This is a genomic window from Sphingosinicella sp. YJ22, from assembly GCF_011320075.1.
Classification (GTDB): domain Bacteria; phylum Pseudomonadota; class Alphaproteobacteria; order Sphingomonadales; family Sphingomonadaceae; genus Allosphingosinicella.
On sequence record NZ_JAANPA010000029.1, the window covers coordinates 1 to 42,597 of the forward strand.

41 protein-coding genes and 2 pseudogenes are annotated in these 42,597 nt (G+C 69.1%); 24 read left to right on the plus strand and 19 right to left on the minus strand.

From position 1 onward, the window contains the following. The 3 genes and pseudogenes from G7B71_RS10900 to G7B71_RS10910 all read right to left on the minus strand — a co-directional run. A pseudogene (locus G7B71_RS10900) lies at positions 1–444 on the minus strand (energy transducer TonB); the annotation flags it as partial. Positions 445–496: 52 nt separating this feature from the next. After that, entirely contained in the window at positions 497–1,039 is a 543-nt protein-coding gene (gene rsmD / locus G7B71_RS10905; protein WP_166040767.1) for a 16S rRNA (guanine(966)-N(2))-methyltransferase RsmD, read from the minus strand. Beyond that, positions 1,036–2,202 carry a pseudouridine synthase gene (locus tag G7B71_RS10910; RefSeq protein WP_279338403.1) on the minus strand — a complete coding sequence of 389 codons (1,167 nt, stop codon included), beginning with the start codon at positions 2,200–2,202 and terminating at the stop codon, positions 1,036–1,038. Before G7B71_RS10910 ends, rsmD begins: the two co-directional genes overlap by 4 nt. Positions 2,203–2,388: 186 nt before the next feature. On the opposite strand from G7B71_RS10910, the gene G7B71_RS10915 reads away from it, so the two are divergent. Further along, positions 2,389–2,826, plus strand: a complete 438-nt coding sequence (locus G7B71_RS10915; protein WP_166040769.1) for a response regulator — start codon at positions 2,389–2,391, stop codon at positions 2,824–2,826. Here the strand turns inward: G7B71_RS10915 and G7B71_RS10920 are convergent. Next, entirely contained in the window at positions 2,823–3,953 is a 1,131-nt protein-coding gene (locus tag G7B71_RS10920) for an aromatic ring-hydroxylating dioxygenase subunit alpha (RefSeq protein ID WP_243406212.1), read from the minus strand. The two genes, G7B71_RS10915 and G7B71_RS10920, sit on opposite strands and share 4 nt — an antisense overlap. A gap of 114 nt (positions 3,954–4,067) precedes the next feature. Here G7B71_RS10920 and G7B71_RS10925 point away from each other — a divergent pair, with 114 nt between their 5' ends. Further along, complete coding sequence (locus G7B71_RS10925; RefSeq protein ID WP_347708448.1) at positions 4,068–5,795, plus strand: MFS transporter; 1,728 nt, start codon at positions 4,068–4,070, stop codon at positions 5,793–5,795. A gap of 17 nt (positions 5,796–5,812) precedes the next feature. Here G7B71_RS10925 and G7B71_RS10930 read toward each other — a convergent pair whose 3' ends face one another. The 5 genes from G7B71_RS10930 to G7B71_RS10950 form a co-directional block, all read right to left on the minus strand. Further along, the gene (locus tag G7B71_RS10930; protein ID WP_166040771.1) at positions 5,813–7,141 is read right to left on the minus strand and encodes a folylpolyglutamate synthase/dihydrofolate synthase family protein; all 1,329 of its coding nucleotides are present in this window, start codon (positions 7,139–7,141) and stop codon (positions 5,813–5,815) included. Between the two features lie 158 nt (positions 7,142–7,299). After that, a complete protein-coding gene (gene accD / locus G7B71_RS10935; protein ID WP_166040773.1) occupies positions 7,300–8,154 on the minus strand; it encodes an acetyl-CoA carboxylase, carboxyltransferase subunit beta in 855 nt (284 codons plus the stop codon). A gap of 160 nt (positions 8,155–8,314) precedes the next feature. After that, entirely contained in the window at positions 8,315–8,989 is a 675-nt protein-coding gene (gene pyrF, locus G7B71_RS10940; protein WP_166040775.1) for an orotidine-5'-phosphate decarboxylase, read from the minus strand. Next, positions 8,986–9,285 carry a LapA family protein gene (locus G7B71_RS10945; protein ID WP_166040777.1) on the minus strand — a complete coding sequence of 100 codons (300 nt, stop codon included), beginning with the start codon at positions 9,283–9,285 and terminating at the stop codon, positions 8,986–8,988. The genes pyrF and G7B71_RS10945 overlap by 4 nt, the downstream gene beginning before the upstream one ends. A gap of 53 nt (positions 9,286–9,338) precedes the next feature. Next, a complete protein-coding gene (locus G7B71_RS10950; RefSeq protein ID WP_166040779.1) occupies positions 9,339–11,657 on the minus strand; it encodes a patatin-like protein in 2,319 nt (772 codons plus the stop codon). A 137-nt stretch (positions 11,658–11,794) separates the two neighbouring features. On the opposite strand from G7B71_RS10950, the gene G7B71_RS10955 reads away from it, so the two are divergent. Next, positions 11,795–13,084 (plus strand): serine hydrolase domain-containing protein, encoded by a 1,290-nt coding sequence (locus G7B71_RS10955; RefSeq protein ID WP_166040781.1) that lies wholly within the window; start codon positions 11,795–11,797, stop codon positions 13,082–13,084. A 3-nt stretch (positions 13,085–13,087) separates the two neighbouring features. Here the strand turns inward: G7B71_RS10955 and G7B71_RS10960 are convergent, their stop codons facing one another. Further along, a complete protein-coding gene (locus tag G7B71_RS10960; protein ID WP_166040783.1) occupies positions 13,088–13,780 on the minus strand; it encodes an endonuclease/exonuclease/phosphatase family protein in 693 nt (230 codons plus the stop codon). Between the two features lie 45 nt (positions 13,781–13,825). Continuing rightward, positions 13,826–14,149 (minus strand): HPF/RaiA family ribosome-associated protein, encoded by a 324-nt coding sequence (locus G7B71_RS10965; RefSeq protein WP_166040785.1) that lies wholly within the window; start codon positions 14,147–14,149, stop codon positions 13,826–13,828. Between the two features lie 119 nt (positions 14,150–14,268). Here G7B71_RS10965 and radA point away from each other — a divergent pair, with 119 nt between their 5' ends. The 5 genes from radA to G7B71_RS10990 all read left to right on the plus strand — a co-directional run bounded on the left by radA (position 14,269) and on the right by G7B71_RS10990 (position 20,107). Continuing rightward, on the plus strand, positions 14,269–15,636 hold the full coding sequence (gene radA, locus G7B71_RS10970; RefSeq protein ID WP_166040787.1) for a DNA repair protein RadA: 1,368 nt from the start codon (positions 14,269–14,271) through the stop codon (positions 15,634–15,636). A 45-nt stretch (positions 15,637–15,681) separates the two neighbouring features. Continuing rightward, positions 15,682–16,227 carry a CvpA family protein gene (locus G7B71_RS10975; protein ID WP_166040789.1) on the plus strand — a complete coding sequence of 182 codons (546 nt, stop codon included), beginning with the start codon at positions 15,682–15,684 and terminating at the stop codon, positions 16,225–16,227. Continuing rightward, entirely contained in the window at positions 16,224–17,651 is a 1,428-nt protein-coding gene (cysS, locus tag G7B71_RS10980; RefSeq protein ID WP_166040791.1) for a cysteine--tRNA ligase, read from the plus strand. The genes G7B71_RS10975 and cysS overlap by 4 nt, the downstream gene beginning before the upstream one ends. Positions 17,652–17,834: 183 nt before the next feature. Next, the gene (locus tag G7B71_RS10985; protein WP_166040844.1) at positions 17,835–18,275 is read left to right on the plus strand and encodes an iron-sulfur cluster assembly scaffold protein; all 441 of its coding nucleotides are present in this window, start codon (positions 17,835–17,837) and stop codon (positions 18,273–18,275) included. Between the two features lie 5 nt (positions 18,276–18,280). Continuing rightward, the gene (locus G7B71_RS10990) at positions 18,281–20,107 is read left to right on the plus strand and encodes a cation:proton antiporter (RefSeq protein ID WP_166040793.1); all 1,827 of its coding nucleotides are present in this window, start codon (positions 18,281–18,283) and stop codon (positions 20,105–20,107) included. On the opposite strand, the gene G7B71_RS10995 is transcribed toward G7B71_RS10990, so the two are convergent. Beyond that, positions 20,104–20,628, minus strand: coding sequence for a shikimate kinase (locus tag G7B71_RS10995; protein WP_166040794.1), 525 nt, complete (start codon positions 20,626–20,628; stop codon positions 20,104–20,106). The genes G7B71_RS10990 and G7B71_RS10995 overlap by 4 nt on opposite strands. A 48-nt stretch (positions 20,629–20,676) precedes the next feature. On the opposite strand from G7B71_RS10995, the gene G7B71_RS11000 reads away from it, so the two are divergent. From G7B71_RS11000 to G7B71_RS11020, 5 genes are all read left to right on the plus strand, one after another. After that, positions 20,677–20,859: a hypothetical protein gene (locus G7B71_RS11000; protein ID WP_166040796.1), complete on the plus strand. Its 183-nt coding sequence runs from the start codon at positions 20,677–20,679 to the stop codon at positions 20,857–20,859. Next, on the plus strand, positions 20,840–22,648 hold the full coding sequence (locus tag G7B71_RS11005) for a hypothetical protein (protein ID WP_166040798.1): 1,809 nt from the start codon (positions 20,840–20,842) through the stop codon (positions 22,646–22,648). The genes G7B71_RS11000 and G7B71_RS11005 overlap by 20 nt, the downstream gene beginning before the upstream one ends. After that, positions 22,645–23,598, plus strand: a complete 954-nt coding sequence (locus tag G7B71_RS11010) for a tyrosine recombinase (protein WP_166040800.1) — start codon at positions 22,645–22,647, stop codon at positions 23,596–23,598. Before G7B71_RS11005 ends, G7B71_RS11010 begins: the two co-directional genes overlap by 4 nt. An 11-nt stretch (positions 23,599–23,609) precedes the next feature. Next, a complete protein-coding gene (locus tag G7B71_RS11015) occupies positions 23,610–24,551 on the plus strand; it encodes an acetyl-CoA carboxylase carboxyltransferase subunit alpha (protein ID WP_166040802.1) in 942 nt (313 codons plus the stop codon). A 94-nt stretch (positions 24,552–24,645) separates the two neighbouring features. Further along, positions 24,646–26,067 carry a M48 family metalloprotease gene (locus G7B71_RS11020; RefSeq protein ID WP_166040804.1) on the plus strand — a complete coding sequence of 474 codons (1,422 nt, stop codon included), beginning with the start codon at positions 24,646–24,648 and terminating at the stop codon, positions 26,065–26,067. Between the two features lie 72 nt (positions 26,068–26,139). Here the strand turns inward: G7B71_RS11020 and G7B71_RS11025 are convergent, their stop codons facing one another. The 3 genes from G7B71_RS11025 to G7B71_RS11035 form a co-directional block, all read right to left on the minus strand. Then, entirely contained in the window at positions 26,140–26,301 is a 162-nt protein-coding gene (locus G7B71_RS11025) for a Flp family type IVb pilin (protein WP_166040806.1), read from the minus strand. A gap of 75 nt (positions 26,302–26,376) precedes the next feature. Beyond that, on the minus strand, positions 26,377–26,538 hold the full coding sequence (locus G7B71_RS11030; RefSeq protein ID WP_166040808.1) for a Flp family type IVb pilin: 162 nt from the start codon (positions 26,536–26,538) through the stop codon (positions 26,377–26,379). Positions 26,539–26,654: 116 nt separating this feature from the next. Next, complete coding sequence (locus tag G7B71_RS11035) at positions 26,655–26,822, minus strand: Flp family type IVb pilin (RefSeq protein ID WP_166040810.1); 168 nt, start codon at positions 26,820–26,822, stop codon at positions 26,655–26,657. A 109-nt stretch (positions 26,823–26,931) separates the two neighbouring features. Here G7B71_RS11035 and G7B71_RS11040 point away from each other — a divergent pair, with 109 nt between their 5' ends. Further along, the gene (locus G7B71_RS11040) at positions 26,932–27,321 is read left to right on the plus strand and encodes a (deoxy)nucleoside triphosphate pyrophosphohydrolase (RefSeq protein ID WP_166040812.1); all 390 of its coding nucleotides are present in this window, start codon (positions 26,932–26,934) and stop codon (positions 27,319–27,321) included. Here the strand turns inward: G7B71_RS11040 and G7B71_RS11045 are convergent. Next, entirely contained in the window at positions 27,318–28,205 is an 888-nt protein-coding gene (locus G7B71_RS11045; RefSeq protein WP_243406214.1) for a methyltransferase domain-containing protein, read from the minus strand. The two genes, G7B71_RS11040 and G7B71_RS11045, sit on opposite strands and share 4 nt — an antisense overlap. A gap of 139 nt (positions 28,206–28,344) precedes the next feature. On the opposite strand from G7B71_RS11045, the gene G7B71_RS11050 reads away from it, so the two are divergent. The 6 genes from G7B71_RS11050 to G7B71_RS11075 all read left to right on the plus strand — a co-directional run bounded on the left by G7B71_RS11050 (position 28,345) and on the right by G7B71_RS11075 (position 36,371). Continuing rightward, entirely contained in the window at positions 28,345–28,995 is a 651-nt protein-coding gene (locus tag G7B71_RS11050; RefSeq protein ID WP_166040814.1) for a protein-L-isoaspartate O-methyltransferase, read from the plus strand. 18 nt (positions 28,996–29,013) lie between these two features. Continuing rightward, positions 29,014–30,510: a TolC family outer membrane protein gene (locus G7B71_RS11055; protein ID WP_166040816.1), complete on the plus strand. Its 1,497-nt coding sequence runs from the start codon at positions 29,014–29,016 to the stop codon at positions 30,508–30,510. A 17-nt stretch (positions 30,511–30,527) separates the two neighbouring features. Continuing rightward, positions 30,528–30,929: a DUF2497 domain-containing protein gene (locus tag G7B71_RS11060; protein ID WP_166040819.1), complete on the plus strand. Its 402-nt coding sequence runs from the start codon at positions 30,528–30,530 to the stop codon at positions 30,927–30,929. Positions 30,930–31,123: 194 nt separating this feature from the next. Further along, the gene (locus G7B71_RS11065) at positions 31,124–33,223 is read left to right on the plus strand and encodes a S9 family peptidase (RefSeq protein WP_166040821.1); all 2,100 of its coding nucleotides are present in this window, start codon (positions 31,124–31,126) and stop codon (positions 33,221–33,223) included. A gap of 229 nt (positions 33,224–33,452) precedes the next feature. Further along, complete coding sequence (locus tag G7B71_RS11070; RefSeq protein WP_207774776.1) at positions 33,453–33,710, plus strand: type II toxin-antitoxin system RelE/ParE family toxin; 258 nt, start codon at positions 33,453–33,455, stop codon at positions 33,708–33,710. 39 nt (positions 33,711–33,749) lie between these two features. Next, positions 33,750–36,371: a valine--tRNA ligase gene (locus tag G7B71_RS11075; protein ID WP_166040825.1), complete on the plus strand. Its 2,622-nt coding sequence runs from the start codon at positions 33,750–33,752 to the stop codon at positions 36,369–36,371. A gap of 73 nt (positions 36,372–36,444) precedes the next feature. Here G7B71_RS11075 and G7B71_RS11080 read toward each other — a convergent pair whose 3' ends face one another. Together G7B71_RS11080 and G7B71_RS11085 are read right to left on the minus strand one after the other, a co-directional pair. Beyond that, on the minus strand, positions 36,445–36,891 hold the full coding sequence (locus G7B71_RS11080; protein WP_166040827.1) for a hypothetical protein: 447 nt from the start codon (positions 36,889–36,891) through the stop codon (positions 36,445–36,447). An 86-nt stretch (positions 36,892–36,977) separates the two neighbouring features. Beyond that, on the minus strand, positions 36,978–37,874 hold the full coding sequence (locus tag G7B71_RS11085; protein ID WP_166040829.1) for a YegS/Rv2252/BmrU family lipid kinase: 897 nt from the start codon (positions 37,872–37,874) through the stop codon (positions 36,978–36,980). Positions 37,875–37,939: 65 nt separating this feature from the next. Here G7B71_RS11085 and hemB point away from each other — a divergent pair, with 65 nt between their 5' ends. Genes hemB through G7B71_RS11105 form a run of 4 tightly spaced genes read left to right on the plus strand, consistent with a single transcriptional unit; the run spans position 37,940 to position 42,319 of the window. Next, positions 37,940–38,932 (plus strand): porphobilinogen synthase, encoded by a 993-nt coding sequence (gene hemB / locus G7B71_RS11090; protein ID WP_166040831.1) that lies wholly within the window; start codon positions 37,940–37,942, stop codon positions 38,930–38,932. A gap of 41 nt (positions 38,933–38,973) precedes the next feature. Beyond that, entirely contained in the window at positions 38,974–41,202 is a 2,229-nt protein-coding gene (locus tag G7B71_RS11095) for a fused MFS/spermidine synthase (protein WP_166040834.1), read from the plus strand. Then, positions 41,199–41,744, plus strand: a complete 546-nt coding sequence (locus G7B71_RS11100) for a GNAT family N-acetyltransferase (protein WP_166040836.1) — start codon at positions 41,199–41,201, stop codon at positions 41,742–41,744. Before G7B71_RS11095 ends, G7B71_RS11100 begins: the two co-directional genes overlap by 4 nt. Next, on the plus strand, positions 41,723–42,319 hold the full coding sequence (locus G7B71_RS11105) for a gamma carbonic anhydrase family protein (RefSeq protein WP_166040838.1): 597 nt from the start codon (positions 41,723–41,725) through the stop codon (positions 42,317–42,319). The genes G7B71_RS11100 and G7B71_RS11105 overlap by 22 nt, the downstream gene beginning before the upstream one ends. Here the strand turns inward: G7B71_RS11105 and G7B71_RS11110 are convergent. Continuing rightward, positions 42,250–42,597 (minus strand): annotated as a pseudogene (locus tag G7B71_RS11110) (hypothetical protein); the annotation flags it as partial. The gene G7B71_RS11105 and the pseudogene G7B71_RS11110 overlap by 70 nt on opposite strands.

Sequence of the window (42,597 nt, forward strand, 5' to 3'; positions counted from 1 at the left end):
GCCCGTCCCGGTGCCGAAGCCGCCGCTGCCGGTGCCTGGGCCGCGGATCGGCGCGGTGCCGGCGGTCGCGTCGCGCCCGGTCCCGGCGATCGGCGCTGCGGGCAGGGGCGAGCGGACCGGCTGGCGAATGACGGGATCGGGAGCAACCACCGGCGTCGGCTGCGCCTCCAGGTTGGGCGGCGAAGCGGCCCCTTCGGGGCGCGGGTCGGCGGCGCGGAGGTTAGGAGCGGCCGAGTCGGTCGAGGGCGGCGGCGGTGGCGGCTCCTCGGCCGGCGGGGGCAGGTCCTCGGGCGCGAGGTCGACGAGCTTGAGCATGTCGTCGGGGACGAGCGGCGGGGCGTAGTCGAGGCCGCGCAGAAGGCCGATGGCGAGCAGGACATGGACCAGCGCGACCGGGATTCCGGCCCTGATCCGGTCCGCGGGGGCTGTGCGATAAGCCGCCATGATGGCCGGTTAAGCCGATCGCTCCTGAACCTCGCTTGAGCGTTGGATCGGCTCAGGAAATTTCGGCGCGGAACAGGGTCAGCTTGGCTTTTCCATAGGTTCGCTCGCTGTCGACCGCGAGGCCGGCCACGTCGACAGTCTCGTCCCTCGCGGTCTCCAGGCTGGCGAGCGCGCCCGGGGCGAGGGCGCCGGCGGCGACCAGGTTGGCGAGCGCCTTTTGGCCGAGCCCGGAGCGATAGGGCGGGTCCATGAGGACGAGGTGAAAGGGGCCGCCGGCGACGCGCGCGGCGTCCTGCTGGCGGATATTGGCGCGGTCCTCGGCACCCAGCCTGGCGACGTTCCTGTGCAGCGCCTCGATCGCGGCTCGGTCGCTCTCGACGAAGGTGCAGCGGGCCGCGCCTCGGCTCAACGCCTCGAGGCCGAGCGCTCCGGTGCCGGCGAACAGATCGGCGACGTTGAGGTCCTCGAAGCTGCCGAGGCGGCTCTGGAGCATCGAGAACAGCGCTTCGCGGGCGCGATCGCTGGTCGGGCGGGTGGCAAGGCCGGGCGGGGACAGGAGGGGACGGCCACGCCACTGGCCGGCGATGATCCTCATTTCTTGCCGCCGCCGGGGCGGCCGCGGGTCGGGCCGCGCTTGCTGCCGCGCGGGGTGGGGCGGGAGCTCGGGCGCTTCGGCTTGGCCCAGCCCTCGCCGCGCTTCAGGCGCTTGGGCTTCGCCTCCGATTCCGGCGCCGGGGTTGCCACCGCCTCGGTGGCGCGCGGCGGACGGGCAGGCCTGGCGGTCTTCGCCAGCCGCCGCTCGGTTTCCGCTCGCTGGTGAGGCCGCGCGGCACGCTCGGTCCGGGCGGGCCTTTCACCCTCGCGGCACGGACGCGCGGGAGCGGTTGTCTTCGTCGGCCGCTCGGTCTCCCCTCGTTGCTGCGGTCGCGCGGGACGTTCGGTCCGGGCCGGCCGCTCCTCCTCGCGGCGCGGCGGCCGTGGTCGTGCGGGGTGGCTGGCGGCGCGCGTGGGCCTGTCACCCTCGCGCTCGATCGGCGCCTCAAGCGGCTGGCCGCCTTTAAGGCTGGCGCGGAAGGCGACGAGATCGACGCGGCGGATCTCGTCGACGGCGCCGACCGGCAGGTCGCCGAGCACGAACGGGCCGTAGGCGGTGCGGATGAGGCGGCTGACTTCGAGGCCGAGATGCTCGAGGACCCGGCGGACCTCGCGGTTCTTGCCCTCCTTGAGCTTCATCTCGATCCACTGGTTGCGGCCGGTGCGGCGCTCCAGATTGGCGTCGATCTGGCCGTAGCGGATGCCCTCGATCTCGACGCCGTGGATCAGCTCCTCCAGCTGCTCCTGGCTGACCTCGCCGAACGCGCGGGCGCGGTAGGCGCGCTCGACTCCGGTCGAAGGAAGCTCGAGCTGGCGCTTTAGCTCGCCGTCGGTGGTGAGGAGGAGGAGACCCTCGGTATTATAGTCGAGGCGGCCGACCGGGATCAGCCGCGGCAGGCCCTTGGGCAGGCGGTCGTAGATGGTCGGGCGGCCCTTGGGGTCGCGCTCGGCGGTGAGGGTGCCGGCGGGCTTGTGGAAGCGGAACAGGCGGGCTGGGGTCGGCTCGGCGACCGGCTGGCCGTCGACGGTGACTCCGCGAAGCGAGGTGAGAATCGTTGCGGCGGTGTCGAGGACCTTGCCGTCGAGCGCGATCCGGCCCTCGGCGATCATCCGCTCGATCTCGCGGCGCGACGCGACTCCGGCGCGGGCGAGCAGCTTGGCGATACGCTGGCCCTCGGATGGTTTCGGGCCGGGAGTGGAAGTCGAGGGCAGGGTGGTTCTCCGCTCGGCCGGCGGCCGGAAAAGAATATGAGTTCAGTCGATTGGGCGTCGTGGCACCGACTCCCGCCTCCCTCGTTACAGGAGCGGACCGACCCACGGTCGGCGGCTCAAGGGAGGCAGGCGAACTACATGGTCTTCGGCAAGCGCGAAAGAGCGATCCAGTGCATTCTCGTGGTCGAGGACGAGCCGCTCGTCGCGTTCGACAACGAGCACCTGCTCAAGGACGCGGGCTACGACGTGGTCGCGACGGTCGACACGGCGGAGGAGGCGCTGCGCGTGATCGGCGAGGCGGAGAAGATCGACCTCGTCCTCGCCGACCTTTCGTTGTCGGGCGAGGGCAGCGGCGTGCATGTCGCGGAAGCGGCGCACGCCAAGGGCATCGCGGTCTTGTTCGTAACCGGCGCTTGCCCGCTCGAGGCGCAGCATCTCGCGGTGGGGTGCCTGGCCAAACCCTATTCGGACAAGGTTCTGAAGAGCGCGCTCGGCGCGATCGACGCGATGCTTCGCGGCGACAAGGTCAAGAAGACGCCGGAAGGGTTCACGATTTTCGCGAAGGACGCGGCTTAGCGGGCGAGCGCCGCAGCGACCTGGTCGTGGAAGACCTTGATGCCGGTTTCGAGGTTGCCGAGAGTGATCTCGTCGATCGCGCCGGAGGCGAGGCCCTGCTGACCGAGCGCGGCGGCGCGGTAGTCCTCGCCGCCGAACACGCCCTGGTCGAGCAGGCGCCAGCTCTTCTCCCAATGCTCCTCCTCCTCGGCCGATTGCGGCCATTCGGGGATGAGCATGAAGTCCTCGACCAGCGTGCGGCCCTCTGACTGGGGCATCAGCACCATGAGGTTCACGTAATCGGGGCTCATGATCATGATCGTCGCCGGGAACAGCTGGTAGGTGTAGGTCATGATCGCCCGGACCGCGGCCCAGTCGCTCGTGTCGACCTTGTCGAGATAGCCCGAGCGGGCGACGAGGCTGCGCTGGTGGGGGCCGAGGCGGTCGGCGATGCTGATGCCGTCGGTGAAGAAGCGGGCGATCGTCGAGCTGTGAAGCCGCTGCACGTGATAGCCTTCGAGGAAGGCGTCCATGATCAGCTTCCAGTTGGACGCGACGTCGTGGACATGGCGGCGGTAGAGATGGTGGCCGGCGAGGCCGAACGCCTCCATGTCGGGCGCTAGCGCCGAGGCGTCGGAGAAGTCGGCGTTGTCGTCGAACGAGAACCAGATGAGGCCGCCGGCCTCGAGGCTGGGCAGCTCCGTCAAGTGGTGCGACGCCTTGTCGAGATCGGGGAAGGTGTCGGAGCGCGGGACTCCGGCGAGGCTTCCGTCGAGCGCATAGGCCCAGGCGTGATAGGGGCAGACGAGGCGCGGCGCGCACACGGTTTCGCCGCCCTCGACCAGGCGGGTGCCGCGGTGGCGGCAGACGTTCCAGAAGACATGGGCGCGGCCCTGCTTGTCGCGGGTGAGGAGCAGAGGGGCGCCGAAGCCGTCATGGGCGACCGCGCTGTTGTTCTTCGGCAGCAGCGCTGAGGGCGCGATGACCTGCGGCAGGCGGCGGAACAGGCGCTGCTGCTCGGCGGCAAAGCGCGCGGGATCGGTATAGACCGAGGCCGGCACCGTCGCGATCGGCCCGGTCGGGGGCTCCTCGCCCGCGGCGAGGCGGGCGGCGAGGGCGAGCTGCCCTTGCGTAGGGCGCTGGCGCATCGGCATGTCCATGGGGCCGATGGTGCGTCCACCGCGACCGGAAGGCAAGCGGCGTGCTTTGCAATCGCGGCAAAGTCGCTAAAGCTTCGCCTCCCTGAGTAGCGGAGGGTGAGGGTGACCGAGGCGGTTGAACAGAAGAAGCCCAGCGGGCTGCGCCTGCTCGGCGCCGCGCTGAAGGACCGCAAGACGGCGATCATGCTGGTGTTCGGCTTCTCGGCCGGCCTGCCCTTCTCGCTGCTCGTCGGAACGCTCAACGCCTGGCTCGGCGAGGCGCAGGTCAATCTCGCCACGATCGGGATCATCTCGTGGATCGGCCTGGCCTACGCCTTCAAATTCCTGTGGTCGCCGCTCGTCGACCGGACCCGGCTTCCGGTCCTTGGCCGTCTCGGGCGCCGCCGGGGGTGGCTGATCGTCTGCCAGCTGGTCCTCGCCGGGACGTTCCTGTCGCTGTCGCTTACCGACCCGAGCCTCGCGATCGGCACCTTCGCGCTGGTCGCGGTGATCGGCGCGTTCGCATCGGCGACGCAGGACGTGGTCATCGACGCCTGGCGCATCGACGTCGCCGACGAGACCGCGACGGTCGAGATCCTGTCCTCGATCTACCAGATGGGCTTCCGCATCGCGGCGCTGGTCGGCGGCGCGCTGGCGCTGGTGCTGTCGGCGCGGATCAGCTGGCCCGCGGTCTATGCGGTGATGGGCGTCGTCATGGCGCTGACGATTATCGCCACCTTGCTCGCCCCGGACACGGCGCGGCCGGCCGACGAGCTGGGCTTCAAGGAGCTTCGCGAGCCGGGCGCCGTCCACCCCAAGCTGCGCGCCATCGGCCTGATCGTCGTGGGTCTCGGCTGGGCGTGGGCGATCGCCACCGTGGCCTGGTTCATGATCCGCATCCTGTCCGTCGCGCCCGGCGACCCGAACCCGCCCAAGGCGAGCGAGTTCACCGCCACGATGGGTCCCTGGATCATCGCCGCGACGGTCGTGCTTCCGGCACTCGTCGCCACCTATTTCAACTGGCTGCGCGCCCACGGCCGCAACGTCCTCGACCGCGCTGCGCCGGCGACCAGCGGCCTGCAGCGCGCCGCCGATCATGCCTATAGCGCGCTACTCCTGCCGCTCGCCGACCTCGTCGCGCGGCTGCGCTGGGGCGTGATCATCGCGCTCGGCATCATCCTGACCTATCGGCTCACCGACAGCATCTGGGGGCCGTTCGCCTTCCCCTTCTACCTGACCGAGCTCCAGTACAGCGCCGACGAGGTCGCCTTCGCGTCGAAGGTGTTCGGCGTGTTCATGACCATCGCCGGAATCGCGATCGGCGGCGTGCTGTTCGTGACTCTCGGGCGGATGCCGACGCTTGTTCTCGGCGCCATCGTCGCCGCGGTGACCAACCTGCTCTATGCCGACCTCGCCGCCGGCGCCCCCTATATCGATGCCTTCGCCTCGACTTTCGGCCTCCACAATGTCGGGGTCGATCCGCGCATGATGCGGCTGATGATCGCCATCTCGGGCGAGAACATCGCCGGCGGCCTCGCCGGCGCGGCCTATGTCGCCTACCTCTCGTCGATCGCCAGCAAGGAATATAGCGCGGTCCAATATGCGCTGCTGTCGTCGCTGACCCTGCTCGTCGGGTCGCTCGGGCGCGGCGCGCTCGGCGAGATGATCGAGACCGACGGCTATGTCGCCGTCTTCTTCCTGACCGCGGCGCTGGGTGGCCTGGGCGTGCTCTTCTGCATCCTCGAATGGATCCGGTCGGCCTGGGCGAAGGGCCGCGAAGGCCGGGCGGCGCCCGAACGGATGCCGACAAGCGACGCGGCGCGTGTCGCGGAGGGCGACACGGCGGCCTGAGCGCCGCCGGGGATCGTTCAGGTGGGGAGCTGGTCGTTGGCCTTGAGGACCGTGCCGGCGAGGTAGAGCGAGCCCATGATCAGGACGGCGGGCGGCCGATCCTGTTTGGCGAGCCTGGCGATGGCGGTCAGGGCGTCCTCGACATTGGCCGCGGGCACGGCGGAGAGGCCGAGCTTGCGGGCTTGGGCGGCGAGCGATTCGGGCGCGTGGTGGTCGTGGCCGGGGACCGGCACCGGGTGGACCGTGACGGGCGAGCCTGCGAAGGGGCGAAGCACGCCGTGGGAATCCTTGTTGGCGAGGATGCCGCAGACGAGGTGGACCTCGCGGCCGGCGAAGGATTGGCCGTCGAGGAAGGCGGCGACGGCGCGGGCGGCGGCGGGATTGTGCGCGCCGTCGAGCCACAGGCGCGCGCCTTCGGGCAGCAAGTCGTGGAGCGGGCCGGGGCCGAGCAATTGCAGCCGCGCCGGCCAGTCCGCCCAGCCCATCATCGCCTTCAGCGCCGCCGGCGGGACGGCGAGTGTGTCTTGGTGGCGGAGCATCGCGACGGCGAGGCCGGCATTGGCGCCTTGGTGGGTGCCGGCGAGGCGGGGCAGGGGGAGGTCGAGCTCTCCCTCGGAATCGCGATAGGCGAGGCGGCCGCCGGTCGCCACGGCGTCCCACTTGCCGCCGCGGGGCAGCCAGAGGGCGCCGGCCTCGGCGACCGCCTCAGCAACGGCATCGGCGGCGCGGCGGGGGTAGAGATGCGTCACCAGCGGCACGCCGTCGCGAGCGATGCCGGCCTTCTCGCGCGCGACCTGCTCGATCTTCTCGCCGAGCCATGCCTGGTGGTCGAGACCGAGCTGGGCGATTCCGGTGACCAAGGCGCGCGGGATCACGTTGGTCGCGTCGAGGCGGCCGCCGAGGCCCACTTCGATGACGCAGGCGTCCGCCGGGGCGCGGGAGAAAGCGAGGAGGGCGGCAGCGGTGGTGACCTCGAAGAAGCTGATGGTGAGGTCCTCGGCGGCGGTGAAGACTTCGTCGAGGAGAGCAGCAAGCGCCTCGTCCTCGATCAGCTTGCCGGCGAGTCGGATTCGCTCGTTGAATCGGACGAGGTGGGGGCTGGTGTAGACATGGACCTGGTGGCCCGCGGCCTCGAGCGCGGCGCGGAGGAAGGCGCAGGTCGAGCCTTTGCCGTTGGTTCCGGCGACGTGGAAGACCGGCGGCAGCTTGCGTTCGGGATTGCCGAGGCGCTCGAGCAGGGTCGCGATGCGCTCGAGGCCGAGCGTGTCTCGGCCGGGGCCTAGCCTGGCGAGGCGATCGAGCTGCGCCTGCACGCCGGGATGATCCGAGACGGCGAAGTCGGGCATCTATTCCTCCCTGCCGCGACGCGGCGGGGAGGGGGACCATGAGCGCAGCTCATGGTGGAGGGGTAGTCTCGAGGCGTTTCTCGGCGCGGACAAATTACCCCTCCACCATGCTGCGCATGGTCCCCTCCCCATGGCAGGGCCATGGGGAGGAACTGGGATCACGCCGCTTCCTTCGCCGGGTGCAGGTAATCGAGCAGGGTCGCCAAGCGGTCCTTCAGGTCGCGGCGGTGGACGACCATGTCGACCATGCCGTGCTCGAGCAGATATTCGGCGCGTTGGAAGCCCTCGGGGAGGGTCTCGCGGATGGTCTGCTCGATGACCCTCTGGCCGGCGAAGCCAATGAGGGCGCCGGGCTCGGCGATGTGGATGTCGCCGAGCATCGCGTAGGAAGCGGTGACGCCGCCCGTGGTCGGGTCGGTGAGGACGACGATATAGGGAAGGCCGGCTTCCTTGAGTTGGGCGATCGCAGCGGTGGTGCGCGGCATCTGCATCAGCGACAAAATTCCTTCCTGCATGCGGGCGCCGCCGGCGGCGGTGACGACGATGTAGGGCGCGTGCGCCTCGATCGCCGCCTGGACTCCGGCGACGAAGGCCGCGCCGACGCTGAGCCCCATCGAGCCGCCCATGAACGCGAAGTCCTGGACTCCGACGACGGCGGGGCGGCCGGCGATCGACCCGCTGGCGTTGTGGAGGGCGTCCGGCTCGCCGGTCGATTGGCGCGCCGCCTTGATGCGGTCGACATAGCGCTTGGAATCGCGGAACTTGAGCGGGTCCTCGCGCACCTGCGGGGCCGGCAGGATGGTGAAGCCGGGGTCGAGGAGCAGCTCGAAGCGGGCGTCGGCGCGCATCCGGCCGTGATGGTCGCAGCGCGGGCAGACGAACTGATTCTCCTCATATTCCTTGGAGAAGATCATCGCGCCGCATTCCTTGCAGGCATGCCAGAGATTGTCGGGCGTGCTCTCGCGCTTGGGCAGGAAGGGGATGCGGTTACGGACGCTGTTGAACCAGCTCATGTCGAAGCTCCTTGGACGCGCGCGAGTTAGGGCGGGAGCGAGGCCAAGTCCAGCATCTCCCCTCCCGCTTGCGGGAGGGGCCGGGGGTGGGGGTGTCGGAATCGTTGGGCTGGGTAAGGCCCACCCCTCGATCCCCTCCCGCAAGCGGGAGGGGAGGCTTTTACAGGGTCGCCTCGATCGCTCTTGCCGCCTCGTCCGGGTCCCTGGCCTGGGTGATGGGGCGGCCGATGACGAGGATGGAGGCCCCGTCGTCGAGGGCCTGGCGCGGGGTCATCACCCGCTTCTGGTCGCCGATACTGGAATTGGCGGGACGGATGCCCGGGACGACGAAATAGCCCTGGGGCCAGGCCTTGCGCGCGGCGCGGACTTCCCGGCCGGAGCAGACCGCGCCGTCGAGGCCGGACTGACGGGCAAGGGTGGTGAGGCGCACGACCTGATCATGCGGCGTGCCGCCGATTCCGGTCGCGGCGAGATCGTCCTCGTCGAGGCTGGTGAGCACGCTGACCGCCACGACCTTGGTGGCCTTCGGCGCGGCGGCTTTGGCCTCCTCCAACATGGCGCGGCCCCCGGCGGCGTGGACGGTGAGGATGGCAGGCTCGATCGGCGACAGCGCCCGAACCGCCTTGGCGACGGTGTTGGGGATGTCGTGGAGCTTCAAGTCGAGGAAGATGGGCAGGCCGATCGCCGCCATCTCGCGAACGCCGCCCATGCCGTGGGCGCAGAAGAATTCGAGGCCGAGCTTGAGCCCGCCGACATGGTGGCGGACCCGGGTCGCGATGTCCTTCGCGACCTCCAGATCGGTGGTGTCGAGCGCGACGAAGATCGGACCTTTCATATCCCCAGGCCGGGATCATCGCTGGCCGGGGCGGATGGCTTCGCGGCCGGCTGGTTGGCGACGATGACTCGTTCGGGGCGCTCGTAGCGGTGACGAAGCGCCCAGATACGGCCCCGATAGACGAAATAGGTGGGGAGGAAGCCCAAGAGGAACGGAATCGCGACCAGCACCGGCAGCTTCACGTCAGCCTGGAGCCCGCTCCACAGATTGAGGGTGACCGGCCGCCAATTGTAGATGGCGAACAGGGTCAACGCGATCGCCACGACCACCCAGAACAAGGTCTTGAGGAACTGCATGCCCGCCCTTTCCGAAGGCCCTGTTGCACCAAAGGCCGTGCGCGTCCAGCGCTTCAGCCGATCTCCGCCACCAGCTCGTCGAACAAGCCGGGAATGGTCTTGAGCCGGGGCCGCTCCTCATCAAGGATGGCGAGAAAGGCCTCGCGCTTCATCCGCGCGACCAGCTCGGGGGCCAGCGGCGTCTCGGCGGGAATCGTCGAGACCATGATGTCGATGAGCCGGTCGGCGCCGTGGAGGCGACCCCAAAGATAGTCGTTCTCGCGATAGGCGCGGCTGAAGAAGGCGCCGAAATTGTTGAACTGGATGCCCTTCAGAGTGGCCGCGGTGCCGGAGCGGATCGTGGTCGCGTCGTCCGGCGAGATGCGGTCGACCTTCATCGGGTCGAACTCCTGAAGCCCTTCGCCCTGGAGCAGGGGCAGGGTGGCGATGTCATAGAAGGGGTAGCCGAGATAGGTGAGGATGGCGGCGCGGCGCGGCGCCCGCGACAAAGCGGACAGCGCGGTTGCGATCTCCTCGTCGGTGAAGTCGTCGAGCGCCTTCAGCCTGAGCCGCGCCTCGAGCGCCGCCGCCGCCGCGGCCGGATCCTTGTCGGCATTGGCGAAGGCGGACGCTTCCTCGACGGTGAGCGCGGCATCCATGTCGGCGGTGAGCGGCGCCTCGTAGCGCGCGATCAGGCGGTAGATCGTCTGGCGGGCATTGTCGGAGGCGCTCTCGTCGACCTCCTCGATGCCGACATGCCGCTCCGCCAGCTCGCGGACGAGGAGGCGGAGACGGCGGATTCGGAAGCTGGCGTCGAAGCTTCGGAAGAAGGCGATGAGCGCCGGCGTGGCGCGGCCGTTGCGGACGGCGTCCTCGCCGGTGATCCCCTGCGCGTCGGCCCATTGCCACAGCGCGGTTCGGACTCGGTTATGACGGTCGCGGTCGCTGGAGTCGCCGCCGAGCCGGGCGATCGTCTCGGCCATCTCCTCGATCGCCGCGCCCATCTTGAGCTGGGCGTAGGCGGCATAGGTGTAACCGGCGCCGCGCGCGGCGATCTCATTGGCTTGGGAGCGCCACGACTGGAGGCGGCGCGGAGTCGGGCTGGTGAGGAAGAAGGTCGAGCCGAACGCGTCGTTGATCGCGGTCTCGACCTCGGGGCGCATCGATTCGACGATTCGACGCATTCGGCGAATGCGCTCGGAGCGGCGCTCGATCGTCTCGAGATTGTCGCGGATCGGCTGCTCGCGCGGGATGTCGGACATGGCGCCGAACAAGGTCGCCCAGAAGCCGGGCGGCTCGACCGTCCCGGTCGCCGTCCAGCGCACTGCGCGGAATCCCGGCGCCGGATCGACATAGACGAAGCGGCGGTCGACCTCGCGGCTGGCGGGACGGCTGCGCAGGGCCTGGATGCAGGCGCCGAACGGGGCGTGGGCCTGGACGCCGCCGTCGATCAGGACGACCTGGTCGCGGCTCTCGGCATAGGGCCGCGGCGGAATGTTGCGCTCGATGAAGGATTCGCGGCCGGGCCAGGCCCGGTTGCGCTCGGCCAGCACCGAGTCGAGCTCGGCGACTTGGAAGGGCGGGAAGGCCCCCGGGAAGCTCGCGGTCGAGCGGCCGGCGAAAGCCAGCTCGGCGGGGTCGGCGAGGCGGCGGGTCTCCCCGCCGGGATCGCGGAAGGCGAGGGTGAGGCGATGCTCCTGTTCGATCACTTCCGGCGGGCTGTTGAGCCTGAGGCTTTGCGGGTGGCCGCGAAAGTCGGTGACCGTCACGAACAGGTCGAGCGGCTGGTAGTCGGGCAGCAGGGGCGGCCCCGCCGGCTCGGCGGCCATCGCGTCGAAAGCGTCGAGCAGCACCCGGGTGAAGGCGGGGCCGCCGAACGGCGGCTGGAACCAGGGCGCCTTGACGAGATTGGCGAGCTTCTGGCGGACCTCGGCCTGATGCTCGGGCTCGACGGTCTGCTCGACCGTGCTCGAACGATTGGAGATCGCCCAGGCGAACGGCACCGCGGCATTCTTCATGAAGCGGCGCACCGCGATCTCGTCGCGATCGGCGAGCGCGTCGATGTCGGCATGGTCGAGCCACAGGTCGGTCAGCGGCTCCAGCGACTGGCCGGTGCTGATCGCCTGCGCCAGGAAGATGCAGTTGATGCCGCCCGCGCTCGCGCCTGCGAGGATGTCGGTGAGGATTCGGAGGCTGAGGCCGGTTTCGGCGGCGATGCTTTCGAGCAGGCGGTGGTAGACGCCCTGGCTGCCCGCGCCGGTGACTCCGCCGCCGTGGAAGGCCTGGCTGGCGCGGACGAGCCGCCAGATCTCCTTGGTGATCCCGTGCATGTACACGGCGAGGCTGATGCCGCCGTAACAGACCAATGCGAGCCGCAGCTCTTTCTCCCGCATGGCCAAGGCTTGGCAGGATGGCCGCGGCCTGTCGAGGCGGCAATCGCGCGCCGCGCGCGATATGGCCGATCGGCTGCTATCCTTTTGCGATCCCGCGCGTTAGCAGGCGCGCAAACGCTCATGCGAAGGTACCGTTGTTGAAGCGCGTCTTTCTGATCGTCCTGGCGTTCGCCGGGCTGGTGATCTTGTTGTTCGCGACCGGCCTGGTGCGCTGGTCGCCCCCCGCCGAGGGCGGCACGCAGGGAGCGCAGGCGCGCTTCCAGGCAGCGGTCCCGCCGGTCGACACGAGCGGCCCGACCAATATCGACTATGCCCGGCTCGAGGCGCGGATCGGCCGCCTGATGGAAGAGAAGGCCATGGTCGGCCTCGGCGTCGGAATCATCGAGAATGGCCGGATCCGCTTCGTCCGCGGCTTCGGCGAGACCGTCTCCGGTGGCGGCGAGCGGGTCACCGAGAACACGGTGTTCCGCTGGGCGTCGCTGTCGAAGGGGGTCGCCGCCGACATGGTCGCCCTGCTGGCTGCGCGCGGCCGGCTGTCGCTCCAGGACCCGGTCAACCGCTGGGTGACGAGCCTGCGCCTGCCCAATGGCAACGAAAGCCGGGCGACCCTGACCGACGTGCTTTCGCACCGGCTCGGAATCCACGGCCACGCACACGACGCGCGGCTCGAGGACAATGAGGATCCCAAATATCTGAGGGGCCTGCTCGCCCTGCTTCCGAGCCAGTGCGACGTCGGCCAGTGCCACGCCTACCAGAATGTCGCCTATGACGCGGCGAGCGAGGCGGTCGAGCGGGTCACCGGCATCCCCTATGAGCAGGCGCTCAGGGACAATTTCTTCACACCGCTCGGCATGCGCACCGCGAGCGCCAGCCGCCAGGGGCTGATGAGCGCGCAGAGCTGGGCGCGTCCCCATCGCGGCGGCCGCGGCTCCCGGCCGGACGAGGTGACCGAGCCTTATTACCGGGTCGCCGCGGCGGGCGGGGTCAACGGGTCGATCATGGACCTGACCTTGTGGATGCGCGCCAATATGGGCCTCGCGCCGGAAGTGCTGCCGGTCGCGGCGCTGCAGGCGGTGCAGACGCCGGTGGTGCGCACCCCCGGCGAGACCCGGCGGCGGCGCAAGTTTCTCGAGCGCACGCCGTCCTCGGCCTACGGCCTCGGCTGGCGGGTGTTCAATTATGCCGGCAACAAGGTCGTCGGCCACCATGGCGGGGTGCGCGGCTACCGCTCGCTGATCCTGTTCGACCCGGCGCGGCGAAGCGGCGTGGTGGCACTGTGGAACTCGGGATCGGGACGGCCCAACGGGCTCGAATATGAGGTCATGGACATGATCTACGGCCTGCCGTTCCGCGACTGGATGGAGCTCGACGACGGCGCCGCGCCGGGGCCGGAGCCGGACGAGCCCGAATCGTCGGGTGGGCGCTGAGCCCTAGAACTCCACTTCCGCCCAGATGGGGAGGTGGTCCGACGCGGTTCGGGCGTTGGCGCTGCGGTGGACCCCCGCCGCCCTGATCCGCATGTTGGGCGTGACCATGATCCGGTCCAGCCGCGCGATCGGGTTGCCACTATGGTAGGAGCGGCCGGTATCGGCGAAGACGTGGTGGGCGCCGAAATCCCTGAGGCAGCCCGACCGCGCCGTCCATTCGTTGAGGTCGCCCATCATCGCCGTCGGCATGTCGGCGTGGCGCTCCGCGACATGTTTGAGGATCGCATGCGCCTGGCGCCGCCGCCACAGGCCGGACAGGTCGAGATGCATTCCGACGATGCGGATCTGGTGGCCCTTGGCCTCGACCTCGGCGAGCACCGCGCCGCGCGGCTCGAGGCTCGGCAGATGGAGCATGGCATGCTCTCCGATCTTGAAGTCCTTGCGCACCAGGATGGCGTTGCCGTGCCAGCCGAGGCTTCGGTCGCGGGCGCCGAACGGGACCGGCTTGAAGTCGCTATGCTCCTCCAGCAGGTGGGTCGGGATCGCGGCGTTGCGCGGCCCGAAGCGGCGGTCGGCCTCCTGGAGCGCGACGAGGTCGGCGTCGAGCTCGTTGAGCACCTCGATGATGCGCTCCGGCCGGCGCCGCCGGTCGGTGCCGATCGCCTTGCGGATGTTGTAGCTGGCCAAGCGGAGCATCGCCGGCTCCTTAAGGCCTCAGGATGAACCGCAGAAGAGCCGTCTTCAGTGGCGCGTCTTGTCGGCGAGCTTGCCGAACAGGTGGTCGAGCGCGCGGGCGGCCTTGTTGGCGGCGGAGGACACTGCCTCGGCGATCCGCGCGCCTTCGGCATGGACCGCGATCGGCTGATGTCCGTTGGGTCGCGCCTCCAGCGACACGCGCTTGTCGTTGTTGGAATGCTTGGGCCCGTTCACGTCGGTGACATGGATCTCGACATGGGTGAGGCGCTGCTCGAACCGGGCGAGCTTGTCCCGCACGCGCTGCTCCAGCCGCTCGTTGGATTCGGCGTCGGTGACGATCTGGTTGTCGGTGTTGATCTGCACGAACATGAAGGGACTCCGGTTGGTATTCGAGCGGCTGGGCCGCCCCCGCTCACATGGAAATGCCGGGCCCGCGCGGCGGTTCCGGCGGGACTGGATGTTCGCGCTTCGTTTCGGTAAGCCGAGCCATGGCCAAGCCGAAGAAACGCTATGTGTGCCAAGCCTGCGGGGCGGTCAGCCCGCGCTGGCAGGGGCAGTGCGCCGATTGCGGCGACTGGAACAGCCTGGTCGAGGATTCGGCCGCGGTGGTCACTCCGTTCTCGGCGCGGCACGATCTGCGCTCGGGCGGGCGGCGGGTCGAGCTGGTCGGGCTCGACGCCGACGTGGCGCTGCCGCCGCGGACCTCGACCGGCATCGCCGAGTTCGACCGGGCGTTGGGCGGCGGCCTTGTCGCTGGCTCGGCGACGCTGATCGGCGGCGATCCCGGAATCGGCAAGTCGACGCTGCTGCTCCAGGCGGCGGGGAGCATCGCCAAGCGCGGGATCGGGGTGATCTACGTGTCCGGCGAGGAAGCGGCGGACCAGGTCAGGCTTCGCGCCCGGCGGCTTGGAGTCGATGCGGGCGGGCTCCAGCTGGCGGCGGCGACGTCGGTGCGCGACATCCTGACGACCCTGGCGGAGGAAGCACCGGCCCTGGTCGTCATCGATTCGATCCAGACCATGTATTCGGACCTGATCGAGGGCGCTCCCGGTACGGTCAGCCAGGTGCGCGCGGCGGCGCACGAGCTCATCCGCTTCGCCAAGGAGACCGGCGCGTCCCTGGTCCTGGTCGGCCATGTCACCAAGGAAGGCAGCCTCGCCGGGCCGCGCGTGCTTGAGCATATGGTCGACACGGTGCTCGCCTTCGAAGGCGAGCGCAGCCACCAATATCGCATCCTGCGCGCGACCAAGAACCGCTTCGGCGGCACCGACGAGATCGGCGTGTTCGCGATGGCCGAGAGCGGGCTCAGCGAGGTCTCCAACCCCTCGGCCCTGTTCCTCACCGACCGCGGCGACGCGGTGCCGGGCGCGGTGGTGTTCCCGGCGCTGGAGGGGACGCGGCCAGTGCTGGTCGAGATTCAGGCGCTCACGGTCCGCCTCGCCAGCGGCGCGACTCCGCGGCGGGCGGTGGTCGGCTGGGACAGCGGGCGCCTCGCGATGATCCTGGCGGTTCTGGAGGCGCGCTGCGGCCTCAGCTTCTCGACCGCCGAAGTCTATCTCAACATCGCCGGCGGATATCGCGTGAGCGATCCCGCGGCGGACCTGGCGGTGGCGGCGGCTTTGGTGTCGGCCCTGTCCGAACGGCCGGTGCCGGCGGAGACGGTGGCGTTCGGCGAACTGGCCCTGTCCGGCGCTCTGCGGCCGGTGTCGCACTCCGGCCTTCGCCTCAAGGAAGCCGCCAAGCTCGGCTTCGAGCGCGCCCTTGTGCCAAGCGCCGTGGCCGCGGAGAAAAACGGCCTGGCGCTCACCGGCTTCCGGGGCCTGCGCGAGCTGGTTGATCATCTGCTCGGACGGTGATGCGACCGCTTCCCCTCATCGGAAACCTCATCTAACCAGCCGCGCATGACGGCGCTCGACATCATTTTCATCCTGCTGGTTGGCCTGGGGCTCGTGTTCGGGCTCATGCGCGGCTTCGTTCACGAGGTGCTGTCGCTCGGCATCTGGATCGCGGTGGTGGCCGCCCTGTGGCTGCTCCATGGGCCGGTGAGCGGCGCGCTTGAGCCGGTCATCGGGACCACTTCCGGCGCCTATATGCTCGCCTTCGCGCTCATCTTCCTGGTCGTGCTGATCGGCGGCAAGCTGATCGTGCGCCAGATCGGCGGCGTGACTCGGCGGTCACGGCTCGGCGCGCTCGACCGCATCCTCGGCGGCGGCTTCGGCGCCTTGAAGGGCCTGCTCGGCGTGGCCCTGTTCTACATGGCGTTCAGCCTCGTCTACGACACGATCTGGGGGCGCGACGCCTTGCGGCCGGACTGGGTGGCGCAGGCGCAGACCTATCGCCTGGTCCACTCGGCCTCGGACACCATTGTCAACCTGGTCGACGCGCGTCGCAACCGCGGCCGCCCGGCGGCGGATGCCGGCAATGAGGCGGAGCCGAGCCGGCGATGACGACGATCAGGCTCCACGACACGCTCGCTCGCGCCAAGCGCGACTTCGAGCCGGCGGACCCGAGCCGGGTCACCATGTATGTGTGCGGGCCGACGGTCTACAATCGGGCGCATATCGGCAATGCCCGGCCCGCGGTGGTGTTCGACGTGCTCGCGCGGCTGATCCGCCATAGCTACGGCGCCGGCAGCCTCGTTTATGCCCGCAACGTCACCGACGTCGACGACAAGATCATCGACGCGGCGCGCGACGAGGGCGTCGACCCTGCCGTCGTGACCAAGCGCTACGAGGATTTCTACCTCGCCGACATGGGGGCGCTTGGCGTCCAGCCGCCCAACATCGCCCCCAGGGCGACCGAGCATGTCGGCGAGATGATCGCGATGATCGCTCGGCTGATCGAGACCGGCAACGCCTATGAGGCGGACGGCCATGTCCTGTTCCACGTGCCGTCGGATCCCGATTACGGCGCGCTCGGGCGGCGCGACCGCGAGGCGATGATCGCCGGCGCGCGGGTCGAGGTCGCCTCCTACAAGAAGGACCCGGCCGACTTCGTGCTGTGGAAGCCGTCGACCGAAGGCGTGATCGGCTGGGAGTCGCCGTGGGGCCGCGGCCGGCCGGGCTGGCACATCGAATGCTCGGCGATGATCGAGAAGCATCTCGGGCAGACGATCGATATCCACGCCGGCGGTCTCGACCTCATCTTCCCGCATCACGAGAACGAGATCGCCCAGAGCCGCTGCGCCCACGCGGGCGCGCCGCTCGCGCGCTACTGGGTACACAACGGCTTCCTGTCGATGGCTGGGGCTGAGAAGATGTCGAAGAGCCTCGGCAACGTCGTCACGGTCGGCGAATTGCTGGAAGAGGGTTACGAAGGAGAGGTCCTAAGGTTCGCGCTCCTTTCAGCGCACTATCGCCAGCCTCTTGAGTGGTCAGCTCAACTGATTGCTCAGAGCAAATCGACCCTCGATCGGTGGTATCGCGCCAAGGCAATATTGGTGGAATTAGGAACGCCTGAAGTTCCAGACATCGTTCTCGACGCCGTGGCCAATGATCTGAACACCCCTCTCGCGATAAGCCGTATCGGAGATTTGGCGAAAAAGGCTTTGGAAATGAGGCTTGGGGCTGAACTCGCTCAGACGTTAGGAGATCATGAGCGTGTTCAGGAACTAAAAAACCAAGCTGCTCGGTATGCCCGTCAAATGTGTGGTGGCGCGGCGCTACTGGGTCTCCTTACCACTTCGTCATCCGTCTGGTTTCAAGGTGAGGCCGCAAGGATCGACAAATATCTCACCGAACGGATCGCCGCGCGCGCAGAGGCCAAGAAGCGGCGCGATTTCGCCGAGGCCGACCGGATCCGCGCCGAGCTGCTCGACGAGGGGATTGTGCTGGAGGACGGGCCGCAGGGTACGACCTGGCGGCGGGTCTGACCTTCATCCTCCCTGTCCGCGAAGCGGATGGGGAGGGGGACCATGCGCAGCATGGTGGAGGGGCATCGGAGCGGGCCCCTCCAGCCCCTCCACCACTCGCTTCGCGAGCGGTCCCCCTCCCCATGAAGCTGCGCTTCACAGGGAGGATGTTCCTTGGCCGGCAACGCTCCTATATGCCCGGAAGTGACCTCGCCCCTCTACAATCGCGACATCCTTCGGCTGGCGGCGTCGATTCCGCATCTGGGGCGGCTTAATCATGCCCAGGCGCGGGTGGAGCGGACCTCGCCGCTGTGCGGCAGCCGAGTCGCGGTAGAACTTGTCGTCGATGAGGGGGGACGGGTCGCCGAGCTTGCCCAGGACGTGAAGGCGTGCGCGCTCGGGCAGGCGTCCGCCTCGCTGATGGGCACTCATGCGCCGGGGCGGACGGTGGACGATCTGGAGCAGGCGCGCGATTCGCTCGCGGCTTATCTCGCCGGCAGGCGAGAGGATGCGGGTGACTGGCCGGGACTGTCGATCTTCGCGGTCGCCCGGTCCTATCCGGCCCGGCACGCGTCGATCCTCCTCGCATTCGAAGCGGTGGCCGAAGCCGCCCGGACCGCGTCCCGCACGCGCGTGGCGGGATAGGCGCGATGGCGGTCGAGGGGGAACAGGCCGCGCTCGTCCTGGAACAGGGCGTCATCATCCTCGGCGCCGCGCTCGGCTTCGTCACGCTCTACCGGCGCTTCGGCATCGGCGCGGTGCTCGGCTATCTCACCGCGGGAATGCTGCTCGGGCCCCATCTGCTGGGGGTGGTAAGCGACGCCGGAGCGATGATCGCGATCGGCGACATCGGCATCGCCATGCTGCTGTTCCTGGTCGGGATGGAGCTCCATCCGAGCCGGCTGTGGCGGCTCAAGAAGGACATTTTCGGCCTCGGCGTTAGCCAGGTGATCGTGTGCGGCGTGGCGTTGACGCTGCTGGTCGGCTTCGCTCGCGACATCAGCCTCGCCGCGGCGGTGGCGATCGGGATGCCGCTGGCGCTCTCGTCGACGGCGCAGGTTCTGCCGTTCCTTCGCGGCACCGGCGAGATCAATACGAGGCGGGGCGAGCGCGCCTTCTCGGTGCTTCTGCTCCAGGACCTCGCCATCGTTCCGATGCTCATCGTCCTGACGGCGATGTCGCGCGCGCCGGGGGTCGAGGCGCAGCCGGGCTGGCAGATCGCCGTCACCGCGCTGGCGGCGATCGCAGGGCTGGTGATTGCCGGTCGCTACCTGCTCAACCCTTTGCTGCGCATCGTCGGCCGGGTCAGCGAGCGCGAGCTTTTCGTTGTCGCGGGATTGTTCACGGTGCTTGCCGCCGCGTCGGTGATGCACCTGCTCGGCCTGTCGATCGCGCTCGGCGCGTTCATCGCCGGCGTGATGCTCGCCGATTCGCCCTATCGGCACGAGCTCGAAGCCGCGGTCGATCCGTTCCGGTCGATCCTTCTCGGCCTGTTCTTCATCGCGGTGGGGGTCAGCCTCGACCTTAACGTCATCGCGATGCAGCCGCTGATCATCGTCGGAATGGCGCTGGCGCTGGTCGCGACCAAGGCGGGGCTGATCTGGGCCATCGCCCGCGGCTTCGGGGTTCGCGGCGGGGAGGCGCTCCGGCTCGGCCTTCTGCTCAGCCAGGGCGGCGAGTTCGCCTTCGTGCTGTTCGGCGCCGGCGCGGCGTCCGGAATTATCACCGAGGCGGCGGTGAGCCGCTACAGCGCCGTGGTCACGCTCTCGATGGTCACCACGCCGTTCCTGATGATGGTCTATGAGCATCTCTCGCGCCGCCGCCGCGCCGATGTCGATACCAGCCATCTCCCGGTGCCGACCGCAGCGACGACGGGCAGGGCGATCGTCGTCGGTTACGGCCGCTTCGGCCAGACTGTCGCCCAGATGTTGATGGCCAAGGACATCGACGTCGTCCTCATCGACTCCAAGCCGAGCCAGATCGAGGTCAGCGGCGATTTCGGGGTGAAGGTCTATTATGGCGACGGCACCCGGATCGACCTTCTGCGCCAGGCCGGCGCGGAGGATGCGCAGCTTCTGCTCTTCTGCATCGACGGAGTCGCGCTCGACTCGGAAAAGCTGGAGCCGATCCTCGAGGCGTTCCCGCAGGCCGAGGTGCTGGTCCGCGCCTTCGACCGGCGCCACGTCATGCGCCTGGACGGGGTGGAGGTCGCCGGAATCTATCGCGAGGTATTCGAATCGGCGGTGTCGATGGGCCGCGACGCCCTGCTCGCCCTCGGCGTCGGCAAGGCGGAGACCAGGCGGGTCGAACGCGCCTATCGCGAGCGGGACGCGGAACGGCTCGCGGAGCAGAGCAAGTCGGGCGACCTTGCGGTGCTCAAGGGCCGCATTTTCCGCCCGGGCGGCGAGATGCTCGAGGACAATGAGGGCGTGTTCGACTCGGACAAGCCCGACGGCACGACTGCGGAGTGCGGCTAGCGCAACGTCGCGATGATCAGCTTGGCGACCTCGGCGGCGTCGAGCTCGTCGGTCCTGACCCTCAGATCCGCAGTGGCGTAGAAGGGGCGGCGCTGCTCGGCGAGCCGATCGAGCACCACCTCGGGGTCACCGTGGGCGAGAAGCGGCCGTTCGTCCGAATCGGCGAGCCGGCTGGCGAGAATCGCCGGCGTGGCGTCCAGCCAGATCGTGAAGGCCTTGCTGCGCAGTGCTTCGCGAGTCTCGGATTCGGTGACGGCGCCGCCGCCGGTGGCGATCACCGAGGGCTCGCCGGCGAGCAGCCGCATCAGGGCGGCGCGTTCGAGCGCTCGGAAGGCGGGCTCGCCCTGATGCTCGAACAGTTCGGCGATGCTGAGCCCGGCGGCGTGGGTCACCGCCTCGTCGCTGTCGTGGAACGGCAGGCCGAGGCGAGACGCGAGCAGCCGCCCGACGCTGGTCTTGCCGGCGCCCATCAGTCCAACCAAGGCGAAATGGCGACTTCTCAGAGCAGCTGAAAAAGCCATGCCGGCAGGGCTATACAGGCGCGGGGGCGCTGGGGCAAAAGGCGCGGCATGCCTCCCAGTCGTTTGCAGCCCATGTATCCGTCCCGCCGCCGCCGCCCGATGGCGGGCCCGGTGCTGGTGGTCGTCCTCCTCCTGATCGTCGGGTTCCTCATCTACCTGTCGACCATCGACACGGAGGTGCCGGCGAGCCGCATCGAGCAGGACGTCACCAATGCTCTCCCCGCGCGCTAAGCGCCTGCTGATCGTCGGCGGCCTGATCGGCGCCGCGATTCCGGCGATTGCGGCCGCGACCCAGGAATCGCTGCTGCCGCCGGGCTTTGGCGATCCCAAGTCGCAGCCGCCCGTCGAGAACAAGGCGGAGCCGGGGCCGACTCCGACTCCGGTCGTCCCGCCCGGATTCGACCCGCCGTCCAACGCCAGCCAGCCGGTTCGCCCGCTGGCGCCGGAGGATACCGAGGATTCGGCGCTCCGCGACCTCGAGGCGCTGCCGCCTCCGCCGCCGGCGCGCTTCTACGACCTGCCGGCGGGCGAGGCGCGGCCGACCGATGTCGTCGGGGTGATCGATCCGGCAAGCCGCGGCCTGCCGGCTGACGCGTTCGGCGCGGCGAGCGGCGCCTATCTCGGATCGCTGATGGCGCAGCTCGACGCGCCGCTGCCGTCGCGCTGGGTGTCGATCACCTTGCGGCGCGCGCTGATCTCGCGCGTGCAGGCGCCGCGTCTCGCCGATCCGGTCGACTTCGTCGCCGAGCGCGTGCGGCTGCTGACCCGAATGGGCGAGGCCGATGCGGCGCGCATGCTCGCCCAGTCGGTCGACATCGTGAACTACACGCCGGCGATGGTCCGCGCGGCCTATGAAGCGGCGCTGGCCGCGTCCGACCCTGCCGGCCTGTGCCCGCTCGTCGAGAAGGGCCGGCAATTGTCCGACGACGCGGTGTGGCCGATGTCGGAGGCGATGTGCGCGGCGATGGCGGGCGAGCCGGCCCGAGCGACGACCCTGCTCGACGAGGCGCGGCGGCGCGGCGCGACCGGAGTCGACCTGATGCTCGCCGAGAAGGTGGTTGGCGCCGGCGGCGACACCCGCCGCTCGGTGTCGATCCGCTGGGAGGAAGTGACCGAGCTCAGCCCGTGGCGATTCGGCCTGGCCAGCGGCACCGGCGCGGAGATCCCGGACCGGCTGCTCGGGATCGCCGGCCCGCGCATGCAATCCTGGTTCGCCCGGGCGCCGATGGTGCCGGTGGCCCAGCGCCTCGCTGCCGCGGAGATCGCTGCCGCGCTCGGCATCTTTTCCGCCCAGTCGCTGGTCGACGCCCATGCGCTCGCCCTCGACCATGCCGAGACCGACAACACCGCCGAGAGCGTCGCCGGGCGGCTCCAACAGGCGTTTGGCGCAACCGACATGGGTGAGCGGCTGAGCGTAATGCGGGCCTTGTGGGACGAGCCGGCCGACGACCGGATTCGCCGCTATGGCCGGCTTCTGCTCACCTCCAACGCCGCCGCGCGCATTCCCGCGTCCGACGACAATTCCGGCGAGCTCGACATGCTCGTCGCGGCTCTGCTCGCCGCCGGCATGGACCGCGAGGCGGCGGCGTGGTCGGCGATGGCCGACGGCGAGGCCGGCTCGCTCGCCTGGGCGCTGCTCGCGGTCGGAGCGCCGCAACCCGGGGTCGGAATAGATGAGGGCCGGATCGAGGATTGGGGAGCGCTTCAGAGCGCCAACGCCTCGCAGCGCACCGCCATGCTCGCCGCGGCGCTTGCCGGGCTGGGGCGGATCGAGCCGCAGGCGGCGCAGGGACTCGGAGTCGCCGTCCAGCGCGAGAATGGCTGGACCCAGGCGCTCGACCGCGCCGCGGCGGCGCGCCAGCCGGGCACGGTGGCGTTGCTCGCGGGCGTTGGCATGCAGACCGGCGACTGGGCCGGAGTGCCGCCCGACCATCTGTTCCGGGTGCTTCGGGCGCTGCGCCAGGTCGGCCTCGATTTCGAGGCGCGGATGATCGCCGCCGAGGCGCTGACCCGGATATGACGGCCGAGCCGGCTCCGTCGGACCGGCCGCTGATCGAGGCCTTCCTTGAGATGATGGCGGCCGAGGCCGGAGCCGCGCGCAACACCTTGCTCGCCTATCGCCGCGACCTCGACGGCGCTTCGGAGACGCTTGGCGGCAGGCTGGGCGCGGCGGCCGCGGCGGACCTCCAGCGCCTCGCCGACGAATGGATGCCGCTCGCCCGCGCCACGGTCGCGCGCAAGTCGGCCGCCTTGCGCCGATTCTACGGCTTCCTTCACGCCGAGGGGCACCGCCCCGATGATCCCTCGGACGGTCTCCCGCGCCCCGGCATGGTGCGGCCGCTGCCCAAGGTGCTGAGCCATGGCGACGTCGAGGCGCTGTTCACGGAGATCGAGCGGCGGCGGGAGAAGGCGCTGCCCGGCGCGCTGCGACTCGCCGCTCTGGTCGAGCTGCTCTACGGCTCCGGGCTGCGCGCGACCGAACTGGTGTCGCTGCCGCGCTTCGCGCTCGCCGGCGACCAGCCGTTCCTGATCCTGGCGGGGAAGGGCGGGCGCGAGCGGCTCGTTCCGATCTCCGAGCGCGCGCGCGCCGCGGTCGCGGCTCATGCGGCCGACGTGCCGCGCGATTCGCTGTGGCTGTTCCCGTCGGGCAAGAAGCACCTGAGCCGAGTGCGCCTGTTCCAGCTGGTGCGCGAGCTCGCCGCCGCCGCCGGAATCCCGCCGGAACGAGTGAGCCCGCACGTGCTTCGCCACGCCTTCGCGACGCATCTGCTGGAGGGCGGGGCGGATCTTCGCGCCGTGCAGATGCTGCTCGGCCATGCCGACATCGCGACCACCCAGATCTACACCCATGTCGATTCGCGGCGGCTCGTCGAGCTTGTGAACAGCCGGCACCCATTAGCAGAGAGGACGCTCACCGACGCGCCTCTCGCCAACCCGCCCCGAATTGACGGCGAACCGCGCCGGCCCTAACCGCCGCGGCGATGGTCACGTTCCTGGATTTCGAAAAGCCGATCGCTGAGCTCGATGCTCGCGTCGCCGAATTGCGCGAAACCGCGCAGTCGGGCGCGCTCAACATCGACGGCGAGATCGCCAAGCTGGAGGAGCGCTCCGAGCGGCTCCTGCGCGACACCTATGCCAAGCTGACGCCTTGGCAGAAGACCCAGGTCGCGCGCCATCCGCACCGTCCGCACTTCAAGGACTATGTCGCGGGGCTGGTCGAGGACTTCGTGCCGCTCGCTGGCGACCGCAAGTTCGCCGAGGATCAGGCGATCATCGGCGGCCTCGGCCGTCTCGGGGGCCGCCGCGTGCTGATCATCGGCCATGAGAAAGGCGACGACGTCGCCAGTCGTCTCAGGCACAATTTCGGCATGGCCAAGCCCGAGGGCTACCGCAAAGCGGTGCGCCTGATGGAGCTGGCCGACCGCTTCGGCCTGCCCGTCGTCAGCCTGGTCGACACGTCCGGCGCCTTTCCCGGCGTGCAGGCCGAAGAGCGCGGCCAGGCGGAGGCGATCGCCCGCTCGACCGAGGCGTGCCTGGCGCTGGGCGTGCCCCTGGTCGCCGCCATCGTCGGCGAGGGCGGCTCGGGCGGCGCGATCGCGCTCGCCGCGGCGAATCGCGTGCTGATGCTGGAGCACAGCGTCTATTCGGTGATCTCGCCTGAGGGCTGCGCGTCGATCCTGTGGCGCACCGCCGAGAAGGCGCCCGACGCGGCCGAGGCGATGAAGATGACCGCCGCCGATCTCCACCAGCTCGGCGTGGTCGACCGAATCGTCGCCGAACCGGTCGGCGGCGCCCACCGCAATCCCCAGGAAGCGGTCACCGCGCTCGGGGCGGCGATCGGCGAGGAGCTGGACGAGCTCGTCGGCCTGCCGCGCGAGCGCCTGCGCCACGAGCGCCGGGAGAAATTCCTCCGCATCGGCTGACCGGCCCGGGACCTGAACCTCGGCTGCAGGAACGTCCTCAGGCGAAACGAGTTAGTTCGCCGACGTTCCGAAACAGTAGAGGAGCACCCTGTTGGTGCCTAGCCGGATCACGCGCGCCCTCGCGGCGCCGCTCGCAGCCATCATTTGCTATGCCTCCGCCGCCCCCGCGTTCGCGCAGAGCCAGAGCGCGGCGCAGGAGCATTCCCAGATCGTCCAGGAATTCGGGGGCGAGATCGGCGGCGATCTCGGCCGCATGGTCGACCAGCTCGGCGCCCGAATCTCCGCCCGCGCCGGCGGCCGGGTCAATCCCGACTTCACCCTCTTGAACTCGCCAGTGGCCAACGCCTTCGCGACTCCGAGCGGGCGCGTCTATGTCACCCGCCAGCTGCTCGCCCTGATGAACAGCGAGGACGAGCTCGCCTTCGTTCTCGGCCACGAGGCGGGCCATGTCGCGGCGCGCCATTCGCGAGGGCGCCAGAATACCGGCTTGCTCACCCAGATTCTCGCCGGGCTCGCCGGGGTCGTCACCGGCTCCAACATCGCCAGCCAGCTGGTCGGAGCGGTCGGCCAGCAATATCTGCTGTCCTTCTCGCGCAACCAGGAGCTGGAGTCGGACCGACTCGGTATCAGCTACATGGCCGCGAACGGCTACAATCCCTTTGCCGGCGCGGACATCCTCGAGACGCTGAACGCCTACAGCGAAAATCTGCGGCGCTTCTCGGGACGCACCGACGAACAGCGCTCGGCGCCGTCGTGGAACAGCACCCACCCAACCACGCCGCAGCGGGTCGCGCAGGTCCGCCGCCTGGCCCAGAATGTCGGCCGGGTCGGGGCTCCCCCGTCGCCCGCCGCCTATCTTGCCGCGATCGAGAACATGACGTTCGACGACGATCCGCGCCAAGGCATCGTCGAGGGCAGCCAGTTCCTCCACCCGGACCTCAGGCTCGCCTTCACCGTGCCCCAGGGCTACGGAATCCAGAACGGCACGCGCTCGGTGACGGTGTCCGGCAACGGCGGCCAGGCGATGTTCTCGACCGGCGCCTATAACGGGAACCTGCAGGCCTTCCTCGGCCAGGCGGCGCAGTCGGTCGTCGGCCAGAGCCAGGCGAGCTTCACCCAGCCGCAGAGCTTCACCGTCAACGGCATGCGGGCGCTCGGGACCAGCAGCCGCGTGCGGACTCGGAATAGCACTGTGGACCTGTCGATCGTCGCCTACGAATTCGCGCCGAACCAGGCCTATTACTTCGCGACGCTCACGCCCGCTGGGCGCGGGATCGGGCCGTTCGGGGCGATGATCCAGTCGCTCCGCCGGCTCAGCGCCCAGGAAGTCGCGGCGATCCGTCCGCGGGTCATCGACGTGGTCACGGTCGGCCGCAACGACACGATCCAGACGCTTGCGCGGCGGATGGCCTATAGCAGCTACCAGGTCGAGCGGTTCCGGGTTCTGAATGGCCTCGGCCCCAACGAGAATGTGGCGCCGGGCCAGCAGGTCAAGCTGGCCGTCTACGCGCGCTGAGGCAGGGCCCAAAAGAGAAGGGCGGCAGACTCGCGCCTGCCGCCCTTCCTTTGTTCCGTTTCCCTTGCGGGATTAGGACATGTTGCTCGCGACCGTGTTGAAGGTCGTGTTGAGCGTGCTGCCCAGGTTCGACATGGCGGCGATGGCGGCCACGGCGATGAGAGCGGCGATCAGGCCATATTCGATGGCGGTCGCGCCCTTGCTGTCACGGATGAACTTGCGAATGGTCTGCATGGATCTGTCCTTCGTCTGAAATTCGTTCAGGGAGGTGGGACGGCTGCCGATCGGAGCCGCCCCATCTCGGCCTGGTTACGACATGTTCGACGCGACGGTGTTGAACGTCGTGTTCAGCGACGAACCGAGGTTCGACATCGCGGTGATGGCGGCCACGGCGATGAGCGCGGCGATGAGGCCGTACTCGATGGCGGTGGCACCCTTGGTGTCGCGAATCATCTTGCGAATGGTCATCATGTTGGGTCTCCTTGGTCTCACTCGATCTTTTTTCTTTGCCTGCCGTCCCGACGCCTTTTTCGGTCAGCCTGCCCGGATTAAGCCGCTAAAGTTGACAAAAATTAAAACGCAAATCGTTAATTGCTGTTAACTGTGTCAGAGACGTTGTTCCACATCGTGGTGGTCGCCGTCGCAACATTGCGGAGGGATACGATCATTGCCAGGAAGATAAGCGCCAGGATCAGTCCGTACTCGACGGCTGTCGCGGCGCGCTTGTCCTGAAGAAATCGCTTGAGGTGACGCATCCCTGTCCCCCAGATCGACTGGCTTCATTGCCGGTCACCATCAGGATTTATCGCTATCGTGATTAAGACTTTGTTAGCGCGGCAGGTTAAGGTGCAAAAAATTCCGACAATGATCGTGGTCGCCGCGGCGCTGGTCGATGCCGACCGCAAGGTGCTGCTCCAGCAGCGCGCGCCCGGGCGCAGCATGGCGGGCCTGTGGGAGTTTCCCGGCGGCAAGGTCGAGCCCGGCGAGACCCCGGAGGCGGCGCTTGCGCGCGAGCTCCACGAGGAGCTCGGCGTCGAGGTCGCCGAGGATGCGCTCGTCCCGGCCTGCTTCGCCAGCGCGCCGAACGCGGGCGCGCACATGATCCTGCTTCTCTATGTCTGCCGCGACTGGGTCGGCGAGCCGCGTCCGCTCGACGCGAGTGGCCTCGAATGGCTCACGCCCCAGCAGATGGACCCGGCAGAGATGCCGCCGGCCGACCAGCCGCTGATCGCCCTGCTCGACGCCCTGATCTAGCTCTTCCGCCGAAGCGCATCTGCGAGCGACATGGTGGCGCTGCCGCGCCGGGCCGGCTGCGGCTGGTCCGGGGACGGCGCCCAGCCGCTCAGATGGATGATCTCGAACCGCTCGGTGGCGCGCCCGTCCGGGTCGGCGGCGGCGGCAAAGGCGGCACGGGCGGCGGCAAGGCCGAGCCGGCCGACCGGCCGCCGCGAGCGGGCCGACAGGAGGTTGGTCCAGCCGAGCTCGCGAAGGTCGTCGACCAGTCGGTCGAGGGTTGGAAAGCGCACCGACACTTTCTCGCTATCGGCCACCGGCAGGGCGAAGCCGGCGCGGCCGAGCAGGTCGCCGGCGGCGCGGATGTCGATCTGCGGGTGAAGGCGTGGCGACGCCGGCTGGCCCTCGGCCTCGTCGGCGGCGTGCATCACCCTGCGCAGCAGAGGCAGGCTGCCGGCGCCGGCGAAGCCGGCGAGGAACAAGCCGTCGGGCCGGAGAAGCCGGCGGATCTGCACCAGCGCCCCTGGCAGGTCGTTGACGCTGTCCAGCGTGCCGGCCGAGACGACGAGGTCGAAGGTGGCGGGCGGGAAGGGCAGGCGGTCCTCGTCGCATTGCGTGCCGCCGAGGCGTTCGGCGAACAGCGCTCCGGCGTCGGCCGAGGCTACCTCGATGCCCTGGGCGCGCAGCCGATTGCCGAGCAGGCCCGGGCCGGCGCCGAGGTCGAGGGCGCGCGCGAAGCGGCGCGACACCAGCGCCAGCCGTTCCTCGATCTCGTCGGCCATGCGCGTCAGCAACGGGTGCGGCTCGGCCGCCAGGCGCGCGGCGCGGTCGCGGCGGAGCCGGCGCAGGGCGCGGTCGAAGGGGGTGTTCTCAAGCGGATGATCGGGAGCGGCGGGGTCGGTCACGCGCGCGCCTTAGCAGCAAGAACGGCGGCGTTCCCGCTTTCATTGCCTCCGCTTCGCCGATAAAAGTGGCAGGACGCAGCTAGTGTATTGCATCCATAATACGGCTGTGCAACAATCCCTGCATGATCCTTGGGGCAAGATGACCGAGCATAATTTCGAACAGATGCGGCGCGCCATGGTGGCGAGCCAGCTGCGCACCACCGGCGTGAACGACCCGCGCGTCATCGCCGCGATGGGCGCGGTGCCGCGCGAGCGGTTCGTGCCGGCCGATCGCCAGCCGGTCGCTTATGCCGAGGCCCAGGTGCCGCTCGGCCACGACCGAAGCCTCGGCGCGCCGATGGCGCTTGGCCGGCTGCTCACCGAAGCCGCGCTCGAGGGCAATGAGAAGGCGCTCGTGATCGGCGCCGCCACCGGCTATTCGGCCGCCGTGCTCGCCCGCCTCGTCGGCAGCGTCGTCGCGCTCGAGGAGCAGCCGGAGCTTGTCGCCGCGGCGCGCACGGCGCTGGCCGGGACCGGAGTCACGGTCGCCGAGGGGCCGCTCAGCCAGGGCCATGCGCAAGGCGGGCCCTATGATTTCATCCTGATCGACGGGGCGGTGGGCCATGTGCCGCAGGCAATCATCGATCAGGTTGCCGACGGCGGCCAGATCGCTGCGGCGATCCTGGACAATGGAGTTCCTCGTCTGAGTGTTGGACGGGTTGTGGGGGGCGCGCTCGGCGCCGTGGCCTATGCCGACGCGGATGCGCCGGCTCTGCCCGGTTTCCAGAAGCCGCGCGGGTTCAGCTTTTAAAGGAATGGAGCGGGTTTGATGCGTGCAGTGTTGCTGGCCGCCGCGAGCGTGGCGGCCATGGCGGCGGGGAGCGCCGGAGCCGAGACGCTGCGCCAGGCGCTCGATCGGACCTACGAGACCAATCCGACGATCATGGCGGAGCGCGAGCGTTTGCGCGCGCTCGACGAATCGGTCGCGATTGCGCGGGCCGCGGGCCGGCCGCAGGTGTCGGCGACGGTCGGCGTGAACCAGGACGTGTTCAACACCAATTCCGGCGAAGGCCGCAATTTCAGCGCCGGCGTCGACGTCAGCTACCCGCTGTTCAACGGGGGCCGGGTGCGCAACTCGATCCGCGCCGCGGACGCCCGCGTCGAAGCGGGCCGCGCGTCGCTGCGCGCGGTGGAGGGCGACACCTTCACCCAGGCGGTCGGTTTCTACATGGACGTCATCCGCGACCGCTCGATCGAGGCGTTGAACCAGAACCAGGTCCGCGTGCTGCAGACCAACCTCGAGGCGACCCGCGACCGCTTCGAAGTTGGCGACCTTACCCGCACCGACGTCGCCCAGTCTGAGGCGCGGCTCGCGCTGTCCCAGAGCAACCTGTCGACGGCGCAGGGCCGGCTGCGCAGCAGCGAGGAGGCCTATCAGCGAGTCATCGGCGCCCCGCCGGGCGATCTCGAGCCGCCGCCGCCGCTGCCGCCGCTGCCCGCCACCGCCGACGAGGCGGTGAACATCGCGCTCCAGAACAATCCGGACCTGCGCGCCATCGCCGACCAGGTGCGCGCCGCCGGCCTCGACGTCAGCGTGCTTCGCGCCGACCGCCTGCCCACCGTCAGCGCGGTGACCAGCGGCGATTATCTCAACCGCCTCGGCACGTCCGAGGAGCTGCTCAGCGGCCCGCCGGTCCCCGGCCAGTCGCTGCCGCCCAACGAGGTCGCCGGAATCGGCGTCGGAGTCACTGCGCGCGTGCCGATCTACCAGGGCGGCCTGGTCGGCGCCCGAGTCCGCCAGGCCCAGAATCTGCGTCAGCAGCTCGTCGAGCAGGCGATTGAGACCGAGCGCTTCGTCATCGCCCGCACTCGCGCCGCCTTCGCCACCTGGCGCGCGGCGATGGAGGCGATCCAGTCGAACGAGATCGCCGTCGCCGCCAACCAGCTCGCGCTCGAGGGCACCCGCGCCGAGCAGTCGGTCGGCACCCGCAACGTGCTTGACGTGCTCAATGCCGAGCAGGAGCTCCTCAACAGCGAGGTCCAGCTCGTCACCGCCCGCCGCGACGCCTATGTCGCGGGCTTTGCGTTGCTCAATGCCATGGGCCAGGCGGAAGCCGAGGATCTCGGCCTCGATGGCGGCGCGCTCTACAATCCGGTCGCGCACTACAACCGCACCCGCAATCGCGCGTCCGACTGGGGCGAGGATTCGCGCCGCGCGCCGACCTCGACCCGGACGGCGCCGGCGGGGGCGCCCAGCCCCGTCGCGCAGGTGGTCGGACCGGTCGATCCGAGGGCAAACAGGCCCGTGACTCGGCCGCGGCAATAAGCAATAAGCCCGTCTCTATGGGAGATGTGCAGCAAGATCCGTCGATGGAGGAAATCCTCGCCTCGATCAAACGCGTGATCCGGGAGGATGCGCGGCCCGCCGCCGTGCCGCCGCGCCGGGGCAAGCGGACCGACCCGCCGACTTCCGCCGACGACGACGTGCTGGAGCTCAACGGCCCGATCGACGAGCCGGGGCCGACCCTGGTGTCGGACGACGCCGCGGCCGCCAGCCGCCAGTCGCTCGCCGCATTGTCGACGATGCGCGGGTCCGGCGTTGCCGCCGACCAGGGCGCGCTCGAGGCCGTGGTGCGCGACATGCTGCGCCCGATGCTCAAGGACTGGCTCGACGAGAATTTGCCGCTGATGGTCGAGGCACTCGTCACCCGCGAGATCGCCCGGATCACGGGACGCAAGCTCTAGGATCCTCCCTGCCGCGTAGCGGTGGGGAGAGGGACCATCCGTACAGCGGATGGTGGAGGGGTAGCTCTTCCGCACAAACATCGAGGTACCCCTCCACCATGCTTCGCATGGTTCCCCTCCCCACGAGCCTGCGCCTCGCAGGGAGGAACTTGCTCCGCTTGCGTCGTTACGGGTGCGGGGCTAGCCAAGCGGGCATGAAGACGCTCCTCCTCGCCGGCTTCGCCGCGCTCGCGCTCGTTCCTTCCACCGCCATTGCCCGTCCGATGACCGCCGTCGACCTCGCGTCGATGAAGCGGATCGGAGCGCCGGTCGCGTCGCCCGACGGGCGCTGGCTGGTCTACCAGCTGCGCGAGACCGACCTCGCCGCCAACCGCGGCCGAATCGACCTGTGGCTGCTCGACCTGAGCCGGCCCGGCGCGGAAGCGGTTCGGATCGCCTCGACGCCCGAGCATAACGAGCACGATCCCAAATTCTCCGCCGACGGCCGCGCGCTTTATTTTCTCAGCGGCCAGTCGGGCAGCGAACAGCTGTGGCGGGTCGAGCTGCCGTCGGGAACGCCGCAGCGGGTGAGCGACGTCGCTGGCGGAATCTCCGGCTATCTGCTCGCGCCGAGCGGCGACCGAGTCGCGATCTGGACCGACCGCGACATCTCCTGCCGCGACGCGGCCTGCGCGGACGCGCCCGAGGCGCCGGAAGGGCAGGGCAGCGCGCGCACCTATGACGAGACCTTCGTGCGCCACTGGGATTCCTGGGAAACGCCGGGCGCGTTCAGCCGAATCTTCACCTATCCGCTGGTCGACGGGCGCCTCCAGGGCAACGGCACGCCGGTCGCGCCGGGCCTGCGCGGGCACGCGCCGACCCGGCCGTTCGGCGGCGGCGAGGAGCTGGCGTGGAGCGCCGACGGCCGCACGCTATTCTTCACCTTGCGCGAGGCCGGGCGCGAGGAGCCGAACTCGACCAATCTCGACATCTACGCCGCGCGCGAGGGGCAGGCGGCCGAGAACCTGACTCCGGCCAACGAGGCGGTGGACACCGCGCCGGCGGTTTCGCCGGACGGGCGCTGGCTCGCCTACACCGCGATGGCGCGCCCGACCTACGAGGCCGACCGGCTGGTCATCCATCTGCGCGACCTGCAGACCGGGGCGGTAAGGCCGCTGACCCAGGCCTGGGACCGCTCGGTGGGATCGATGGCCTGGGCGGCGGACGGCCGCAGCCTGCTGGTGACCGCTCAGGACGTGCTCGACACGCCGCTGTTCCGGGTCGACGTGCGCACCGGCGCGGTCACCCGGCTCACCGAATCGGGCTCGGTCGGCAACGTCACCCCGCTGCGCGACGGCTCGATCGTCTACACGCTGAACAGCATCGAGGCGCCCGACGATCTGTGGCTGCTGCCGCGCCGCGGCGGCGCTCCGCGCCGGCTCACCTCCGTCAACGCCGCTCTGCTCGCCGAGCTCGATCCGGTCGCGGTCGGCCGCTTCAGCTTCGCCGGCGCGGGCGGCGACCGCGTGTGGGGCCAGATCGTGAAGCCCGCCGGCACCAGCGGCCGCCTGCCGGTCGCCTATCTCATCCATGGCGGGCCTCAGGGCAGCTTCAACAACAGCTGGTCCTATCGCTGGAACCCGCGGCTGTTCTCGGCGCCCGGCTACGCCTCGGTTTCGGTCGATTTCCACGGGTCGACCGGCTACGGCCAGGCCTTCACCGACTCGATCCGGCAGAATTGGGGCGGCGCCCCGCTCGAGGACCTGCGCCTCGGCCTCGCCGCCGCCGGCCGCGCCGATCCGCAGCTCGACGTCGCCAATTCCTGCGCGCTCGGCGGCTCTTATGGCGGCTACATGGTCAATTGGATCGCCGGCAACTGGCCGGACGGGTTCAAGTGCCTGGTCAGCCATGCCGGCATCCTCGACACCCGCATCATGGCCTATGAAACCGAGGAATTGTGGTTCACCGAGTGGGAGAATGGCGGCGTGCCGTGGGACCCGGCGGTGCGCGCGACGATCGAGCGCTGGAACCCGATCAACTTCGTTCAGAACTGGCGCACGCCGATGCTCGTCATCCACGGCGAGCGCGACTTCCGGATCCCGTACAGCCAGTCGCTCGCCATGTTCAACGCGCTCCAGCGCCAGAACATCCCGTCGCGCCTCGTCATGTACCCGGACGAGAATCACTGGATCCTCAAGCCGCAGAACTCGATCCAATGGTACCGCGAGGTTCACAACTGGCTGCAGCGCTATCTCCAGCCGGGCGCGGGCCCGACAATGGGCTCGGGCGCAGGCGCTGGGGAGCGCGGGCGATAGGATCGAACGTCGCTCTCCAGACGTTTTTCTGCTAGGAGAGCGAGATGAACGCCGAACGTCCCATCTTCGAGGATCCGGATCCCGAGGCCGAAGCCGCTTCCCTCGCAAGGGCGCGCGCCGAGATTGCTGCGGGGAAGGGCGTCCCTCACGAAGAGGTGGCCAAGTGGTTGAGGACCTGGGGAACACCGGAAGAGGGTCCTCCGCCGCGTGAATGGTTCGAGTAACCTGGATGCCGGAGGCGCTCCGGCACCTCGATCTCATCCGAAACTATGTGGGTTACTTCGATCCGGTCGCCGCCGACCGGCTCGCGGGGCGGTTGCTGGACGTCGGCAACAGTCTCTCGCACTTTCCCAACCGGGGGCGTCCAGGCCCGGACGGCACTCGTGAGTTGCCGACTGTTCCCCCTTACGTGGTCAGCTATGAAGTGACTGGCGGCGCGGTCTACATCCTCCGCATCCGTCATGGCCGCACGCAACCGGAGGACTGACGGTTTCCAACTCGCCGACGCGCCGCTAATCGCGCTCGCATGACCGAGTTGCCGAAGACGTTCGACCCCGCCGCCATCGAGGGCCGCTGGTATTCCCATTGGGAGGAGAACGGCCTGTTCCGTCCGGAACGGCCCGACGCGGAGCCGTGGACGATCGTCAATCCGCCGCCCAACGTCACCGGCTCGCTCCATATCGGCCACGCGCTCGACAACACGCTTCAGGACATATTGACGCGCCACGAGCGGCTGCGCGGCAAGGACGCCTTGTGGGTGGTCGGCACCGACCATGCCGGAATCGCCACCCAGATGGTCGTCGAGCGCAATCTCGAGAGCCAGGGCCTCAAGCGCCAGGAGATGGGCCGCGAGGCCTTCCTCGAGCATGTCTGGGAGTGGAAGGCGCAGTCGGGCGGCCAGATCACCCGCCAGCTGCGCCGGCTCGGCTGCTCGATGGACTGGAGCCGCGAGCAGTTCACCATGGACCCGCACTTCGTGCGCGCGGTCAACAAGGTGTTCGTACAGCTCTACCGCGAGGGCCTGCTCTACCGCGACAAAAGGCTGGTGAACTGGGACCCCCGGTTCGGGACGGCCATTTCCGACCTCGAGGTCGAGACCAAGGAGGTGCAGGGCAAGTTCTGGCACCTCAAATACCCGCTCGAGGACGGCAGCGGCTTCATCCACGTCGCCACCACCCGGCCCGAGACGATGCTCGCCGACATGGCGGTCGCGGTGCATCCGGACGATGCGCGTTATCGCGACCTGGTCGGCAAGCGTGTTCGGCTGCCGATCACCGGCCGACTGATCCCGATCATCCGCGACGAGCATGCCGATCCGGAGCTCGGCTCGGGCGCGGTGAAGATCACGCCGGGCCACGACTTCAACGACTTCGAGGTCGGCAAGCGCGCCGGCTTCAAGGCTGTCGACATGCTCAACATGCTCGATGGCGCGGCGCGCGTCATGCAGACCCAGGACGGACTCGTCCCGGCGGAGCTGATCGGCATGGACCGCTTCGATGCCCGCAAGCGGGTCGTCGAGCTGCTGGAGGAGGGCGGTTTCCTCGAGCGGATCGAGGACAAGGTCATCCAGCTCCCTTACGGCGACCGCTCCGGCGTGGTCATCGAGCCGTGGCTCACCGACCAATGGTATGTCGACGCCGAGACCCTGTCGAAGCCGGCGATCGACGCGGTACGCGAGGGCAAGATCAAGGTCGTGCCCAAGAGCTGGGAGAAGACCTGGTACAATTGGCTGGAGAACATCCAGCCCTGGTGCGTGTCGCGCCAGTTGTGGTGGGGGCACCGAATCCCGGCCTGGTATGACGATCAGGGCAATGTCTTCGTCGCGGAGACCGAGGAAGAGGCGCAGCGCGAGGCGGGCAACCGGCCGCTGCGCCGTGACGACGACGTGCTCGACACCTGGTTCTCGTCGGGCCTGTGGCCGTTCGCGACGCTCGGCTGGCCGGACGACACCGAGCTCCTGAGGCGCCATTACCCGAACGACGTCCTCATCTCGGGCTTCGACATCATCTTCTTCTGGGACGCCCGAATGGCGATGCAGGGCCTTCACTTCATGAAGGATGTGCCGTGGAAGACGCTCTACCTCCACGGCCTGGTCCGCGACTCCAAGGGCCAGAAGATGTCCAAGTCGAAGGGGAACACGGTCGATCCCCTCGGCCTCATCGACCGCTACGGCGCCGATGCCCTGCGCTTCACGCTCGCGGCGATGGAGAGCCAGGGCCGCGACATCAAACTGGATGAGAAAAGGGTCGAGGGTTACCGCAACTTCGCGACCAAGCTGTGGAATGCGACGCGTTTCTGCCAGGCCAACGGCATCGGCGCGTCGGACACGATCGAGCCCCCGGCGGCGCAGCTTCCGGTCAACCGCTGGATCATCGGCGAGACGGTGAAGACGGTGCAGGCCCTCGACCTCGCGCTCGCCGAGCTTCGCTTCGACGAGAGTTCCAACACCATCTACCATTTCGTGTGGGCGACCTTCTGCGACTGGTATCTGGAGCTGATCAAGGGCGCGATCGACGAGGAGACCCGCAAGGTCGCCGGCTGGGTGCTCGACCAGATTCTGGTCATGCTCCACCCGTTCATGCCGTTCGTCACCGAGGAACTGTGGAACGCGCTTGGAGAGCGGCCCTACGAGCTGATTCTGGCGAAGTGGCCGATGCCGGACGCGCGGGCGCTCGACCCGGAAGCGGGCCCCGAGATCGACTGGCTGATCCGCGTGGTCAGCGGCATCCGCACCGCGCGGGCCGAGCTCAACGTGCCGCCCGGCGCCAGGCTGCCGCTCCACGTCCGCGATGCCGGCTCGGCGACGCAGGCGCGGCTTCAGCGCCACGCGGTGGCGTTGCAGCGGCTCGCGCGCATCGAGACGATCTCCGATGGCGAGGCGAGCGGCGGCGCTGCCCAGATCGTCGTGGATGAGGCCACCTATGTGCTTCCGCTCGAGGGCGTCATCGACATCGAAGCCGAGAAGGCGCGGCTACAGAAGGCGGCCGAGGCGGCCGAGAAGGAACGCGACAGCCTAGCGGGCCGGCTCAACAATCCGAGCTTCGTCGAGCGGGCCAAGCCGGAAGCGGTCGACAAGGCGCGCGCCGACCATGCCGAAAAGGCATCGGACGCCGAGAAATATCGCGCGGCGCTGGCGCGGCTCGGCTAGAGCGGTTGCGAGGCGGATGAAATCATCCGCCGGCCTGGCAACCGCGCCAACCAAGGGTTCAGCCGCGCCGCCGTCACATCACTGTGTCGGCGAGGTTGGAGCGGTATTTGGTGCCGGTCTGGCGGTCGTTGAGCTCGATATAGACGTAGCTCGGGGGTACCTCGCCTTCCGGCATCGCGAACCAGATGCTGCCGAGGTTCGACGGGCTCCCCAGCGCGCAGAAGCCGTAGAGCCGCCGGTTGGTGCGCCCGTCATAGAAATCGACCCAGGTGCGCGACGCATTGGTGTTGCTTCCGCACGGCGGCAGGCTTGGCGCCGCGGCGAACATAGCGGCCGGATAGGCGTCTTTGTTGAACACGTCGTAGCTGTAGCGGATGAAGTTTTGGCCGTTGGCCTGATATGGAACGGCGCTGGTGAGATAGAGAATTGGATTGGGTATCGGCTGAAAAGCTGAGGCGCTGGTGCTTGCGATCATCAGCAAGCCGACGGTGAATAACGGCCATCTGGGCATTTGCTTCATCGGTCATCCTTTCCGCGCTGGGGGATGAACACGCTGCAACTGGCAAAAGCGAAGGTGCCACCTGGGCGCCGTCTTGGCAAGCCGCGTCAGGCCGGCACGACGACTTCGATGGCCCGCTCGGCGACCGATGCCGTGGCCGGCGTGCGCGCCAGCACCTCGCCGTCGATCGAGATCGGTAGCGGTGGGTCGGTGATGATGCGGAGCGAGCGGCCGCGGAACTGGCGCACCTCGCGCTCCTTCTTGGGGAGGCCGAGAAGCAGCCGCACCCAGTTCATAACGAGGGTCGTGCGGGCCCGCCCGATCACCGCCTCGACGACGATGTCGCCGCTGTCCACCGAAGCGTCCTCGACGACCTCGATTCCACCGTGGAAGGAGCCGTTGGCGATTCGCACTTCCAGCGCCCGAAGCGTCTCGCTGCCGTGCGGTCCTTCGACGGTCAGCCGGAAGGAATGGAAGCGCGCCAGGCACCACAAGGACCATAAGAGGTAGCCGGGGCGGCCGAGATAGCGCTTCAATTTGTGCGGGATGGTCTGGCCGATCATCGGCGACAGGCCGATCGATGAGGCGTTGGCGAAATAGTCGCCGTCGATCGCTCCGACGTCGATTCGCCGCCGCTTGCCCGTCGCGATCGTCTCGATGGCGCCGTCGAGGTCGACGGGAATGCCCAGCGTGCGGGCGAAGCTGTTGGCGGTACCGAGCGGCAGCAGTGCGAACACGCAGTCGTGGTCGACCACCTCGTCGACCGTGCAGGACAAGGAGCCGTCGCCGCCGCCGACGATGACCATCGGGGTGCCGCCGCGCACCGCCCCCTGCATGGTGGAGATGAGGTCGCGGTCCGGGCGACGGATGGAATGCTTCGCGGTGAGCCGGATGCCGGCCGCCTCGAGCTTGGCGGCGGCTTCGCGGAACAGCTTCTGGCCGCGCCGAGAGCGGGTGTTGACGATCAGCACCGCTTCCTTCGGCACCGGGCTGGATACGTTCACTCTGTTCGCCCCTTCCGCCTATCGGCTTTCCCGGCGCGGTTATGGACGCTAAGCCGGGCCAAGTCATGTCCACCCCTGCTTTTCCCGACATCCGCATGCGCCGCACCCGCGTCGCGCCCTGGAGCCGCCGTCTGGTCGCGGAGACGACCCTGTCCGCCGCCGACCTGATCTGGCCGTTATTCGTCGCCAGCGGCGATGCGGTCGAGCCGATCGCCAGCCTGCCCGGCGTATCGCGCTGGCCGGTCGCTCAGATCGGCGACCGCGCCCGCGAGGCGCGCGACCTCGGCATCCCGCTGATCGCTTTGTTCCCCAACACGCCAGGCGATCTACGCAGCATCGACGCGGGCGAGGCGCTCAATCCCGACAACCTCATCTGCTGCGCCGTGCGTGCCGCCAAGGACGCGGCGCCCGATGTCGGCGTGATGACCGACGTCGCTCTGGATCCCTACACCGCTCACGGCCATGACGGCATCATCGACGCCGCCGACTGCGTGCTCAATGACGAGACGGTCGAGGTCCTCACCCGCCAGGCCATCGTTCAGGCCGATGCTGGCGCCGACATCATCGCGCCGTCGGACATGATGGACGGCCGCATCGCCGCGATCCGCAAGGCGCTCGAGGGCTCGGGCCACTGCGACATCCAGATCATGGCCTATGCCGCCAAATATGCATCGGCCTTCTACGGCCCGTTCCGCGACGCCGTCGGCTCGCGCGGGCTGCTGAAGGGCGACAAGAAGGGCTATCAGATGGACCCTGCCAACGCGCTCGAAGCGCTGCGCGAGGTCGCGCTCGATATCGCCGAGGGCGCGGACCACGTCATGGTGAAGCCGGGCCTGCCCTATCTCGACATCATCCACCGCGTGCACGAGCGTTTCGGGATGCCGGTCTTCGCTTATCAGGTGTCCGGCGAATATGCGATGATCGAGGCCGCCGCCGCCGCGGGGGCAGGGGACCGCGACGCGCTTCTCATGGAGACCCTGATCGCCTTCAAGCGGGCCGGATGCTCCGGGGTCCTGACCTATCATGCGCCCGTCGCCGCGCGCATATTGACCAGCTGAAACAACGAACAAGCCAGATTTTTGGGGGAGCGGGAGCGTCAGTGAGCCAGGAAAGCGTACTAGGCGCCAAGAGCAACGAGCGGTTCGCGCGCCCTCTGTTCCTGACGACGATCGTCGTCGGATCGTTCCTGCTGTTCCTCACCCAGCCGATGGTCGCGCGCATGGCGCTTCCGCGGGTCGGCGGCGCCCCCGCGGTGTGGAACAGCGCGATGCTGGTCTACCAGCTGCTGCTTCTCGCCGGCTATGCCTATGCCCATTATCTCGGCCGGGTGAGGCCGCGCTACCAGGTCGGCATCCACGTCATCCTGCTCGGCGTCGCCGCCTTGTGGCTGCCGCTCCACCTCGTGAGCTGGGTGCCGCCCACGACCAGCCAGCCGGCCTTCTGGGTGCCGTGGTTCCTGCTCGCCTCGATCGGGCCGCTCTTTTTCATCGTCTCGGCCCAGGCGCCGCTGATGCAGCGCTGGTACGCGCTCGAGACGAGCCGCGGCGATCCTTATCCGCTCTATGCCGCTTCCAATCTCGGCAGCTTCGCGGGTCTCATTTCCTATCCGCTCCTGGTCGAGCCGCTGATGACGCTGCAGGAGCAGTCCTATCTGTGGACCGGCCTCTATGCGGTGCTGGTCCTGCTGGTGATCGGCTGCGCGGTGACCGTGCCCGGCCACGCGGTCGAGAAGATGCCGGAGGAGACCGCGCCCAAGCCGCCTCCCAAACGGGTTCTGCGCTGGATCGCACTGGCGGCGGTGCCGTCGGGGCTGATGCTGTCGACGACGACCCACCTCACCACCGACATTGTCGCCATCCCCTTGCTGTGGGTTCTTCCGCTCGGCCTCTACCTGCTGAGCTTCGTCGTCGCCTTTGCGGCGCGGCGGAAGGTCGCCGACTTCATCACCCTGCTGGCGCCGGTCGTCATACTGATCGCCGGCGGCCTCGCCTTTGCGAGCGGATCGCGCGACCCGCTGGTGGCGGCAACGCTGGGCCTGCTGCTGCTCTTCACCATCGCGGTTGCGCTTCATACCCAGATGTTCCGCCTGCGCCCAGCGGTCGGCCATCTCACCCGATTCTACCTGGCAATGTCGTTCGGCGGCATGCTCGGCGGCCTGTTCTGCGCGATCGTCGCGCCGCTGGTGTTCGACTGGGCCTATGAGCACCCGCTGCTGATCCTCGCGGCCGCGCTTCTCGTCCCGCAGACGCCCTTGCTCGGCTGGCCTCGGCACCTGTCGCCGATCCTGACGGTGGCGCTGCCCGGCCTCGCGCTCGTGCTGTCGCTCGCGACCTTCCTCTACCTGCGCGACACCTCGGTGATGGCGGGCACGATCGTCGTGTCGCTGCTCGCGCTCGCCTGCCTCGGCCGGCCGCTCGCCTTCATGATCAGCCTTGCCGCGCTGATGCTCAGCTATGGCGGCTGGCAGGTGCTCTACCAGTCGACCACGGACACCCGCACCCGCTCCTATTTCGGCATCTACCAGGTCAACACGCGCTACAATGACGCGGGCGAGGCCTATGCCCGCGCGCTGACCCACGGCACGACCCTTCACGGCATCCAGAATCTCGTGCCGGGCACCGAGACGGTGGCGACCAGCTATTATGCGCGCCGCTCGGGCGTCGGCCATGCCCTCGCCAACGCGCCGCAATTGTTCGGGCCCAATGCCCGGATCGGAGTCGTCGGCCTCGGCACCGGGACCTTGTCCTGCTACCGCCAGCCCGGCCAGAACTGGACGATCTTCGAGATCGATCCCGTCATGGTCGACATCGCGCGTAACCGCTTCAGCTTCCTGTCGCGCTGCGCCCCGGATGCGCGGATCGTGCTCGGCGACGCCCGCGTCAGCCTCGCCAACGCGGCGCCCAATTCGATCGACATCCTCGCGGTCGACGCCTTCTCGTCCGACGCGGTGCCGATGCACCTGCTCACCCACGAGGCGCTCGGCGTCTATGGCCGAGCGGTGCAGCCCGACGGAATCGTCCTGTTCCACGTCTCCAACCGCTATCTCGACCTCAAGCCGGTCGTCGCCGACCTGGCCGAGCGGGGCGGCTGGCAGACCGCGATGCTCGAATATGATCCGACCGAGGACGAGCAGATGATGAACGCGACGGTGTCGGTGTGGATCGCCCTGTCGCGCAACCCGGCCTCGCTCGACCGTCTCGTCCAGGCGAGCGGCGACGATGCCGGCCAGTGGCTGCTGCTTCAGCGCACGCCCGGCTTCGCCGGGTGGAGCGATGACTACGCCTCGATCCTGCCGATCCTGCGGCCGCCCGAGATGCCTTGGGAATGATCGAGACCGAGCGGCTGATCCTGCGCGGCTGGACCGAGGCCGACGTCGAGCCCTTCATCCGCCACACCAACAGGCCGGCGGTGATGCGCTGGCTCGGTGGCGTGCGTCACGAGGCGGACCTGCGCGAAGTCATCACCGAACGCTTCCCGCGCTGGCAGGCCGAGCGCGGCTTCACCTTCTGGGCGGTCGAGCGCAAGGAGGACGGCGAACTGCTCGGCTTCTGCGGCCTCAAGCGCGCCGATGACGAGGGCACAAGAATCAAGGGCTGGCACGAGATCGGCTGGCGCCTGCGCGAGGATGTATGGGGCCAGGGCTATGCGCGGGAAGCCGCCACCGCCTCGCTCGACTTCGCTTTCGAGCAGGCCGGCGCGGAGCGCGTGGTGGCGCTTACCGTGATCGGTAATGAGCCCAGCTGGCGGCTGATGGAGCGGCTCGGCATGACGCGCCGCCCGGACCTCGACTATGAAGGCCCGGCATGGGCGGAGACGCCGGTCATCGCTTATGTGATCGAGAGGGAAGAATGGCAGGCGCGAACCTCCTGAGCTTTGGCGCCAAGGCGCCGCGCATCGACCCGCAGGCGTTCGTTGCGCCCGGCGCTCAGCTCATCGGCCACATCGAGATGGGGCCGGAATCAAGCGTCTGGTACAATTGCGTGCTTCGCGGCGACATGAACCTCATCCGCATCGGCGCGCGCTCCAACATCCAGGACGGCAGCGTCATCCATGTCGATCCGCCGCGTCCCGGCGGCCCGGAGCAAGGCTATCCCGCGCTGATCGGCGAGGAGGTGCTGATTGGCCATATGGCGATGGTCCATGGCTGCACCCTTCACGACCGCGCCTTCGTCGGCCTCGGCGCGATCGTCATGGACGGCTGCACGATCGAGAGTGACGCGATGCTCGCCGCCGGTGCGATGCTGACGCCCGGCAAGCGCATCCCGTCGGGGCAATTATGGGCGGGCCGCCCGGCCAAATATGTACGCGACCTCACCCCGGACGACATTGTCGGAATGCGTGCGGGAGTCGTCCATTATGTCGAGCTCGCGAAGCGTCACCGCGAAGAGGCGAAACCGCTCTGGCGGCCGAGGCTGCTCCTGAGGCCTTCCAGCCGGCGATGCTGATCGTTGGCGAGCGCCTGCGCGAATTGCTGCGCTTCCATAAGCGCCTCATGATCCGCCTCGCTGGTCGGCGCGTCCGCCCGCTCGACCGCTAGCCGGTCGAGATCGGCGAGCGCCACCGTCGTCTCGGTGCGCGCGACCTCGGCCCGCGAGATCGCTTCCTGCGCCTGCACCCAGCTGTCCGAATTGGCCCCGCCGGCGGCGCGCGCCAGCGGCGCGGCGCGGGCAAAAGCGCGTTCGAACGCCGCGTCGCCGGCGCGGGCGCGCGCGAGCAGATCGGC

Excerpts from the sequence above, each read along its gene's own strand:
- rsmD (WP_166040767.1), bottom strand. The coding sequence starts at position 1,039 with ATGAGGATCATCGCCGGCCAGTGGCGTGGCCGTCCCCTCCTGTCCCCG.
- G7B71_RS10915 (WP_166040769.1), top strand. The coding sequence starts at position 2,389 with ATGGTCTTCGGCAAGCGCGAAAGAGCGATCCAGTGCATTCTCGTGGTC.
- G7B71_RS10920 (WP_243406212.1), bottom strand. The coding sequence starts at position 3,953 with ATGCGCCAGCGCCCTACGCAAGGGCAGCTCGCCCTCGCCGCCCGCCTC.
- G7B71_RS10930 (WP_166040771.1), bottom strand. The coding sequence starts at position 7,141 with ATGCCCGACTTCGCCGTCTCGGATCATCCCGGCGTGCAGGCGCAGCTC.
- accD (WP_166040773.1), bottom strand. The coding sequence starts at position 8,154 with ATGAGCTGGTTCAACAGCGTCCGTAACCGCATCCCCTTCCTGCCCAAG.
- pyrF (WP_166040775.1), bottom strand. The coding sequence starts at position 8,989 with ATGAAAGGTCCGATCTTCGTCGCGCTCGACACCACCGATCTGGAGGTC.
- G7B71_RS10945 (WP_166040777.1), bottom strand. The coding sequence starts at position 9,285 with ATGCAGTTCCTCAAGACCTTGTTCTGGGTGGTCGTGGCGATCGCGTTG.
- G7B71_RS10950 (WP_166040779.1), bottom strand. The coding sequence starts at position 11,657 with ATGCGGGAGAAAGAGCTGCGGCTCGCATTGGTCTGTTACGGCGGCATC.
- G7B71_RS10960 (WP_166040783.1), bottom strand. The coding sequence starts at position 13,780 with ATGCTCCGCTTGGCCAGCTACAACATCCGCAAGGCGATCGGCACCGAC.
- G7B71_RS10965 (WP_166040785.1), bottom strand. The coding sequence starts at position 14,149 with ATGTTCGTGCAGATCAACACCGACAACCAGATCGTCACCGACGCCGAA.
- radA (WP_166040787.1), top strand. The coding sequence starts at position 14,269 with ATGGCCAAGCCGAAGAAACGCTATGTGTGCCAAGCCTGCGGGGCGGTC.
- G7B71_RS10975 (WP_166040789.1), top strand. The coding sequence starts at position 15,682 with ATGACGGCGCTCGACATCATTTTCATCCTGCTGGTTGGCCTGGGGCTC.
- cysS (WP_166040791.1), top strand. The coding sequence starts at position 16,224 with ATGACGACGATCAGGCTCCACGACACGCTCGCTCGCGCCAAGCGCGAC.
- G7B71_RS10990 (WP_166040793.1), top strand. The coding sequence starts at position 18,281 with ATGGCGGTCGAGGGGGAACAGGCCGCGCTCGTCCTGGAACAGGGCGTC.
- G7B71_RS10995 (WP_166040794.1), bottom strand. The coding sequence starts at position 20,628 with ATGGCTTTTTCAGCTGCTCTGAGAAGTCGCCATTTCGCCTTGGTTGGA.
- G7B71_RS11000 (WP_166040796.1), top strand. The coding sequence starts at position 20,677 with ATGCCTCCCAGTCGTTTGCAGCCCATGTATCCGTCCCGCCGCCGCCGC.
- G7B71_RS11005 (WP_166040798.1), top strand. The coding sequence starts at position 20,840 with ATGCTCTCCCCGCGCGCTAAGCGCCTGCTGATCGTCGGCGGCCTGATC.
- G7B71_RS11010 (WP_166040800.1), top strand. The coding sequence starts at position 22,645 with ATGACGGCCGAGCCGGCTCCGTCGGACCGGCCGCTGATCGAGGCCTTC.
- G7B71_RS11015 (WP_166040802.1), top strand. The coding sequence starts at position 23,610 with ATGGTCACGTTCCTGGATTTCGAAAAGCCGATCGCTGAGCTCGATGCT.
- G7B71_RS11025 (WP_166040806.1), bottom strand. The coding sequence starts at position 26,301 with ATGCAGACCATTCGCAAGTTCATCCGTGACAGCAAGGGCGCGACCGCC.
- G7B71_RS11030 (WP_166040808.1), bottom strand. The coding sequence starts at position 26,538 with ATGATGACCATTCGCAAGATGATTCGCGACACCAAGGGTGCCACCGCC.
- G7B71_RS11035 (WP_166040810.1), bottom strand. The coding sequence starts at position 26,822 with ATGCGTCACCTCAAGCGATTTCTTCAGGACAAGCGCGCCGCGACAGCC.
- G7B71_RS11040 (WP_166040812.1), top strand. The coding sequence starts at position 26,932 with ATGATCGTGGTCGCCGCGGCGCTGGTCGATGCCGACCGCAAGGTGCTG.
- G7B71_RS11050 (WP_166040814.1), top strand. The coding sequence starts at position 28,345 with ATGACCGAGCATAATTTCGAACAGATGCGGCGCGCCATGGTGGCGAGC.
- G7B71_RS11055 (WP_166040816.1), top strand. The coding sequence starts at position 29,014 with ATGCGTGCAGTGTTGCTGGCCGCCGCGAGCGTGGCGGCCATGGCGGCG.
- G7B71_RS11060 (WP_166040819.1), top strand. The coding sequence starts at position 30,528 with ATGGGAGATGTGCAGCAAGATCCGTCGATGGAGGAAATCCTCGCCTCG.
- G7B71_RS11065 (WP_166040821.1), top strand. The coding sequence starts at position 31,124 with ATGAAGACGCTCCTCCTCGCCGGCTTCGCCGCGCTCGCGCTCGTTCCT.
- G7B71_RS11070 (WP_207774776.1), top strand. The coding sequence starts at position 33,453 with ATGCCGGAGGCGCTCCGGCACCTCGATCTCATCCGAAACTATGTGGGT.
- G7B71_RS11075 (WP_166040825.1), top strand. The coding sequence starts at position 33,750 with ATGACCGAGTTGCCGAAGACGTTCGACCCCGCCGCCATCGAGGGCCGC.
- G7B71_RS11080 (WP_166040827.1), bottom strand. The coding sequence starts at position 36,891 with ATGAAGCAAATGCCCAGATGGCCGTTATTCACCGTCGGCTTGCTGATG.
- hemB (WP_166040831.1), top strand. The coding sequence starts at position 37,940 with ATGTCCACCCCTGCTTTTCCCGACATCCGCATGCGCCGCACCCGCGTC.
- G7B71_RS11100 (WP_166040836.1), top strand. The coding sequence starts at position 41,199 with ATGATCGAGACCGAGCGGCTGATCCTGCGCGGCTGGACCGAGGCCGAC.
- G7B71_RS11105 (WP_166040838.1), top strand. The coding sequence starts at position 41,723 with ATGGCAGGCGCGAACCTCCTGAGCTTTGGCGCCAAGGCGCCGCGCATC.